This is a genomic window from Cytophaga hutchinsonii ATCC 33406 (assembly GCF_000014145.1).
Classification (GTDB): domain Bacteria; phylum Bacteroidota; class Bacteroidia; order Cytophagales; family Cytophagaceae; genus Cytophaga; species Cytophaga hutchinsonii.
In genome coordinates this window covers 3,499,460-3,557,130 of the sequence record NC_008255.1, presented here as the reverse complement: position 1 = coordinate 3,557,130, position 57,671 = coordinate 3,499,460, and the positions used below count along the sequence as shown (strand labels likewise).

The 57,671-nt window shown below is 40.4% G+C and carries 52 protein-coding genes (2 of these 52 running past the window's edge); 26 read left to right on the top strand and 26 right to left on the bottom strand.

Annotated features, from left to right (window positions below; genetic code table 11):
- The 3 genes from CHU_RS15135 to CHU_RS15125 all read right to left on the bottom strand — a co-directional run.
- Window positions 1–111, bottom strand: the 5' end (the start) of a protein-coding gene (locus tag CHU_RS15135) for a DUF2147 domain-containing protein (protein ID WP_011586463.1). The gene continues 318 nt to the left of window position 1, outside the view; 111 of the gene's 429 nt are visible here — the first part of the coding sequence; the start codon lies at window positions 109–111; its stop codon lies off the left edge, out of view.
- Window positions 112–212: 101 nt separating this feature from the next.
- The gene (locus tag CHU_RS15130) at window positions 213–1,184 is read right to left on the bottom strand and encodes a wax synthase family protein (RefSeq protein WP_049755585.1); all 972 of its coding nucleotides are present in this window, start codon (window positions 1,182–1,184) and stop codon (window positions 213–215) included.
- Complete coding sequence (locus CHU_RS15125) at window positions 1,175–1,594, bottom strand: hypothetical protein (RefSeq protein WP_238379297.1); 420 nt, start codon at window positions 1,592–1,594, stop codon at window positions 1,175–1,177. The genes CHU_RS15130 and CHU_RS15125 overlap by 10 nt, the downstream gene beginning before the upstream one ends.
- Before the next feature lie 467 nt (window positions 1,595–2,061).
- Here CHU_RS15125 and hrpB point away from each other — a divergent pair, with 467 nt between their 5' ends.
- Together hrpB and CHU_RS15115 are read left to right on the top strand one after the other, a co-directional pair.
- Window positions 2,062–4,542: an ATP-dependent helicase HrpB gene (hrpB, locus tag CHU_RS15120; RefSeq protein WP_011586459.1), complete on the top strand. Its 2,481-nt coding sequence runs from the start codon at window positions 2,062–2,064 to the stop codon at window positions 4,540–4,542.
- 8 nt (window positions 4,543–4,550) lie between these two features.
- Window positions 4,551–6,572 carry a hypothetical protein gene (locus CHU_RS15115; protein ID WP_011586458.1) on the top strand — a complete coding sequence of 674 codons (2,022 nt, stop codon included), beginning with the start codon at window positions 4,551–4,553 and terminating at the stop codon, window positions 6,570–6,572.
- Between the two features lie 210 nt (window positions 6,573–6,782).
- On the opposite strand, the gene CHU_RS15110 is transcribed toward CHU_RS15115, so the two are convergent.
- From CHU_RS15110 to CHU_RS15100, 3 genes are all read right to left on the bottom strand, one after another.
- Window positions 6,783–7,313: an inorganic diphosphatase gene (locus CHU_RS15110; RefSeq protein ID WP_011586457.1), complete on the bottom strand. Its 531-nt coding sequence runs from the start codon at window positions 7,311–7,313 to the stop codon at window positions 6,783–6,785.
- An 85-nt stretch (window positions 7,314–7,398) separates the two neighbouring features.
- Window positions 7,399–8,217 carry an SDR family oxidoreductase gene (locus CHU_RS15105; protein ID WP_011586456.1) on the bottom strand — a complete coding sequence of 273 codons (819 nt, stop codon included), beginning with the start codon at window positions 8,215–8,217 and terminating at the stop codon, window positions 7,399–7,401.
- Between the two features lie 181 nt (window positions 8,218–8,398).
- The gene (locus tag CHU_RS15100; RefSeq protein WP_011586455.1) at window positions 8,399–10,186 is read right to left on the bottom strand and encodes a T9SS type A sorting domain-containing protein; all 1,788 of its coding nucleotides are present in this window, start codon (window positions 10,184–10,186) and stop codon (window positions 8,399–8,401) included.
- Window positions 10,187–10,865: 679 nt separating this feature from the next.
- Between CHU_RS15100 and CHU_RS15095 the strand changes: the two genes are divergently transcribed.
- The 3 genes from CHU_RS15095 (at window position 10,866) to CHU_RS15085 (ending at window position 17,147) form a co-directional block, all read left to right on the top strand.
- Window positions 10,866–13,229, top strand: coding sequence for a T9SS type A sorting domain-containing protein (locus tag CHU_RS15095; protein ID WP_011586454.1), 2,364 nt, complete (start codon window positions 10,866–10,868; stop codon window positions 13,227–13,229).
- 252 nt (window positions 13,230–13,481) lie between these two features.
- Window positions 13,482–15,248, top strand: a complete 1,767-nt coding sequence (locus tag CHU_RS15090; RefSeq protein WP_011586452.1) for a T9SS type A sorting domain-containing protein — start codon at window positions 13,482–13,484, stop codon at window positions 15,246–15,248.
- A gap of 102 nt (window positions 15,249–15,350) precedes the next feature.
- Complete coding sequence (locus CHU_RS15085) at window positions 15,351–17,147, top strand: T9SS type A sorting domain-containing protein (protein ID WP_011586451.1); 1,797 nt, start codon at window positions 15,351–15,353, stop codon at window positions 17,145–17,147.
- Window positions 17,148–17,261: 114 nt separating this feature from the next.
- Here the strand turns inward: CHU_RS15085 and dnaK are convergent, their stop codons facing one another.
- Window positions 17,262–19,160 (bottom strand): molecular chaperone DnaK, encoded by a 1,899-nt coding sequence (dnaK, locus tag CHU_RS15080; protein WP_011586450.1) that lies wholly within the window; start codon window positions 19,158–19,160, stop codon window positions 17,262–17,264.
- Between the two features lie 329 nt (window positions 19,161–19,489).
- Here dnaK and CHU_RS15075 point away from each other — a divergent pair, with 329 nt between their 5' ends.
- The 9 genes from CHU_RS15075 (at window position 19,490) to CHU_RS15035 (ending at window position 24,540) form a co-directional block, all read left to right on the top strand.
- Window positions 19,490–20,167, top strand: coding sequence for a 2-C-methyl-D-erythritol 4-phosphate cytidylyltransferase (locus CHU_RS15075; protein ID WP_041932437.1), 678 nt, complete (start codon window positions 19,490–19,492; stop codon window positions 20,165–20,167).
- Between the two features lie 53 nt (window positions 20,168–20,220).
- Complete coding sequence (locus CHU_RS15070; RefSeq protein WP_011586448.1) at window positions 20,221–20,634, top strand: (deoxy)nucleoside triphosphate pyrophosphohydrolase; 414 nt, start codon at window positions 20,221–20,223, stop codon at window positions 20,632–20,634.
- 29 nt (window positions 20,635–20,663) lie between these two features.
- Entirely contained in the window at window positions 20,664–21,125 is a 462-nt protein-coding gene (locus CHU_RS15065; RefSeq protein WP_011586447.1) for a DUF1456 family protein, read from the top strand.
- A gap of 68 nt (window positions 21,126–21,193) precedes the next feature.
- Window positions 21,194–21,775: a sigma-70 family RNA polymerase sigma factor gene (locus CHU_RS15060; protein ID WP_011586446.1), complete on the top strand. Its 582-nt coding sequence runs from the start codon at window positions 21,194–21,196 to the stop codon at window positions 21,773–21,775.
- Window positions 21,775–22,056 (top strand): hypothetical protein, encoded by a 282-nt coding sequence (locus CHU_RS15055; RefSeq protein WP_011586445.1) that lies wholly within the window; start codon window positions 21,775–21,777, stop codon window positions 22,054–22,056. Before CHU_RS15060 ends, CHU_RS15055 begins: the two co-directional genes overlap by 1 nt.
- 85 nt (window positions 22,057–22,141) lie before the next feature.
- On the top strand, window positions 22,142–22,438 hold the full coding sequence (locus CHU_RS15050) for an HvfA family oxazolone/thioamide-modified RiPP metallophore (protein ID WP_011586444.1): 297 nt from the start codon (window positions 22,142–22,144) through the stop codon (window positions 22,436–22,438).
- Between the two features lie 67 nt (window positions 22,439–22,505).
- Complete coding sequence (locus tag CHU_RS15045; protein ID WP_011586443.1) at window positions 22,506–23,339, top strand: HvfB family MNIO-type RiPP peptide maturase; 834 nt, start codon at window positions 22,506–22,508, stop codon at window positions 23,337–23,339.
- On the top strand, window positions 23,323–24,072 hold the full coding sequence (locus CHU_RS15040) for an HvfC/BufC N-terminal domain-containing protein (RefSeq protein WP_011586442.1): 750 nt from the start codon (window positions 23,323–23,325) through the stop codon (window positions 24,070–24,072). The genes CHU_RS15045 and CHU_RS15040 overlap by 17 nt, the downstream gene beginning before the upstream one ends.
- A gap of 24 nt (window positions 24,073–24,096) precedes the next feature.
- Window positions 24,097–24,540, top strand: coding sequence for an HvfX family Cu-binding RiPP maturation protein (locus CHU_RS15035; protein WP_011586441.1), 444 nt, complete (start codon window positions 24,097–24,099; stop codon window positions 24,538–24,540).
- Window positions 24,541–24,608: 68 nt separating this feature from the next.
- Here CHU_RS15035 and CHU_RS15030 read toward each other — a convergent pair whose 3' ends face one another.
- The 13 genes from CHU_RS15030 to CHU_RS14970 form a co-directional block, all read right to left on the bottom strand.
- A complete protein-coding gene (locus tag CHU_RS15030; protein WP_238379296.1) occupies window positions 24,609–25,883 on the bottom strand; it encodes a sensor histidine kinase in 1,275 nt (424 codons plus the stop codon).
- A gap of 136 nt (window positions 25,884–26,019) precedes the next feature.
- Entirely contained in the window at window positions 26,020–26,235 is a 216-nt protein-coding gene (locus CHU_RS15025; RefSeq protein WP_011586439.1) for a DUF1653 domain-containing protein, read from the bottom strand.
- A gap of 1 nt (window position 26,236) precedes the next feature.
- On the bottom strand, window positions 26,237–28,807 hold the full coding sequence (locus CHU_RS15020) for a hybrid sensor histidine kinase/response regulator (protein WP_011586438.1): 2,571 nt from the start codon (window positions 28,805–28,807) through the stop codon (window positions 26,237–26,239).
- A 113-nt stretch (window positions 28,808–28,920) separates the two neighbouring features.
- Entirely contained in the window at window positions 28,921–30,258 is a 1,338-nt protein-coding gene (argH, locus tag CHU_RS15015) for an argininosuccinate lyase (protein WP_011586437.1), read from the bottom strand.
- A gap of 137 nt (window positions 30,259–30,395) precedes the next feature.
- Window positions 30,396–31,460, bottom strand: a complete 1,065-nt coding sequence (locus tag CHU_RS15010; RefSeq protein WP_011586436.1) for a M20 family metallo-hydrolase — start codon at window positions 31,458–31,460, stop codon at window positions 30,396–30,398.
- A 116-nt stretch (window positions 31,461–31,576) separates the two neighbouring features.
- Window positions 31,577–32,371, bottom strand: coding sequence for an acetylglutamate kinase (gene argB, locus CHU_RS15005; protein WP_011586435.1), 795 nt, complete (start codon window positions 32,369–32,371; stop codon window positions 31,577–31,579).
- A 74-nt stretch (window positions 32,372–32,445) separates the two neighbouring features.
- Complete coding sequence (locus CHU_RS15000; RefSeq protein WP_011586434.1) at window positions 32,446–33,396, bottom strand: acetylornithine carbamoyltransferase; 951 nt, start codon at window positions 33,394–33,396, stop codon at window positions 32,446–32,448.
- A gap of 146 nt (window positions 33,397–33,542) precedes the next feature.
- The gene (locus CHU_RS14995; RefSeq protein ID WP_011586433.1) at window positions 33,543–33,935 is read right to left on the bottom strand and encodes a peptidylprolyl isomerase; all 393 of its coding nucleotides are present in this window, start codon (window positions 33,933–33,935) and stop codon (window positions 33,543–33,545) included.
- 166 nt (window positions 33,936–34,101) lie between these two features.
- Window positions 34,102–35,253, bottom strand: a complete 1,152-nt coding sequence (locus CHU_RS14990) for an aspartate aminotransferase family protein (protein WP_011586432.1) — start codon at window positions 35,251–35,253, stop codon at window positions 34,102–34,104.
- 72 nt (window positions 35,254–35,325) lie between these two features.
- Window positions 35,326–35,685 carry a four helix bundle protein gene (locus CHU_RS14985; RefSeq protein WP_011586431.1) on the bottom strand — a complete coding sequence of 120 codons (360 nt, stop codon included), beginning with the start codon at window positions 35,683–35,685 and terminating at the stop codon, window positions 35,326–35,328.
- A 73-nt stretch (window positions 35,686–35,758) separates the two neighbouring features.
- Window positions 35,759–36,733, bottom strand: coding sequence for an N-acetyl-gamma-glutamyl-phosphate reductase (gene argC, locus CHU_RS14980; protein WP_011586430.1), 975 nt, complete (start codon window positions 36,731–36,733; stop codon window positions 35,759–35,761).
- Between the two features lie 109 nt (window positions 36,734–36,842).
- The gene (gene argG, locus CHU_RS14975) at window positions 36,843–38,039 is read right to left on the bottom strand and encodes an argininosuccinate synthase (protein WP_011586429.1); all 1,197 of its coding nucleotides are present in this window, start codon (window positions 38,037–38,039) and stop codon (window positions 36,843–36,845) included.
- A 142-nt stretch (window positions 38,040–38,181) separates the two neighbouring features.
- Complete coding sequence (locus CHU_RS14970) at window positions 38,182–38,865, bottom strand: GNAT family N-acetyltransferase (protein ID WP_011586428.1); 684 nt, start codon at window positions 38,863–38,865, stop codon at window positions 38,182–38,184.
- A 618-nt stretch (window positions 38,866–39,483) separates the two neighbouring features.
- Here CHU_RS14970 and purU point away from each other — a divergent pair.
- The 11 genes from purU to CHU_RS14915 all read left to right on the top strand — a co-directional run bounded on the left by purU (window position 39,484) and on the right by CHU_RS14915 (window position 51,381).
- Window positions 39,484–40,308: a formyltetrahydrofolate deformylase gene (gene purU, locus CHU_RS14965; RefSeq protein WP_011586427.1), complete on the top strand. Its 825-nt coding sequence runs from the start codon at window positions 39,484–39,486 to the stop codon at window positions 40,306–40,308.
- Window positions 40,309–40,339: 31 nt separating this feature from the next.
- Window positions 40,340–42,361, top strand: a complete 2,022-nt coding sequence (locus CHU_RS14960; protein WP_011586426.1) for a T9SS type A sorting domain-containing protein — start codon at window positions 40,340–40,342, stop codon at window positions 42,359–42,361.
- Between the two features lie 454 nt (window positions 42,362–42,815).
- Complete coding sequence (locus CHU_RS14955; RefSeq protein WP_011586425.1) at window positions 42,816–43,235, top strand: LexA family protein; 420 nt, start codon at window positions 42,816–42,818, stop codon at window positions 43,233–43,235.
- Between the two features lie 132 nt (window positions 43,236–43,367).
- Window positions 43,368–44,627: a Y-family DNA polymerase gene (locus CHU_RS14950; RefSeq protein WP_011586424.1), complete on the top strand. Its 1,260-nt coding sequence runs from the start codon at window positions 43,368–43,370 to the stop codon at window positions 44,625–44,627.
- Window positions 44,628–44,829: 202 nt separating this feature from the next.
- Window positions 44,830–45,726 (top strand): GTPase Era, encoded by an 897-nt coding sequence (era, locus tag CHU_RS14945; RefSeq protein WP_011586423.1) that lies wholly within the window; start codon window positions 44,830–44,832, stop codon window positions 45,724–45,726.
- A gap of 7 nt (window positions 45,727–45,733) precedes the next feature.
- On the top strand, window positions 45,734–47,041 hold the full coding sequence (der, locus tag CHU_RS14940) for a ribosome biogenesis GTPase Der (protein ID WP_011586422.1): 1,308 nt from the start codon (window positions 45,734–45,736) through the stop codon (window positions 47,039–47,041).
- A gap of 138 nt (window positions 47,042–47,179) precedes the next feature.
- Entirely contained in the window at window positions 47,180–47,374 is a 195-nt protein-coding gene (locus CHU_RS14935) for a hypothetical protein (protein ID WP_011586421.1), read from the top strand.
- An 84-nt stretch (window positions 47,375–47,458) separates the two neighbouring features.
- Window positions 47,459–48,079 (top strand): SprT-like domain-containing protein, encoded by a 621-nt coding sequence (locus tag CHU_RS14930; RefSeq protein WP_011586420.1) that lies wholly within the window; start codon window positions 47,459–47,461, stop codon window positions 48,077–48,079.
- A 123-nt stretch (window positions 48,080–48,202) separates the two neighbouring features.
- Window positions 48,203–48,799, top strand: a complete 597-nt coding sequence (locus CHU_RS14925) for an NAD(P)H-dependent oxidoreductase (RefSeq protein WP_011586419.1) — start codon at window positions 48,203–48,205, stop codon at window positions 48,797–48,799.
- 10 nt (window positions 48,800–48,809) lie between these two features.
- Window positions 48,810–50,705, top strand: coding sequence for a monovalent cation:proton antiporter-2 (CPA2) family protein (locus CHU_RS14920; protein ID WP_011586418.1), 1,896 nt, complete (start codon window positions 48,810–48,812; stop codon window positions 50,703–50,705).
- Window positions 50,706–50,784: 79 nt separating this feature from the next.
- Entirely contained in the window at window positions 50,785–51,381 is a 597-nt protein-coding gene (locus CHU_RS14915; protein WP_011586417.1) for a hypothetical protein, read from the top strand.
- A 78-nt stretch (window positions 51,382–51,459) separates the two neighbouring features.
- On the opposite strand, the gene CHU_RS14910 is transcribed toward CHU_RS14915, so the two are convergent.
- From CHU_RS14910 to CHU_RS14885, 6 genes are all read right to left on the bottom strand, one after another.
- Window positions 51,460–52,026: a hypothetical protein gene (locus CHU_RS14910; RefSeq protein ID WP_011586416.1), complete on the bottom strand. Its 567-nt coding sequence runs from the start codon at window positions 52,024–52,026 to the stop codon at window positions 51,460–51,462.
- Complete coding sequence (gene murQ, locus CHU_RS14905) at window positions 52,019–52,831, bottom strand: N-acetylmuramic acid 6-phosphate etherase (protein WP_011586415.1); 813 nt, start codon at window positions 52,829–52,831, stop codon at window positions 52,019–52,021. The genes CHU_RS14910 and murQ overlap by 8 nt, the downstream gene beginning before the upstream one ends.
- Window positions 52,828–53,682, bottom strand: a complete 855-nt coding sequence (locus CHU_RS14900; RefSeq protein WP_011586414.1) for a hypothetical protein — start codon at window positions 53,680–53,682, stop codon at window positions 52,828–52,830. The genes murQ and CHU_RS14900 overlap by 4 nt, the downstream gene beginning before the upstream one ends.
- A gap of 154 nt (window positions 53,683–53,836) precedes the next feature.
- Window positions 53,837–54,097, bottom strand: coding sequence for a cytochrome b5 domain-containing protein (locus tag CHU_RS14895; protein WP_041932436.1), 261 nt, complete (start codon window positions 54,095–54,097; stop codon window positions 53,837–53,839).
- Window positions 54,081–55,238: a formimidoylglutamase gene (locus CHU_RS14890; RefSeq protein WP_041932435.1), complete on the bottom strand. Its 1,158-nt coding sequence runs from the start codon at window positions 55,236–55,238 to the stop codon at window positions 54,081–54,083. The genes CHU_RS14895 and CHU_RS14890 overlap by 17 nt, the downstream gene beginning before the upstream one ends.
- 273 nt (window positions 55,239–55,511) lie before the next feature.
- Complete coding sequence (locus CHU_RS14885; RefSeq protein WP_011586411.1) at window positions 55,512–56,492, bottom strand: radical SAM protein; 981 nt, start codon at window positions 56,490–56,492, stop codon at window positions 55,512–55,514.
- 242 nt (window positions 56,493–56,734) lie between these two features.
- Between CHU_RS14885 and fbaA the strand changes: the two genes are divergently transcribed.
- On the top strand, window positions 56,735–57,671 hold the 5' portion of the coding sequence (fbaA, locus tag CHU_RS14875) for a class II fructose-bisphosphate aldolase (protein ID WP_011586409.1). 161 nt of this gene lie beyond the right edge of the window; only the first 937 of its 1,098 coding nucleotides appear in the window; it begins with the start codon at window positions 56,735–56,737; the stop codon falls past the right edge of the window.

The window sequence follows — 57,671 nt, the reverse complement described above, 5'->3', positions numbered from 1 at the left end:
GACGTGGGCTTTTTTATCGGCAGAAAGCCAGGTGCCCAGAATGTTGTCTGCCTGTGCAAATGCACTTGTACCAAGCACTGTAAAAAGAAGTATGCTGATTAAATGTTTCATAGCTGTACGGTTTTAGTTACTTATAATATACAAAAAATAGCTGATTATATACTAAACGTTTAACAGGCAATTTTGTTATCATTCAGGTTGACAATCTGTTTTTAAAGGCCAATTATATGCACTATAAAATCACGTAACGGCTGTACTACTTCAATAATAAATGTTTTGTGAAACAATAACGGCATAGGCAGTATAAGCCATGCAAATACCCAGATATGCGCTGCGATCGGGTGCAGGATGATTTTTTTTACAAGGCTTATTTTACTTTCTGCCAGCATGACAAGGCCATGCATAATGAAATATAAAAACGGTAATCCATAACCAGTTTTTACCGGAAATGAAATGGCAATTTCATGTAGCAATCCGGAAATTAAAAACGAAGCAATCATAGCAGCAGTAATACCATAAACATTTTTTAAAGGCTTGTATACAACAACCGCAGTCATTTCAGAAAAGGCCATGTTCCAGCGTCTGCCCCAGAATTCCTTTAGTGATGTTGCTTTATACGGAGCACGGAATAATTCTTTTACGTCTACTCCTGAAAACCGCCAGGATGCAGTACTTAAATTCAATATGCCGAAGTGTAAAATAAAACTCAAGCCAACAAGCATGAGTAATTCATAAAAAAAATAAACAGCAGAAAATTCTTTTTCCGCATAAACAGAAGCAATTAAAAGTAATAACCCAATAATAATTCTCGAAATTCCTTTTACAACAAAAGCCATAACATCAGGAAGCGGGCTTGAGGGAAAGGTTTCAAATAAACGCGGACGCATACCAAACCAGCCCATAGCAAATACCAGCCATTGCAGATATGTGAGCGTGGGTTTTCCTCTGTACGTTTCAACCAACACAATAACTTTCATAGAGATGAGCTGTAAGGATGCGATAGCAATCATCCGGTAGATTGGAGCAGCAGACAGCGTGAGCGTAATAGATACTAGCGCTGTACCCATAACAATAAGCCAGGCAAGCGCCCGCGCAAAGTAAAGATTATTGATGTATGGAATAAAATACCCGATCAGCAATAGGAAAACTCCCCAGCTTAGCAATACACCCGTTATCAGATCCATGAGTTGTTATATAAGAAAGCCAGAAAATAAAGTATTGTAAACAGGAAAAACAAACCTACCAAAGCAATTTCACCTAATGTAAAAATCAATCCTTTCGGTGCATGTGTTTTGTCGAAATAAAAGAATTGAATACCAATACGTGTGAGCCAATATAAACTGATAAACAAGGTAAGACAGGATGCAAGAAAGGAATGATTCAGAAGTTCTTCCGTTCCGAAAATTGAAACCAGACCGAAACAGATATTAATAACTAAAATATATGCTGCATAGGTCCAGAACATCTGCCGGATCAAGGGCTGCACCTTTGTCAGTTCTGTTTTCCAATCCAGAACCTTAGGAATAATACTGCTTCCTATGCCTAATGCAAGATGGAGTATGCCGCAAATGAAAATTAACTTGTTCAGAAACATAACATTCATGTATTTGAATCTGTTGTGAGATATAAATATAATGCATTTCAGCTGTTTGATTTACAACATGTATAAAAAATGCATTCGTATCAGTCCGTCTGATTATAAAATTTGTATTCTTTCCCATTCAGATGGATTTGCTTCTATATAATGCTCTATGTTTTGTAACTGTTGATTTCGGATAATGTGATCATAAAAAGGTGTCTGCCATGAAAAGCCGGCATGAATGTTACGTATTTCGAACGTACACGGGCCTTTGTACCACCGGATCACCCGTGAAATATTTTGATGGAACAATGGATTTTTATTCCCGGCAAAACCGCCAATCGTAGAGACGCAATTTATTGCGTCTGTTAAATGATATGAAATTGTATATGTTGAATATGAAACGCAATAAATGTGCGGTTAAATAATTAGACACAATAAATTGGTCTATACGATTAAATATAATTTCCTACCTTTGCCCTATGAATCAATACCCCATTGCAGAAATAGTTGAAGAGATTAAAGAAACACTGAATCTTCAGACAACTGTTATTCTGCAGGCACCGCCCGGTGCAGGGAAAAGTACCATTCTTCCGCTTGAATTATTGAAGGCAGACTGGCTTGAAGAAAAAAAGATTATTTTACTTGAGCCACGGCGCATGGCCGCGCGCAGTGTTGCACAGCGTATGGCCGATCTGCTGGGTGAGGAAGTAGGAAAAACCGTTGGTTACCGGGTACGTTTTGATCAGCGTGTTTCAGCACAGACACGAATTGAAGTTGTAACAGAAGGAATTCTGACACGACGATTGCAGCAGGATAATACACTGGAAGGTGTAGGCATGGTTATTTTTGATGAGTTTCACGAACGTAGTTTACATAGTGATCTGTCGCTTGCATTGTGCAGAGACCTGCAACAGATCCTGCGGGAAGATTTGCGCATCCTGATCATGTCTGCAACGCTGGACGGAGAAAATCTTTCAGCCATTTTAGATAAAGCACCCATCATAACAAGTAAGGGCCGCCAATATCCGATTGATGTGCGGTACACGTCGATTGATACAAACGCACCGATAAGCGGACAAATAACAACGGTTATAAGTAAAGTACTAAAAGAAGAAACAGGGGACATACTTGTATTTTTACCCGGTGTACGGGAGATTCAGCAAACAGCCGCTGCATTAACAGAACGACACGGCGATATTGCTGTTCGTCCGCTGTACGGAGAACTGAGCCTGAATGCACAGCAGGAAGCAATCCGCCCCGATGCACAGCAGCGTCGAAAAGTTGTACTGGCTACGTCAATTGCGGAAACCAGTTTGACGATAGAAGGCATACATATCGTTATTGACAGCGGTCTTGCACGTGTACCAAAGTTTGATCCAAACAGCGGCATGACAAAGCTGGAAACCGTAAAGGTAACACAGGACGCTGCCGACCAGCGTGCGGGCCGTGCAGGCAGGCTTGGTCCTGGTATCGCGATCCGGTTGTGGCCGGAAGCAACCCAGCAGTATCTCAAACCTCAACGCGTACCAGAAATTGCAGAAGCAGATCTGGCTCCGCTGGTATTGGAGTTAGCACAATGGGGTGTGAGGGATATACAATCCATGACCTGGATTACTGCCCCTCCATCAGGATCGGTAGATCAGGCGAGGACATTGCTGCAGGAGCTTGATGCCATACAGAACGGTGTGATAACAGAAGATGGGAAAGCGCTGGCGAATTTACCGACACATCCCCGTACCGCACATTTATTACTGAAAGGAAAAGAACATACTATACTTCCGCTTGCCATTGATCTGGTTTGTATTCTCGAAGAACGCGATGCACTGGGCAAACATGCAGGAGCAGATATAAGTTTGCGAGTTGACGCCCTGCAGGCATGGCGCGCAGGTAAACGTTTTCAGGGCGACACATTTATCCTGGAACGCATTGAACGTGCAGTACAATCCTGGCGAAAAATTTTTTCCATTAAATCATCTGTTTATGAATTTGATACGGATTCCATCGGCTTATTGATTGCTGCTGCATACCCGGAACGGATTGCCCGTCTGGTAGATGCAGCTTCAGCAAGATACAGAATGGCAAACAGCCGCAATGTACGGCTGCATGAAAATGATGTTCTGGTAAAAGAAGAATGGCTGGCGGTTGCGCATGCCGATGCCGGGGTAGGTGAAGGCCGTATTTACTGGGCCGCTGCGTTAAACCCGATGCTGCTCACAGATCGTATGGTACAGGAGGCTCGTATCCGGTGGGATGAAACAAAAGGTGTCTTGTTGCAGCAGGAAGAAACCCGCATCGGGAGTTTGACCGTTACATCAAAACCCTTAAAAGAAGTAGATGAAACGTTGCGTGCAGCAGCATTATGCGAAGCGGTGCGAAAAGAAGGACTGAAAATTTTTAACTGGGATGAAGCCTGTGTACAATGGCAGGCACGAATTCTTTCTCTTAAGCAATGGCGGCCAACCGAAGCATGGCCGAATGTAGATGCGGAAGGGTTGCTTCAAACCCTTGAAGACTGGCTGCCTTTTTATCTGAAACAGGTAAAGCGCAGAGAAGACTTTAAAAAAATACCATTGCCCGAAGTATTACATACCATCCTTCCCTGGGAACAGGCAAAGATACTTGCTAAGCTTGCGCCTACGCATATTGATGTGCCCAGCGGTTCATCCATTGCATTGGAATACAAAACAGATGGAAGCTTTCCCGTTTTATCTGTACGCCTGCAGGAACTCTTTGGCCTTACAGATACGCCAACGGTGAATGAAGGAAGAACAAAAGTAATGATTCATTTACTTTCACCCGGCTATAAACCGGTACAGGTAACACAGGATTTAAAAAGTTTCTGGGCGAATACATACCCTGAAGTACGTAAAGAATTACGCATGCGGTATCCGAAACATTCCTGGCCGGAAGATCCATGGAACGCAGAAGCGGTGCGTGGTGTTAAAAGAAAAAATAGCTGATTCATTTTATGCGTTATATCCAGGCAGTCCTTTCAGTAATAGCATTATTTTTTATTGTACCGGTGGTACAGGCACAAACAGATTGGCTGCTGGCTGAAAGCATTGAGAAGAACAATGCCTGGAATAAACCGTTTTATGAACCCTACAATAATGTAACGGTTCTTTTTTCAGCCAGAACAGACTCGTCTGCGTTTTGTTTTGATTGCAATCTGGCATCCATACTTTGGAAAGGCATCAGCGCGAATAACATTCCGGTATATATGCCGGATAAAAAAAACGTGTTAACACTGCAAAAAAATACGGCCATAAAAAAAGCAATTGAAATAAGTGCGATTAAAAATGAAACGTCTGTTACCAAATTAATAGGCGAGGCAATATGCAGTGTATACCGTAAGCCTGTTGGAGGAAGCATAACAGACATCGCAGATTTACCTATTGAATGGCTATCTGTAGAGGTTAAACAGAAAGATATAACTTATATCTACTATCTGCGTGCGAAGGAAAGCCTGGCGTATCTGGAAACATATCCATGTACGTGGGTACACCCGGTTAATCATCATGTACAGATGAATTACAAGCAGGCACTGGTAAAGCGGAATTACCTTACAGGTAAAAAAACGGTTGTTGCTTCATCAAACCTGCAAGCGTCTGCTTCGTTGCTAAATACGGTTCCTGTGCTTGCGCAGTCATTGATAAAAAATGACACCCATTTTTCTGCAGGTGCATTACAGAATGTTTCTGATACCATACAGATTTATTTACAGGCTATGTGCAGCGCTTCCAGTACAGCCTTGTTCAACAGAGGATATAATAAAGCTGATCTGCCGGCAATTCTTATGCAGTTGTACGAATCAAAAAAAATACATGCATATACCTATCACGAAGCGGGTTATTTCACAACGCTGGCAGCATCAGAATTGCCGGATCGTTTTTTGGTTGAGCGTTCGGATGAAGGGGAGTATTCAGTCAAACGGTATGGCACAGCAAGTTTAACACGCATTCATATTCTGAAAAAACTTACACAATTGGACAAAACAAACCGCATCAGTAACGAATGGCTTATTCTTGGCATGGATTCAACCGTGTCAACCGCTTTTACGAATACATATGTACTTGCGTTTTCTTATCCGCACGTATTGGAGGCATTGGCAGGAAAGTCTTATATGTGGTACTCCGGCATCAACCAGCTTGATTCCATGAAGCTGGAAGAAGCCTTACGTACACAGCGTATCGCGTATGATAATATGGTTGTGTCAACCATGTATGGGGATACTGTTTTTTACTGTACAAACGGGGATCGTTATCGTGAATATAAATCTGCTACTACACTTGCAGCGCAATTAGATGGTTATGCAGAAAGTCTTCGGAAAGATTTTGACGCGTCTCATAATCGTTTTCGGATAGCTGCCAAACAAACTGGTAAGCAGACTGCTGAAACGTATCAGCTGACTTATTTCTTTGATGCAAACAGCAAATCTGCGTTGACACAAAACACTGCATTAACCGATTTGTTACTGGAAGCTATCCGGACAAAAAAGATTAAAACGTATGCCGATGAGCAGCTGTCTGAAATTGTTGCGCAGGATGTAGTTATCTCAAAATTAGATAAGGCACGGTTTTATAAAACAGGAAACAAACGTAAAGACAGTATTTATATCAGCAAGATTCCGATTGACGAACGGTATATCAAGGGCAATGAGCTCACACAATATACGATTACAGCAAGCTATGCAATGCATTCAAAAGCAGCGTCACAAGGCCGTGTGCTGGGTATATTTATTCCTGCAGTATTGAATCCGCAGTATGAAGCAGAGGTGTTCTGCTATGTTTCGTATACGGATTTTCTGCAGTTTTTGCAGAAAGACAAAACAGGTAAAAAGCAGGTTGCTGCCTATACATCTTTACTTAACGAACGGGCAATTATTTCGGTGGAAGATTTTTATGGGTTAAGCCTATACGACGCTGCTGATGAAAAGCCTGGTGTTCCGGGTACGCTACCGCCGTATGTCAGAGAGCGGGTGATGGAATAAAAACAAATTTATATCCTTGCTCTGATATCTTACAGCGCTGGTGTCAGCTTCCGCAATATTTTTTTTAATACTACATATAATCTATGCCAGAGACATCGATATAATAATTCAATCTCTCAGCATAGGTATAAAATATACAGTTCGAAATATCTATTAAAAAAGCCTGAGTAATTAGTTACTCAGGCTTTTTTGAAAAGAAATATTCAATACTTATTTTTTGAACGTAACGTTGTAAAGTTCAATGCTTTCGTTCACAATGCGCAATGCTTCTTCTCTGCCTAAGAAATCCTCAACAACAACTTTTTTATTTTCAAGTTTTTTGTAGTCTTCAAAGAAACGCTGTACTTCTAAAATGGTGTGTGGTGGCAAGTCGCTGATATCATTGTAGTGTTTTACGGAGATATCATCAGCAGCTACAGCAATGATTTTATCATCTTTTTCACCGCCGTCAAGCATACGCATAACACCGATTACTTTTGCGTTTACAATACAGAAAGGAACTACTTCTACCTGAGAAATAACCAATACATCCAATGGATCTTTATCGTCGCAGTATGTACGTGGGATAAAACCGTAGTTGGCAGGGTAGTGTACAGAAGAGAAAAGTACGCGGTCTAAACGTAATAAACCAGATTCTTTATCTAATTCATATTTAGCTTTACTTCCGCTCGGGATTTCAATGATACATTGAACTATTGATGGAGATTCATCTCCAAAAGAAACGTCATGCCAAGGATTCATATTTTCAATTATTAGTATTAATGCAAATTACAAAAAAATATCGCTTTTTGATACTTCTTCTTATTGGTTCATTACAAGATGGTTACTACTTAACGGGCATGTTGTAATGGGAAGCAATGATCTTTTCAAACCATTTTTTAGGTACAAGTCTTCTTACCAGAATGGATAATTTCTGCATTGGTTTTCCTACCAGGTAATTAATATCCGGATTGGAGCTTCGGATGATCTTTTCAATGGCTTTACCCATTAACAACGGGTCGGAAGAATGAGCAACCTCTGCGTTGATCATGGCTTCAATACGGTTTATTTCTTCCATATAAACCGAACCGGATCGTCCTGCATGAGCCACTTTGCGGTTATCGCTGATATTGGTCGCAAAATCTCCCGGATCTACCACACATGCGTGCACGCCATAAGGTTTCAGCTCCATACGCATGGCTTCGGTGATCATATGTACCGAGGCTTTTGTTGCACTGTAAATACCCCGGTATGGCAAACCCATATAACCGGCAATAGAACTGACATTAATGATAAGGCCCATCTTACGTTCACGCATATGCGGCAATACCGCCTGGCAGGTACGCAAAATACCATATACATTGGTCTCAAATACTTCTTTCACTTCCTCGGCCGTGCTGTCTTCAATAGAACCCAGCATGCCGATACCGGCATTGTTGACTAATACGTCCAGCTTACCTTCCGCATCTATAATTGTTTTCAGCGCAGGGGTGATGGTTGTGTCGTCCAATACATCAAGCGCAATTAATTTAAACGGTACTTCATGTGCGTAACGTGCCGGGTTACGGCTTGTGCCATAAACGATGTAGCCTTTTTCATGCAGGTACAGACAAATGGATTTGCCGATGCCTGAGCTGCCGCCCGTTACCAATACAACCTGATTCATGATATAAAATGTTCGTATGAAAGGTTGAAGTTAGAAGTAAAAATGCAGAGGTAAAACGTTTTATGGAATTAGTTTTAAAAATGTATTCAGTAGAGATGCAATTTTATTGCGGCTCTCTCTGTTTCATTAGTAACAATTTATTGCGTCTGCCGGTTTTTTTCAGACGTAATAAACGGCATCTCTACTGCTTCAATACTTTCACAACAGCCGATGATTGATCGCCTGTAATTTTTACTACATAAAACCCATCCGGAAGGGCAGATATATCAAGGCCAGCCGTGTCATCGGTCAAGGTTTGTTTTTTTACGGTCTGCCCCTGAAGATTTGTTACCTGCACGTTTAACGTACCTGGTTGTTGCGAATCAATGTGCAAAATGCCGGTGGTTGGATTGGGGTACACGGCAATATTTTGTTCGGATCGATTCAGAATGGATGTTGGAATATCGGTTGCGGTACCTGTTACCGTTAGCGTATAGGCGGGTGTATTGGGGTCATTGCTGTTTATTGTAAGGGTGATTTGTTTGGTTCCTGTTGTGGTTGGGTGAAAGCTCACAGGTAATGCAATGATCTCCGCGGGCTCCAGGGTGTCGGTTAGTTGCAGCATACCCGGATCAATGCTGAAATCAGCTGCATCGCCGCTGATGCTGATGCGTTGGGTAAGATCTTTAAACAGTAAATCGTAATCGCCTTCGTTGCTTACCGCTACGCTGGCGGTTGAAAGATCACCCGTTTCTACCATGCCGAAATCATACGCTGTTACAGCCGTGTTTGCTACAGCCAGCTGCAGTTTGGGCTCCAGGGTGAGGATGTCGATGATGTTTGAAAATACGGCCGTTGCTGAATCTGCCCCGCCGGCAAAATATACTTTGTTCTGTGTGGCAACAGCGGTTACCCCGATATTTTTAGATGGAAGATCAATGTAGGACCATTTTTTACGGGCCAGGTCATAGACCGCTACCGAGTCTGCACTGCTTAATTCCGGCATGTTGGGAATCCGACCAGATTCATCGGGAAAAGGAATGAAAAATGCTTTGCAGCCGGCCTGTACAACCTCTTTGTAAATCCGTTCCCGTCCATCCTGCACGGTTTTAAAAAAATAGGGAATTTTTACGTACTCCCAGCTGTCGTTTGCCGGACGGTAAATTTCTATCGTATCGGCTGGAATTAGTCCGCTTACTTGTCCGCCGGCAAAATATACGGCGTCTTTGTACACAAAACTTTTCAGGTTGTATTTCGCCTCTTTTAACGTATCCCGGCGCCAGGTATTGGTTTCCGTGTCATACACATTGATTAAATCTTTAGGAACTGACGTCGTTAAGCCGCCGGCAAAATAGATCTTGTTCTGAAAAGAAACTCCTGTAAGCCTGGTGCGTTGTATCACTCCTTGTGCAGGCAAAAATGTTCCTGCCGTCCAGGTATTTGTTTGCGTAGAATAGAAATCGACAATGTATGATGGTGCCGTACTGCTTGTTTTTTTCTCTCCCCCGCCGAATACTACTTTTCCATTGGCAGCTGCAGCTCCTAGATCAACCCGGGCCTCTGAGAGGTATTGTGCAGACCATTGGCCCGTAACGGTATCATAGATATCTACCTGCTTACTATAAAAAGTTGGATTCAAACCGCTCCCACCATTCAGGTTACCAACACCGCCGGCAAAATAAATTTTGCTGCCGTAACTTACCGATGTAACCCTGGATCGCATGGAATCATTGGGCAATGCGGTAGTTATTTTTGTACCGGTACATATATCAATCATTTCTATTTGTCCCACTAAATAACGTGTATTTCCGATCCATTTATTGCCGGAAAAAAAGAATACATAGGGGCCGATTGCCCCTGTACTCATATTATTTTTTCCTTCATTCAATGTTGCGGTAGACCAGTGCTGCGCCTGACTGAACAGGCTTAGGATAAATAACAAAAATAAAAATAAATAGGAATGTCTTTTCATAGCCGGTAAATGAATCATGTTTTTATTACTTGCATTTAATATAAAGTATATGCAGGTTATTGCAAAGAAGTAACCTCGTTTAGATGTTTATTGAAGGTTAAAAATAGTGAAATGAATGCATCGTAGCTGCAGCCTATGGATTTATCGATTGATGCGGGCAATCCACAACTTATTTTTGAAGAACAGGTTCGTATAAATCAGCAGACACCGGATATAAAATATTGAATGCAATTTTTTTTAGTTAACATAAGTTGTACACGCTGTTGATCTGCGTTTATGAAAACATTGGTTTAGCATATATAAAAATATTTTTTTGCAATCAATCGGTGTTTTTTAACATATGTAATAAAATACATCCACATATATTCCCTAGTATTAAAAAAATAAAATTATACTTTCTGTTTAATTATTCATCAGTCAACTGAGATAACTGAAGAGAATGATTCCGTTTTATTCATAGTTTTTAAAATATTGTTTCATGATAAAATCGCTCTGCCTATGGGAAAAAGCTGCTCATTATTTCATCCGGAAAATGTATGCGCATACACAATGACCAGAAATGACGCAGCAAAAAATAAAAACAAGTGTACGGCAGCGGGGGCTGCTTAAGCATGGCTTTGTACGCGTTTCAGAATAGTGCGGAACAGAGATAAAAAAATATTTTACACAGCTTTTTTTCAGCTAAAAAAATTAACTAATGAAACATACATTAACTTTTTGGGCAAAGCGCTGCGCGCTGATGCTCTTACTTTCGCTCAGCGCAGCCTTTGTTAAAGCGCAGGCACCCATTGTTGTAGAGCAGGGATTTGGACCTGCTACAGTTGTAATCACTGCAACTACAGGATCAAGCGATGCATGTATTACTTATGCCAATCCAACAGATCAAAGCAACAATATCGGGCAGAATAAAACATTTTCAATTGCAAGTATTACTGGACTAAGTGGTAGTATCACATACAGCTGGTCGATTGAAGGCGGTGCAACCATTGTAGGTTCCACAACCGGTACAAGTGTAACTGTTAAGCCGACCATTCAGACCAATCGCTTTAATAAAGCACGTTTGTATCTTAACTATACGGGTACAAAAAAGGAAAGTGTACCCAATCCTTGTCCACCATATACGGGTAATATCGATGTAGATGTAGCTACAGCCGGCCAGGTATTTGTAGATCTGTACCAGAAGTTTGAGTACATTGATCCGATTGTAGGCGAAGCGTGTATTGAAAAAGACAAAACCTACGCCTTCTCTATACGGGATATGGTAAGCGGTAATATTAATCTGGGAATCGGTACAGATATTTATACATGGAATACAACTAGTATAGACCTAGTTGGAAATCAGCCGTACGCTTCTGGAGATAACAGCGCGATCGCATTTGACTTTACTTCTAGTATTAATGGCGGTGAGCAGATCTTTGTGCAGGTAGGAAAATGTAACAGTACTTCCATTGCCCATACTTTTGGGAAAAATCTGCCCGTTGCTGAATATGAAATAGATAATTATCTAGCTGGTTGCATTCCTACATCGGTAGGACAGATTCATATTACTAATTCGATGAAAACAGGCATTGTTTACCGCTGGGAACTAGGTAACAGCAATTATACCTTTGCAAGCGGTTCTAACACAAACAGCCAGGATGGTATTACAGTAAACATCGGAACAGAAGGCGGTACTATTTACTTATATTCGAAAGCAGATCCGGCTGGAAGTGATTATTGCACCAGTGCTGCATCCGGTGAAATTGTAGAGGTTATACAGATCAAACGTAGCCTGGATGAAGGAGTTACTTTAAGTGGACCAACCTGTGTACATCCCGGCACCTACAATTATGCCTTAACACCGAATGTAAATACCCCGTTGAACTGGGAACTGCCCTACGGCTGGACCATCGACGGAGCCAACCAGAATGCGTCTAACGTGAGCATTACGGTAGCGGAGGATGCAGACTTTGGTGTTATATCAATTTCTACTACTACGTGTCCGGGTGATGAAATTGATGTAAACGTATATGTGCGTCCGGATGAGTTAGGAGAAATTTCTACCGCAAATGTATGTCTTACAAACGGCAGCACGGCGGAAGTTGTATTCAGCGTAGATGAAGTAAACCATACAACAGGATATGTATGGACCTTACCGGCAGGCTGGAATTTTAAATCCGGTACAGCTACAGATGCTGCAGAGATTACAGTTATTCCCAACGGCACCAATGGCGGAACGGTAAGCGTGTACGCGCAAGGTAATTGTGCCAACAGCAATACGGCTTCCATTGAAATAAAACTCACACCTACTACTCCGGGTACCATTGCACGTGATCCTTCCGGCTGTATCAATAAAGGCCTGGAAGATGTTGTAACCTTTACGGTGACAAATGATCCCAATGCGACTTCATATACATGGGATTTAGGCGGCTCCGGTACAGGCAGCTCAACAGCTAATTCTATCGTGGTTACTACATCCGGTACCGGCGGACCATACGTGGTGAAAGTACGTGCGAATAATTCGTGCGGAAGCAGTGCAGACCGCACAAGTGTAGTTTCTTTTGCGGGTAATGGAACGGTTAATATTACACGTACCGATCTAATTATCGGCGGTACCAAAATAGGTGAAAAACTGGAAGCAGACATCGTAGCATCTTCTACCTATCAGTGGTTTAGAGACGGCGTATTTATTACCAATGGCAGAGCCATTGATATTTTTGATCCGGAAGATCCAACACCGCATGATTACTGTGTAGTAGTAACAAGTAATACCAGCGGCTGTATTACAAGAACATGTATACAATCGGGTTACAACTTTCGCGTGGGATCAAGTGATGAGGCAAATGCTAAAGTAACCGTGTACCCAAACCCTGCAGCAAATAATGTCAATGTAGGTATTACCAATACCTTTAAATCGGCATCGATTACTGTTTATGCACTCAATGGTGCGGTTGTATATAAATCTGCTACAAGTAACGTGATTACGCCTGTAGATTTATCTCAGCTCGAAAATGGGATGTATTTTGTAGCTGTAGACGTGGATGGTGATAAAACCATGCACAAGGTGCAGGTAACGAAATAAATACATTTAAACAAACATCTTATAAGAGCAGGCAGAACAGCATATACGTTCTGCCTGCTCTTTGCATTATTTGTTCCTGCTAGTATTTTACGGTTACAAATAGTATTTTGAAAGTATAAACCGGTATAATTTTAATGTTATAAATCACATATTGTAACATAATGAGTAAGGCACAATCTACTGTTTGTGCAAGCAAATAAATAAAATATAAATCGTACAGGCGTTGTTTAACGCGCCTCAAACATACCTGCCATGAAAAAGATCCTCATGCTGTTAACCGTTATTTTTATGTTCACCCATGCCGCCTTTGCGCAGCACTGGTCTACCGCAACGTTGAATGAAGGAAAAAACAACATGAGTACAGGGGCAATCGGCCCCTATCTATTCTTTTTTTCAGGAGATAAATGGGTTGGTAACACATTGTATTTAGTGAGTCAGATAGAAATGATTGATACACGTACCGGTGCAAAACTAAGTACTGCCTTACCCAATGATTCCATGCGATCCAGGGTTACATCCATAAGTTATGGCAGCAAAATTTATTTTGCCGGTGGCGTTGGCAGATTGAATGGCCCCAGTCAATTAAACCCGTCTTTTTACAGTAAGAAGGTAGATATCTATGATACCCTTACGGGCCAATGGTCTGCACAATACCTCTCAGAGGCCCGGGTTGATCTAGGAGCTGGTGCTGCCAATGGAAAAGTAGTATTCGGAGGGGGAGAGAAAAAAACAAGCAGTACGGCACCATCATACATTGTCGATTTCTATTCTACGCAAACAAATACCTGGACAGCAGGAACATTTTTGCCTGCACAAGGAATTGTACAACGCACCAGGCTTACAGGAGTTTCTTTTCAGAACAAAATCTATTTTGCCGGGGGAGAAACCAGCTCAGTTCCCAAAGATTTAATCAATGTGTATGACACGGAACTAAATACATGGAGACGTGATACACTCAAAGAAGCAAAATACAACCTGAAAAGTTTTGTATACAAAGATGCTATTTATTTTGCGGGCGGGCAGGTGAGCAATCTAATTCCAGCTGATACGATAGAAATTTACCGTCCGGCAAACGACAGCTGGGAGTACGTAAAAATTCCCTATTTTTTTAAAACCGTGCAGGATGGACGGGAACGGATTTACAAGGAGGTTGTACAGGCCGGCTGCAAAGCATTTTTTATTCCATTTCCAGATCGTTCGGGTTGGATTCCCAACAAGCCGGAATTCAGCAGTGCAGACTCGGTAGCGGTCTATGACCTGGCCCGTAAAAAATGGTCCTACATTGATCTTCCGTCTAAAAATATCGGTGTAACCGCTGTTGCCACACAGAACAAAGTATATTTTGCCGGCGGGGCAGATTCAGCAACGGCCGTATTTTCAAACATCATCGACATCCTCACCCTTGAGCCCAAACTGCAGCTGGCTGTAGCAAACACGGCTGTAACAGCGTATGATTTCGGCATGGTAGAAACGGGTGATCTTTCAACCGTCAGCGTAGCGGTAAGCAACGAAGGCGATTACGATTTACTGTTTAAAGATCTTACCCAACGCATCAGCATCAGCGGCGATGCAGCTGATTTCAGCATTGATCACGGTATGCTGCAACTAACCGACACCCTGGAGCCCGCGGAGATCATTGCATTACCTGTGAGCTTTCACCCAACCACAACAGGAACCAAACAAATCACCCTTACAATAAACAGCAATGACCCCAATACACCCGCCTATACGCTAACGGTAACAGGTACCGCAACCGATATTCCAACATCCATTCTGAATCGATCCGAACAAAATATTGCCGTGTACCCCAATCCAACCACCGGCATTTTGCACATTGATTCGCAACAACCAGGTACGTTAAACGTGCAGGTAACAAATCTTCAGGGGCAGACCGTAAAAAAACAAACCTTGACCGATGACACGGCTGGCCTTGATATATCTGCCCTTCCGGATGGGTTTTATGTAGTAAAAATTACAGGCGATCAATCATCGGCTGTTGTGAAAGTATTGAAGCAGTAGAGATGCAGTTTATTGCGGCTAAAAAAACAACGTACTGTTTTTTATACATACAATGTTTTCATTTAAATCATTTAATATAATGACCACTTAAAATAAGTTAATATGAAGATTAAAATTTTACTTGTTGCTGCAGTTATTTTCCTTTATGCACGATTTATATCCGCACAGACAACAGGTACATTTATAGTTGCAGATAAAGGAAACAGTATGTATTCCTGTGAAGATACATTAATCACTTTTGAACAGATTTTTAATAAAACAGGTATCCGGGATTTAAATGATGCGAATGATAATATAAGCAAGTATAAAATGTTCCGGCTGGATGGTATAATTGTTACAAACGATGAGATTACAGCTCCTTTTAAATATAGCACCTATGATAGAGTACATATTCAAAAAACGGGTGCTGATCCGATTCTGAATAGTGCAGTAGTAATAGATTTTTCCATTATTACTCCGCCAACATCTCTATTCGCGGTAGATACATTAACCTATATGGTTGATAAAGGAGAGAAAGTAAATTTCGCAAACGACTTTTTTACCAATGTGAAATTTTGGAGTAGTGGTAATAATATTCTGGATTTAAATCACAGGCTTACTTTTACAGATCTGTCCACAGGTATTCAAACTCCTATGACAGAAGATTTTGAAAGTATTGTTGGCAAAGGCAAATATAAAATCCGGCAACAGGTGTCTGTATGCAGCCCCTACGATTATTACTATGACAGCATATATGTAATCGTGGAAGAAAGTCCTTGCCATTCAATAGCTATAAAAAATGTACCTTCTGTTTGCAGAGAAGACATAATAGATATCCGCCCATATGTATTTGTTGATGGCATAGCAGCAACTCCTGCCCAACTGGAAGACATGATCTATTGGAATAGAAGCAATATATTTGACCAGGAATCCGGACTGCCGATGAATCCTGCCTCCATGGATATGAAGGATATGTTTAATAAGACAGATTTATTTCCCTATGTTGAAATAGGCTATCAGCCCAATATTGACATGAATATATGTGAAAATTATTTTTATACATTTAATCTGAAAGTTCCCTCAAAAATTCCTAAAACGGAAAGTGTGTTTGCAAAAACAAATTATGACGAGGAAGAAATTTTTAAGATAACGGGTACATATTATGGATTCAATAATCAATTCAATACAGATATTCTAAAAAAACTTTATCTGGATAATTATACCATTTTTGAAGGAACCGCATTTAATTATTTCAGAGATCAAACGTATACCCTACCGGTAAGCGGTACCGTCATTGAGCCGGGAACATATTACGTGGTGGCTGTAAATGAAATGTGTGGGAATGATAGTTCTGGGTTTGTTGTTACTATTCAGAATAAAGATTTCGATATTCAATGGAAGGCCGCTGAAAGTTTAGGCAAAGGATATTATATTTTTACAGCGCCTGTATATAGCGGTGCCACCTACAACTGGTCTGCATGGGGCGGCTTTATCGTATCCGGAAGAAATACGAATGAGGTCATCGTTTATTATTCAGAACAGGCAGCATCTACAGTAACAACTTCGTGTGTAATAACACTTGCAAACGCACGCACTGCAGGCAATGGGGGAATGAGTTCTGCTGTATATATAACAACGAATGATAACAGCAGGGAAGAGATAACATTAGATGCACGTTTGCCGGATGTATCATTGAATAAGAATGTTTCTTTTGCATACCCAAATCCGGCTGCGGGAACCTTTGCTGTAACCGGTAACGGTAAATATGAAATAATGGTTTATAACAATATCGGGAAGCTTGTTTATGCAAACGATGCGTATGAAGCAAATGATCCTGTAGCTATTACCGGTAAAGGAATGTATAGTGTATGTATTACGCAGGAGGGGATTAAACAATCTTTAAAAGTAATCATAGAATAATACCGGCGTTTAAAGTAGCTGTCAAATGTTTTAATAGACAAAAATAATATGCGCATAAAAAAACGAGTCATGCCAAAAGCGTGACTCGTTTTTTATTTTATGGATGAGATTGAATTACTTCTTGTCTCCGTCTACTTCTTCAAATTCAACGTCAGTAACGCTGTCTGAAGGGCCAGACTGACCTGCATCCGCTCCTGGCTGACCAGCACCTTGTTCAGCGCTGTACATTTCCTGAGAAGCTGCCTGCCATGCCGTGTTGATCGCAGCCATTGCTGTATCAATTGCAGAGATGTCTTTTGCTTCAAACGCTTTTTTCAAATCTTCTAACGAAGCTTCGATCGCAGATTTGTTTCCGGCAGAAAGTTTGTCACCAAACTCTTTCAATTGTTTTTCTGTCTGGAAGATCATTGAATCAGCCTGATTGATTTTTTCAATCTTCTCTTTTTCTTCTCTGTCTTTACCTTCGTTTGCTTTCGCTTCGTTTCTCATACGTTCGATTTCATCCGCAGATAAACCTGAAGATGCTTCGATACGGATTTTCTGCTCTTTGCCAGTTCCTTTATCTTTAGCAGATACGTTTAAGATACCGTTTGCATCGATATCAAACGTAACTTCAATCTGAGGAACGTTACGCGGAGCAGGAGGAATATCGCCTAAGTGGAAACGTCCGATAGATCTGTTATCCTTTGCAAATGCACGCTCACCCTGCAATACGTGAATTTCAACCGAAGGCTGATTATCAGATGCCGTAGAGAATACCTCAGATTTTTTAGAAGGAATTGTTGTGTTTGCTTCGATCAATTTAGTGAACACACCACCCATTGTTTCGATACCAAGAGACAATGGAATAACGTCTAACAATAAGACATCGGTTACTTCACCTGTTAATACACCACCTTGAATCGCAGCACCTAATGCAACTACTTCATCCGGGTTAACACCTTTAGAAGGTTTTTTACCGAAGAATTTTTCAACTTCTTCCTGAATTCTTGGAATACGTGTAGAACCACCTACCAGGATTACTTCGTCAATCTGACCGATTGATAAACCTGCATCTTTCAATGCCTGCTTACAAGGATCTAACGTACGTTTAATTAAGCTATCTGCAAGTTGTTCGAATTTTGCTCTTGTTAATGTTTTAACTAAGTGCTTTGGCATACCATTAACCGGCATGATGTATGGCAGGTTGATTTCTGTAGAAGCGGAACTTGATAATTCAATTTTAGCTTTTTCAGCAGCTTCTTTCAAACGTTGTAACGCCATCGGGTCCTGACGGAGATCCAGGCCTTCTTCAGATTTAAATTCGCCAGCCAACCAGTCAATGATCACTTCATCAAAGTTGTCACCACCTAAGTGTACATCACCATTGGTAGATTTTACTTCAAATACACCGTCGCCCAATTCAAGTACAGATACATCAAACGTACCGCCACCTAAATCGAATACTGCAACAGTCATGTCTTTGCCTTTTTTATCCATACCGTACGCAAGCGCAGCAGCAGTAGGCTCATTGATGATACGTTTAACTTCTAAACCAGCAATCTGACCTGCTTCTTTAGTTGCCTGACGTTCTGCATCATTGAAATAAGCAGGTACTGTAATAACTGCTTCTTTTACTTCATGACCTAAGTATTCTTCTGCTGTAGTCTTCATTTTCTGAAGAATCATTGCAGAAAGCTCCTGAGGTGTATATTGTCTGTCTGCGATACGGACTCTTGGTGTATCGTTACTGCCAGCTTCTAATTTGTATGTTGCACGGTCAGCTTCACTTTTTGATTCGCTGAATTTTTTACCCATGAAACGCTTAATCGAACTGATCGTGTTTGTAGGGTTGGTAATAGCCTGGCGTTTAGCAGGATCACCTACTTTACGTTCGCCATTTTCAAGAAACGCCACTATTGAAGGTGTTGTTCTTTTACCTTCGCTGTTTGGAATTACAACTGCCTCACTGCCTTCCATTACTGCAACGCATGAGTTTGTTGTTCCTAAGTCGATACCGATAATTTTTCCCATATCTATTTTTCTATTCTGTTTATTACTTTTTTATGCTTTGTTTTAACCCAAATGGCAATAGCTGTGCCAAGCGCTGTTACTGGCACATTTTATGACATATTGACACTTTTGTATGGCAGAAAGCCAAATGCTTAAAGCTCAAAGCCTCATTTGTCGAAATTTACAATTTTTATTTTATCTGATTTTTACGGAATTCTATGAACAAATTATAAAATTATAAGTAGCAGAATAAATAAATCTGGGCAGGCGTTAAGCTTTAGGCATTCAGCCTTTGGCTTTGTCAAAATAAAATTCAATCTTGTTTCAATCTTTAATTATAGATGCATCATATGAATAGATTTGCTGTAATTGTTGCCGGAGGATCGGGTTCAAGGATGGGAAGTGATACACCAAAGCAATTCCTTCCGATTGGAAATGCTCCTATTTTAATGCATACCATTAAACGGTTTTTTACCAGTACCGAAGCGGTAAATATTATTCTGGTATTGCCGGAAGAACAAATGGACCGCTGGCATCAGCTGTGTGAAAAGTATTCCTTTTCCATTCCGCACTTAATTGTTTCCGGCGGGAAAAACCGGTTTCAGTCGGTACGGAACGGATTGAACAGCATTGGCGTGAACGACGGCCTGGTCGCTATTCACGACGGGGTACGGCCGTTCATAAGCAAGCGTATTATCGAAGAATCATTTAAGGTTGCTCTTGAAAAAGGAAACGCGGTAGCCGCGGTGGAATTAAAGGATTCGATCCGGCTGGTGGATAAAAAAGGAAACAAAACAGTTAACCGGGTTGATTACCGGATTGTGCAGACACCTCAAACATTTAAGATTTCGCAGGTCAGAGACGCCTTTCACCGTGCCTCAAACGATCAGTATACAGACGATGCAAGTGTGGCTGAAGCGGCAGGGTACAGCATACAGCTGATTGAAGGTTCTTATGAGAACATTAAAATCACAACGCCTGAAGACCTTGCCATGGCAGAAGCTATTCTGAAAAAATTCGACTACTAAAATCTTTATCGGTTAACTTGCCGTATAGTATAAAATATCAATAATAAAGCAAGATGACTGATTTGCCTACCATTGCTGTTGTTTGTGCTGTAATCAAACAACAGGATTCTTATTTTATCGCTCAGCGCAGTGCTAAAATGAAAATGCCCTTAAAGTGGGAGTTTCCCGGAGGAAAGGTTGAAAAAGGAGAAACGAACGCTCAGGCAATAATGCGGGAAATGAAAGAAGAATTTGATGTTAACGTTGAAGTAATTCAGGAGCATCCTTTTTATCTGCATCAATACCCGAATTTTATTTTACAACTCAGCCCGATGGAAGTAGAAATAACCAGCGGTAAACTGACACTTAAAGAACACGCGAATTACAGATGGGTAGCTGTAAAAGATCTGTTTACATATGATTTTTCCGAAGGCGATGTAAATATTGTAAAAGCGCTGAACAAGCGCGACAAAGCATTGAATCAATAATCAAATACATACATTCTTATTTCATATTAATGAATAACAACGACATCATACGCAGACTCAGATATACATTCGATTTTAATGATGATAAAATGATCCAGCTTTTTGCATTGGCTGACCAGCAGGTTACACGTGCAGAGATCAGCAACTGGATGAAAAAAGATGATGATCCCGATTTTAAAGAATTATACGATAAAGAACTGGCTGTTTTTTTAAATGGGTTTATTATTGATAAGCGGGGTAAAAAAGACGGACAAACACCTGTGGCAGAAAAGAGTTTAAATAATAATATCATTTTCAGAAAATTAAAAATTGCGTTGAATTTACAGGACGATGATATACTCGATATTCTGGAACTTGCCGACATGCGGTTTGGGAAACATGAATTGAGCGCGCTTTTTAGAAATCCGGATCAAAGTCAGTTCAGACCGTGTAAGGATCAGGTGTTACGTAATTTTATTCATGGCTTGCAGCTGAAATACAGAAAGGAATAACATTCATTTTTTAGTGAAATCCAATTGTATTCTGCAATACGTATTTTTAACTATTACTATAAATTTTTATGCAGGAAACCTCCGGAATAATTAAGGCATGGGTAAATGAATACTCTTCGGATCTGTTGTCGTGGGCGTTTTATAAAACTTCGAACAAAGAAACAGCAGAAGATCTGGTTCAGGAAACGTTTATCAGTGCGTTTCAGTCCTTTCATACCTTTGAAAATAAAAGCAAACCAAAGACCTGGTTGTTTTCTATTCTTAAAAATAAGATCATCGACTTTCACCGGAAAAATTATAAACGTACGGTTGTATCTGCAGATAAAATATCAGAACAACAAAGCACTTTTTTATTTTCTTATTTGTTCGAAGATGGGGGAGAATGGCGAAAAGAGCGCAGGCCGGAAAACTGGACCGAAGAAGTCGTAGAGCTGCTGGATAATCCGGAATTTAATGAACTATTAATGCAATGCATCCGGAAATTACCTCCTTTATGGAACTCTGCCATTCAGCTTAAATACTTGGAACAAAAAGATGCAGGAACTATTTGTCAGGAATTGGGTGTATCTACGACTAATTACTGGCAGATCATTCACCGGGCAAAATTGCAGCTGCGGGAATGCCTGCAACAACAGTGGTTTAAAAAATAATGAAGACATACAACACGTATTTGGTTTCCTGTGAAACAGCTACCTTTCTGATTGAAAAGAAGCTGGATAGTGGGCTGACTTCAAAGGAAAAGGTGCAGCTTTTTGTGCATGAAATGATCTGTTCCGTATGTCGTAAATATGAAAAGCAAAGCCGGATGCTGGATCAGCTGTTGCGTAAAAAAATAGGACAAATAGGTGTGCCGCCGACTGGTTTCACCCCCGGTACGACAGCATTGAATAAATTTAAAATTCTGATTTATAATAAATTAGACGAAAAATAAAAAATAATTCATTTTTTCTGTCAGGAAGTGGTATGAAATCCGACAAACCATTGAAAGTTATTATAAACCCAAAACAATAACAACAATGGAAAAAAAATCAAAAAGTATTTTATGGAGTTCAGTTGCTGCAGGTGCTATGTTAGGTGCTGCAAGTATTTTTGCCAGCTGCAGTACAGAATCTAAAGATGTAACAACTGAAGTTCAAACGCCTGCAAAAGACACTACTGGTGAGCATACGTGTGGTACAGAGCATACATGTGGTAAAGATTCAGCTGAAGCTAAATGTGGTGAAGGTAAAGCTGCAGACGCTAAATGCGGTGAGCACAAAACTACTGAAGGCAAGTGCGGCGAAGGCAAATGTGGTGCTGACAAAAAGAAATAATATCCTCCTAAAGGCGGAGATATTTCTTCGCCTTTAATATTTCATTCATTAAATCTTTATTCAGAATATGGTTGGTATAGGATTTAGAAAAGATTTTGCTGCAAAATTTTTAAATACTACGGATCTTCAGCCCGACTTCATTGAGGTTGCGCCTGAAAACTGGATTGGTATAGGCGGACTCTGGAAAAAAAGATTACAACAGGCATTAGAAAAATATCCCTTATACACACACGGACTCTCTCTGTCTATAGGTAGTCCGGATGCATTAGATTTCGATTTATTAAAAGGCGTAAAGAAATTTTTAGCAGAAACAGGCGCAAAAGTATATTCCGAACACTTGAGTTATTCCAAATGTGATAATGCGCATCTGTATGATTTATTGCCGATCCCTTTCACGCACGATGCTGTAAAGCATATTGCTAAACGGATACAAACGATACAGGATTTTCTGGAACGCAGACTTGCGATCGAGATTGTGAGTTATTACTCACCTGTTGCAGCAGAGATGAGCGAATTAGAATTTGTAAATGCCATTCTGCAGGAATCCGATTGTGATTTGCTGCTGGATGTTAATAATATATATGTAAACGGATTTAATCACAACTACGATCCGTACGCATTCATTAATCAGCTGCCTCTGGAACGTGTGGCGTATATTCATATCGCGGGTCACGATCAGGTTTCTGAAACACTGATCATTGATACGCACGGAGAAGCCATTGTTGATCCGGTGTATTACTTGTATCAATACACCATGAATCAGCTGCAGCGCGATGTGCCAACCTTGCTGGAACGGGACTTTAATATTCCGCAGCTCTCCGAACTTCAGGGAGAGATTGACCGGTTGAAAAAAATAAAGGCTGATTGTTTAACAAAAGAACTTTATGGCATACAACGATAGTACAAAACAATATCAGCGTATGCTGGCTTCGTATACGCGCACAGGTATTGAAACAGCTATACCGGGTACGAAAGAAGAAGGGATCATGCGGTACAGGACGATGATTTATACCATCGTGAATGAATCCTTGTCTACCTCTTATCCGTTAACCAGGCAATTACTTACAGCACAGGAATGGGACGATACCGTTCACCGGTATTTCTCAACGCATGCCTGTACATCGCCCTACTTATGGCGCATGCCACTAGAGTTCTATGAATATATACAGGAAGAACAATCGGCATTGCTGATAAAATATCCCTGCCTTTCAGATTTATTGCTGTTTGAATGGGTAGAGATCGAAGTTTTTATGATGGAAGATGAAGAGGTGCTGCATAAAACAGAAGGGGCAGTTGAAACAGACGCACTTGTTTTAAATCCTGCCTGTGCCGTGCAATATTTTCAATACCCTGTTTATGCAAAGCGTGCCGCTGAAATAACACCTGCAGATGCGGCACATTATTTCATGCTGACACATAGAAATCCGGAAACGGGTAACGTGGCCTTTTTAGAAATTGCACCTATGTTTGCCCGTATGTTTGAATGGTTAACAGAAGAAGCCATGTCTGTTGACCAGCTGATCAGCCGGTTTACAGAAGAATCTCAACTGGCGCTTGCCGCGGATAGCAGAATTAATATTGTTTCATTTTTTAAAAATTGCCTGAGTAAAAGAATTATACTCGGCTTTAACTAAGTAACCGTTTTAACTGATTTTTATATGATCTCACAGGGACTAAAAAACAAATACGAAGCATTCAGAAATGCATCTATTAAATTTCAGGACGTAGCATTATTGGCTATGCGATTGGTGTTGGCATACGGATTTTTTCATCCGGCTGTGATGAAGGTTAAAAATATCAATGGTGTGATAGCATGGTTTGCCAGCCTTGGTATGCCGTTGCCCGCTTTAAATGCGTATCTGGCAACCGCTGCAGAAATATTGGGTGTTATTTTACTGACCATTGGTTTAGGTGTGCGGGTTTTTACGCTTCCGTTAATTATTGTTATGATTGTTGCTATTGTGACGGTACATTGGTCCAATGGTTTTGAATCCGGAAATAATGGGTTTGAAATTCCGCTGTATTATATCATTATGCTGTTTCTATTACATACACACGGTTCCGGGAAATACAGCGCAGACGCGCTGCTGCGCAAAAAATAATATATATAGTTTATTTTCGAAATCAGGCACCAGCTCTCTTGTCAGGGGCTGGTGTTTTGATTTTATAACTATTCAGTAAAATTTTTATTATTCGGCAATTCAATATAAAACTGTGTGAACGTATTCACGCGGGATTTTACTGAAATAGTGCCATCAATTTTTTCAACCATTTCTTTAACAATATAAAGACCAAGTCCAGAGCCTTTGCTTTGATTGCTGGCACGGTAAAACATGTTAAAAATATTTTCCAGGTATTCGGCCGTTATGCCGATTCCATTGTCTTTAATGATTATCGTTGTAACGCTTTTAGTACTGGATATATCGATATCAATATAGGGGTCATCTTCACTTTTTCTGTAATATTTAAATGCATTGGAAATAAGATTGTTCAGAATTGTTTTGATCCTGTATGGGTCAGAGTATAAGGTAGAGGGAGTATCTATACGGATATTCTTTTTTATAATACCTGCCTGCTCAAAAAAACTGAGCTCTTCAAAGATATCATCCAGAATAGATCTGAATTGTATTGGCTGTGCCTGAACATCCGTTTTGATATTTCTGGATAGCTGAATAATCTGCTGAATATGCAGGTCCAGTTTATTGATACAGTTTTCCTGCATCTGGATAAGAGCATTTAATTTTTCCGGATCTTTTTCTGTTTTAGTTAACTGAATCAAACCCATTAATGAAGTCAACGGTGCACGCATGTCATGTGAGGTGCGGTATACATAGCTGTCAAGTTCCTGATTCAATTTTTTAAGTGACTTATTTTTAACAAGCAATTTACTGTTTAAGTTAGCGAGCTTGCTATTCATGTATTGATTCACGCGGAGAATTACATAAAAAAATAAAATGGCAAAGAGGCCGGTCGAGATATAGTTAAATTCATACTCGAAGTTATTTGTAGCAGTATCATCTCCCAATAAATTATAATCAGTTACTTCCAGTACAGTAATTAAACAGGTTGAAAGGCACAGCGACAGCAGGATATATTTATAATCGTTGATGCTGTAAAAGGCAAATGTTGCAAAAACAATAATGAGCATAGAAAGATTCATACCTGAATCGCGCCCCAGAGAAGCCGCTTTAATAAACATGAACAAGCTCCCGATCACCATCATGATTAGCTTGGATTGGTTGTAATATCCTTTTTTAATTAAGTAGAGAACAAGCGGCACAACTGTTGAAAAGAAAAGCAGGTAATTGAGTATGATTAAAAACGATACACCCAAAACAGAACCGATAATAATATACAGTATGCCAGATATTACCGTCAACAGGCACATAGCAACGAGCAGTTCTATCCGGATGATTTCATCATAGGGAACTTGCCGGGAAGACAAGGATCTCAGATTGATAAATCTGCGGATAATTTTAGTGCGTATGAAATTCAATAACGGCATACAATCCAGCTAGGAGATACATTTGGTTCGTTAAAGATAATAATTAAAAAGCAGCTGGAAATGAAAGACTTAATTGCTATTGAATTTTTTTAAAACGTTGTGTTTTTTCTCCGTTTAGTTCAATATATTCTAAAAACATAGCTAATGGCCGCACCCAAAGCTGGCCAGGAGTTTTTGCCGGAAAATATAAAACAAGGTCTTCCTCGGTTTCAGAATGTTTGGCTGTACCAAGTACTTCGTATACATTTCCCTTGTAATGCATGTATTTTCCCGGTGTGATTAAATCTGACATATTAAACGATTAATAATTTCTGCTCAATTTCTTTTGATACTAATGCTCCGGTTTCAATAAGCTGCATAATATCTGTACGTATTGTTTCAAGAGAAACACGCGCTTCAATTTTTTCTTCAATCTGCTTAATCAGCGAAATCTGTTTTTCAATGTTTAACATGCGCGCACATGATTTGTATTGATGTACGTTAAAGGAAAGTGTCTCCAGATCTTCGGCATTGATTGCAGTATGTATTATTTTTAATAATTGTGCATTCTGATTCAAAAACATTTCCAGCATTTCACGGAAAATCACCGGATCATTTTTGGAAAGCTTTTCGATAAATTCATAATTTGAAAATGAAGGTACTGAGGCTGCGATATTTTTTTCATTTTTGAAAACCCATTTGTCAATAATGTGGTACAAATCTTCTTCTGTATAAGGTTTTCCTAAATGCCCGTCCATACCTGCATCCAGGCAGCGGTTAATGTCTTCCTGGAAAACGTTTGCCGTTAAGCCAACGATAGGAGTAGTATTTTTATTCAGCCTGATCTGACGTGTTGCCTGTAAGCCATCGCAAACAGGCATCTGCATATCCATTAATATGATATCATAGGTATTGGCAGCCGCTTTTTGTATTGCCTGCAAACCGTTTTCTACGATCTCAAACGTACAGCCTAACGACTGCAATGTATAGGTTGCAAGGGTACGGTTCATTTCATTGTCGTCTGCCACCAGAATATGTAATACGCGTGGAAATGGCTGAACAGCTGTTTTCTTTGCCTGCGGATCAGCGCCCTTTTCGCCTAATTTAAACGGAAGCGTAAAGAAAAATTTACTTCCGTAGCCTTTGCCGCGTTCGTTATAATGTGCAGGACTTTGAACCTGTATGTTACCGCCCATTAAATGTACAACCTCCTGTACGATTGATAAACCAAGCCCTGAACCGCCATATTTTACCGAAATAGATTCATTAGCCTGTGTGAAGCTTTCAAATATTTCGTCTTGTTTATTAGCTTGAATTCCGATACCTGTATCATTTATAACAAACTCAACAAACGAAAGTCCATCCTGTTTTTTAGTAAGAAGAACAGAAACAGTAATATTTCCATGGCTGGTAAATTTCAATGCATTGCCGATCAGATTCACCAACACTTGAGAGATCCGCGGAAAATCGCCCAGCAAATAATCCGGAATAGACTTGTCAATAATTAAATGAAACTGTAATCCCTTTTCAGAAGCCGAATGTTGAAACGGACTCAACACGGAACGGATCGATTCTTTGAGGTGAAACGATTTACTTTCAATAATTACTTTACCTTCTTCAATTTTACTGATATCTAAAATATTGCCGATCAGTTTTAATAAGAGTTCACCTGAAATAGAAATATTTTTCAGTAATTTTTTTTGTTGTTCGGTAAGTTCCTGCTTACTTAAAATAGCAGTAAAGCCAAGGATCGCATTGATTGGCGTGCGGATCTCGTGGCTCATGTTTGATAAAAAACGTGTTTTGAACTGACTGGCACTTTCTGCTTTTTCTTTGGCAACCCGCATGAGTTCCTGTTGTTCGCGTGCTGTTAGTTCTGCTTTTTTCAATGGTGTAATGTCAATAATGGCACCATGCACAACCAGCCCATTTTCTTCATTCACTACATATCCATTCGATATAAGAACTTTTTCATTGCCATTGACCGTACGTATTTTTAATTCATCTGAGTAGCTTGCTCCAGGCTGAAAATTTTTCTTTCTTCTGTTATGTGTAATCTCTGATTCTTCTTTAATAAGAGAATCTATAAAATTTATTTCAGGGATTACGCTTCTGTCTAATTCAAAAATATTGTACATTTCATTTGACCAGAATAATGTATTTGTGAAAACGTTATATTCAAACGTCCCCATTTGAGTAATCTGCTGCGCATATTCCAGTAATGTATTTTTAATCTTTACTTCATTGGCGATCTTCCGGCGCTGTTTCAGGTCTGCTAAAATGAAATAATACGAAATTACTAAAACCATGAAGCCAAATATGCCGGAGAATACAATGGTAATGGGTGTTGTTTTATCAAGCGCTTCTGCTTTTTCATTCCGCTGCAGCAATAAAATTCCTTCATTATTTTTCATCTTTTTTACCAGATTATAGATATGCTCCGTAGATGCTTTTCCTTTTTGCATCAGCGGCAGCACTTCCGCCTGGTCTGCATTATTATTTGTAAGATTAATTAAGCCATTGAAAAGAAAAAAGCGATCATTTACAGTTTTCTGTAACGTATCTATGTAAATGTGCTGCTCCGGATTATCTGCAAGAAGTGAATCAAGAAGAATAAGTTGATTTTTAATATTTGTACGTGATTGATCCTGTTGTTCAAGATACGAAGCGTCTTTTGTCAGTGCATATCCTCTTACGCCGGACTCTGCATTTTTAATATCTGAATAGATACTTTCTAAACTTATAATAACCTTATTGGTATGATTTACCCAATGGTTGGCGGATCTTAAACCTTGAATATTCAGATAGGAGTATATGAAAGCTGAAGCCAGCAACAATAGCGAAATAGAAAAAATAATATTGAGTGTACGAATGGAAAGGTTCATATCGGATCAATTATAGCCAGTACCAAAGGTGATTTTTATGCGTATAAAATACCTTTGGTACTAGTTATAAGATAAAAAATAAATATGAAATAAGATGTACTTTTTTTCCTTTATTACACCTTGGATAAGAGCTTTTGAATGGCGATATCCATTTTTTTGAATTCAAATGCATCCAGCACTTTCTGCATGGATACGTTAATTTCAGTATGCATTAAATTGCCGATACTGCCTTCGTGTGTGTGATTGATGGTATTTAAAGCAGTAAACGTTTTGTCTTCGATCATACCGCCCACTTTTTTATATGCATCGCGGAAAGGGATTCCTTCAAGAACCATGTTATTTACTACTTCCACACTATACATGTATAAGTACTTTGGATCTTTTACGATATTCTCTTTTACTTTCACCTGCTTCAGCATAAAATTTGCAATACGCAAACAGTCATTTATATCCTGAAAAGCAGGAATGAAATTTTCTTTGATCAGCTGCATGTCGCGGTGGTAACCCGAAGGAAGGTTTGCCATGATCATAGAAATTTCATTCGGCAAAGCTTGTAAGCGGTTGCAGCGCGCACGGATCAATTCAAATACATCCGGATTTTTTTTGTGCGGCATGATACTCGAACCTGTTGTCAATTCATCCGGCAAAGTCATAAAGTCAAAATTCTGATTCATGTACAGGCATACATCCATTGACATTCGTCCCAGAGTGGCAGCAATAGAGGCAAGCGCTGCGGTAACATTTTTTTCTGTTTTACCGCGGCCCATCTGTGCATAAACCACATTGTGATTTAACTCTTCAAAGCCCAGCAGGTTTGTCGTCATCGTACGGTTCAATGGGAATGAAGAACCATAGCCTGCTGCAGAGCCTAATGGGTTTTTATTGCTGATGCGGTAACCTGCAAGCATCATGTGCATGTCGTCAGCTAAGCTTTCTGCATAGGCGCCAAACCACAAGCCAAAGGAAGAAGGCATTGCAATTTGTAAGTGCGTATAACCGGGAATGATTACCGATTTATATTTTTCGCTTTGAGAAAGTAATGTATCGAATAATTCTTTGGTGTTTTCAACCGTTTCACGAATAGCATGACGGGTGAATAATTTCAAATCTACCAACACCTGATCGTTACGGGAACGCCCGCTGTGAATCTTCTTGCCAAGATCACCAAGACGACGTGTTAAGATCAGCTCAACCTGTGAGTGCACATCTTCAACACCATCTTCAATGGTGAAATTACCTGCTTCTATTTCAGTATAGATCGTGCGGAGTTCGTTCAGCAATACGGGAAGTTCATCTTTACCGATCAAGCCAATGCTTTCCAGCATCGTAATGTGTGCCATTGAACCAAGAACATCGAACGGAGCAAGGAACAGATCCATCTCGCGGTCTTTTCCAACAGTGAAACGCTCAATGTCTTTATTTACTTCCGTATCTTTTTGCCACAATTTCATAGTGTGCTTAAGGCTTAAAGCTTAAAGCGAAAAGCTGGGCTTACGCAAAAAGCATGTGTGTTATATATTACTTATTAATATAAATGTACTGTAATGTTTTATTTTGGCTTTAAGCTTTAGGCCTTCCGCCTTAGGCTTTAAGCTAGAACGATTTCACTCAACACCTTAATATACTTTTCAATACCTTCTTCGATTTCGATCAGCCAGATAAATTCGTTGGCGGTATGTGAACGCGCAGAGTTGCCTGGCCCCATTTTTACAGAAGGTACGGGAATCAATGCCTGGTCGGAGGTAGTAGGAGAGCCGTATGTTTTAGCGCCGTGTTTAATGGCAGCATGAACAAGCTCATGATTTGGATCAATGAATGATGGGCGTAAACGCACAGAGCGTGGGTTTACTTCCGACTGAATATTATCATCAATGATCTTTAATACTTCTTCGTTCTTGTATTCTTCTGTGATACGTACGTCAATTGTGAAATGACATTTCTCCGGAACAACGTTGTGCTGGTAACCGGCATTGATAATGGTTACAGACATTTTCATCGGTCCCAGGTGCGGAGAAACGCGTTCGAATTTATAATTGCGGATCCATTCAATATCTTTTAATGCGATATAAATAGCGTTTTCACCTTCTTCACGTGCTGCATGTCCTGCCTTACCGATGGCTACACAATCTACAACCATTAATCCTTTTTCAGCAACAGCAATATCCATCAATGTTGGTTCACCAACAATGGCGAAATCGATCGGACCTAATTTCGGATATACCAATTCTAATCCATCAAAACCAGATATTTCTTCTTCAGCTGTTGCTGCAATACAAAAGTTGTACTTTAGATTTGTTTCATTGTAGAAGTGCAGGAACGTTGCGATCAAAGAAACAAGACAGCCACCCGCATCATTACTTCCTAGTCCAAACAGTTTGCCGTCTTTCACAATCGGTTCGAATGGGTCATTTGTATAACCAGGGTTTGGCTTAACCGTATCGTGGTGTGAGTTTAATAAGATGGTAGGTTTGTTCTTGTCGAAGTGTTTGTTGAAAGCCCAAACGTTATTCTTTTCACGAATAGTTTCAACACCACGTTCAACTAAAAATGTATTTAATATTTCTGCCGTGTTGTGCTCTTCTTTACTGAATGATTCTGTTTTGATCAGTGTCTTCAATAACTCGATCGCATCTTTTTGTAAGGTCTGTAACATAATAGTTTCGAGTTGCCAGTTACCAGTTTCCAGTATTAGGCTCTTTGTATTTGAATGTATTTTAAATTTCTAATATTCAATTTCTAGTCTAGCAACTAGTGCCTGTTAACTGGCACCTAGTTTGCAACTAACTTTGTTCCTACTGTTTTATTTTCATTTATCAATTCCACCAGTGATTCAGCCTGACAAATAATGACAGAAGAAACACCGGCGTTTATCGCATTAAAAGAGTTATCTAACTTCGGGATCATTCCTTTATTAATAACGCCTGTTGATTTCAATTCTTCGTAAGTATCAGGATTGATAGTGCTGATCACAGAATCTTTATCTTCGAAATCTCTCAATACACCTTTCAATTCAAAGCAATACACAAGATTTACAGCAAATGCTCCGCATAATGCTACTGCAAGCTCTGAGGCTACAGTGTCTGCATTGGTATTCAGCATGGTTCCGTTGCCATCGTGTGTAAGCGGAGCCACAACAGGCGTAATACCCTGCGATAACAAATGTATCAACGGCTGTGGATGTACTTTCTTTACATCACCAACAAATCCGTAATCAATGCCATTTTTAAGCGGGCGTTTAGACGAGAGCATGATGTTTGCATCTGCACCTGTTAAACCAATTGCGTTGCATTCATTCGACTGAAGCTTAGCAACAATATTTTTGTTGATCAAACCACCATATACCATGGTCACGATCTTCAGGGTTTCAGCATCTGTAATTCTTCTGCCATCTACCATCTGCGCTTCAATGCCCAAACCTTTACTGATCTCGGTAGCAACTTTACCACCGCCATGAACCAGTATTTTATTTTCTTTCAGCGACGCAAAATCTTTTAAGAAGCTTGTTAGTGCTTCCGGATTGTCGATGATGTTGCCGCCTACTTTTATGATGTATAGTTTCTGCATTTCTTTTTGCTTAGTGCTGAAGGCCAAACGCCTAAAGCAATGTTACTTTAAACAAACGATAAAGCTTTAGGCGTTTAGCCTTGAGCCTCCAGCATTCTCTTCAGCACCGCCTGCGCGCTCCACACCCTGTTGCTTGCTTCCTGGATCACCAGCGAATTCGGACCGTCGAGGATCTCATCTGCTAATTCAATGCCACGGCGAACAGGCAAACAATGCATTACTTTTGCGTTGTTGGTTAATTTTAATTTTTCATTGGTCATCATCCAATGGCTGTCCATGGAATGTACTTTGCCATAATCCTCATACGAAGACCAGTTCTTTACATACACATAGTCAGCATCTTCCAGTGCTTTGTCCTGATTGTATTCAATGCGGGCACCGTTTGTAAATTCGTTTGCCAGATCATACCCTTCGGGATGTGTGATCACAAATTCCACATCCGCTTTACACATCCATTCAGAAAATGAATTTGCTACCGCTTGCGGCAAGGCTTTGATATGCGGGGCCCAGGTTAATACAACCTTCGGGCGTGGTTTTGTTTTTGTTTCTTCGATCGTAATTAAATCAGCAAGTGATTGTAAGGGGTGAAGCGTTGCACTTTCTAAACTTACAATCGGTACACCTGCATATTTTATAAATTTATTGAAGAAGTCTTCTGAATAATCTTCGTTCTTGTCTACCAGGCGCGGAAAGGAACGTACACCAATAATGTCACAATACTGACCCATAACAGCTGCCGCTTCACGGATGTGTTCAACGGTATTATGATTCATGATCACGCCATCCTGCGTTTCAAGCGCCCAGCCTTCTTTATCCATGTTCATAACAATCGTATCCATGCCCAGATTCTTAGCAGCCTTCTGTGTGCTGATGCGGGTACGCAAACTTGGATTTAAGAAAATTAACCCGATGGTTTTATTTTCTCCAAGTTTTTTAAATGCATATGGATTTTTTTTAAGCTCCAATGCTTCTTTAACCAGGCCGGGAATATCAGTAACGTCTTTTACAGAAATAAAATTTTTCATAATGCTTAACGCGGAACGCTTAAGGCTTAAAGCCTGGTTGTAATGTTTATTTTAAAATATATTTTTTAAACATGCGCTTTATAAAGCAAAGAACACATGCTATAGGCAAGGGGATAGCTTTTAGCTCTTAGCATTAAGCCTTTGGCTTAATTACAGGGAATATCTTTCTTACCCGTAACCTTTACAACATGCACACCAAACTGTGTTTTTACAATCAATGGTTTGTTAATGGTTGCATTGTAGCAAGAGTCTTCAAATGGCTGCACCATCATACCACGTGTAAACCAGCCTAAATTTCCGCCCTGAGTTTTCGTACCGTCTGATCCGTATTGCAAGGCCAGATCAGAAAAAGATTCTCCGTTCTTTAGCTTTGCTATAATCACTTCAGCGGTATCCTGTGCATTTTCAAATTGTTCCGGAGACTCGGCCGGTGTTAATATGTGACTGGCTTCTACAGCCGGACAAGGATGTTCAGTTGCTACTTTAGCACAACCTGTTGCTAAAATAAATACGATAAAGAAAGGTAGTAGTAGTTTCATTTCTTATATGCTTAATGCTAAAAGCTTTCCGCCGCGGCGGAGCCTAAAGCAAGGATGTTGAAATTTAATTTATTCGTAATTCAAAACGGACAAGACTTAATGTATGGGAACTGCTTATATTGTTTGCAAAGCTTTAAGCGTTGGGCCTTACGCCTTAAGCTAAAGGCTACGCGCTCTTCAGACTTTTCTCCAGCACTGCTTTCAATGCATTCAGGAACGCATCTGCATCTGCTTTTTTCAGATTCAAGGCAGGAAGAATACGGATCGTAAATTTATCAGAAGAAGAACCGGTAAACATTTTATGTTCGCTTAACAACGTGTTACGGATTTCCGCACATGGAATTTCCAGTTCAATACCAATCATCAAACCTTTACCACGAACTTCTTTAACACCCTGGATCTTGCGTGCCTGCTCAATAATATAATTCCCTAGCTGAGTTGTATGCTCTAACAGGTTTTCCTGTTTGATCACATCCAATACTGCAATGGCCGCGGCGCAGGCTAAATGGTTACCGCCAAACGTAGTACCCAATAAACCATGTTTCGGTTTAAGATATGGTGCAATGCTGATCGCACCGATCGGAAAGCCATTACCCATACCTTTAGCCATGCTATAGATATCTGCAGATACACCGGCAAAATCATGTGAGTAAAATTTACCGCTGCGGCCATAGCCACATTGTACAGAGTCTGCAATATAAACGGCATTGTATTCATCACACAGTGTACGGATCTTTTTAAGCATGGACATGGATGCTTCGTGGATGCCGCCTACGCCTTGTATGCCTTCAATGATTACGGCAGTGATCTCATTGCCGTGTGATTTAAAGGTTGCTTCTAATGCAGCCTCATCGTTCCATGGTAAGAAGATGATGTTATCAGTTTCATTAACAGGCGCAACAATAGAAGGATTATCGGTAGCTGCAACTGCTAAAGACGTTCTGCCGTGGAAACCTTTTTTAAATGCAACAATCTTTTTCTTGCCGTTATGGAAAGACGCAAGCTTCAGTGCATTTTCATTAGCTTCGGCTCCTGAATTGCAAAGAAATAATTGATAATCATTATGGCCGCTCACCACACCTAACTTATCTGCTAATTCCTGCTGAAGGGAAATGATAACCGAGTTCGAGTAGAAGCCGATTTTATTTATCTGATCTGTAATTTTCTGAACGTAATACGGATGTGAATGCCCGATAGAGATTACAGCGTGGCCGCCATACAGATCTAAATATTCCGTACCTGCTGCATCCCAAAGGCGGGAGCCAAGTGCACGTACAGGTTCGATTGGGATTAGGGGGTAGACATCAAATAATTTCATAGTGCTTAAAGCTTAATGCCTAAGGCCTAACGCGATGATACCGCAGCTAAGTCTTAAACTAGTTATTTATTGTTATGCGTTTTGCATTACTTTCTTTTGAAGGTTAATTAGCTTTGCTTTTATAATATCTAATTGACCTGACATTTTAATATAATTTGCTTCAGCTAAATAATTTAATTCTTTACTTAGAAAAAGAAAATATTCTGATTCATTTAGAGAGCCCATCGCTATTTGCAAGAACCGATTGAATTCTCTATCTGAATTTTTAGCACATCCTTCTGCAATATTAGCAGGAATAGATGCAGCAGCCCGCCTGAGTTGTGAAGTTATTCCATAAACTTCTTCTCTTGGAAACGCTTTGGTTTCTTTATAAACTAAAGGAACAAGTTCGTGAGAATCCTGCCATACTGTTAAATTCTTGTAATTCTTCATAGCTGATGAAAAATGGTATTATGTATGTTAATGAACGTTAGCTTTAGGCTTTAAGCCTAAAGCTTTAAGCTATTTAAAAAGAAGCTGCTTTCAACCTCAAACCAACTGTCTCTTCCAGCCCGAACATCAGATTCATATTCTGAACCGCATGGCCCGAAGCACCTTTCAACAAGTTGTCGATGATGCTTACAATCATTAACTGGTCGCCGTGCTTTTCCAGATACAGCAGGCAGTTGTTTGTATTCACTACTTGTTTTAGATCAATGTTCTCATCTACCACATGTGTGAATGGATGCGAAGCATAGTACGCTTTGTACTTCGCTATAGCTTCGTCAATTGTCCAGCTGCATGGCGTATACATGGTTGCTATGATACCACGTGTAAAATCACCTCGGTACGGGATGAAATGAATATTCTTCTCTAATGAAGATTGCAGATTCGTTAAACTCTGGCGGATCTCTTTTAAATGCTGGTGATTTAATGCCTTGTAAACAGACATATTATTATTTCTCCAGCTGAAGTGTGACGTCTGTGATAACGATTGTCCGGCCCCGGTTGAACCTGTTATGCCAGATACATGCACATCGTTTGTTAATACGTTCTCTGCTGCAAGCGGAAGTAAGCCCAACTGAATCGCTGTTGCGAAACAACCCGGGTTTGCAATATTTTTAGCAAGCTTTATTTTATCACGCTGTAATTCCGGTAAACCATAAATAAAGTCGTTGCCGTCTTTTTCAATACGGAAATCCTGACTTAAATCGATGATCTTAATGTGTGACTCAACCGGATTAGCTTGCAGGAATTTAATTGCATCACCGTGACCAACGCATAAGAATAATACATCAATAGCATTGCTTAATTCACCTGTAAAAACAAGATCCGTGCTGCCGATAAGGTCTGTATGAACTTTATAGATTGGATTACCTGCATTGCTGTTGCTGTGTACGAATACAATCTCCGCATTCGGGTGATTTACCAGAATACGAAGCAATTCTCCGCCTGTATATCCTGCACCGCCAACGATGCCTATTTTTATTTTTGTGCTCATTATCTTTTGCTTAAAGCTTAAAGCCTTCCGCCGCGGCGGAGCTGAAAGCGAATAACTACTATCGAGACGACCAGCATTTAGCTCCGCCGCGGCGGAACGCCTTTTGCATTTAACCTTTCACGTCTTCGTTCACTCTATGATAAATCATCGTCTGGTTGCCGAATATTTTAGAGAAACCTTTAACATCGTCGCCCGACCATGCATTATTTTCTTCTCCGTATTTACCAAACTTAGCAGACATCAGGTCATGTGCAGATTCGATACCTACTACATGAAAACGGTACGGCGCAGCAAATACTTTTACTTTGCCGGTAACATGCACCTGCGTATCTTCTAAAAATGTTTCAATGTTCCTCATTACCGGTTCAAGGAACTGACCTTCGTGTACAAAGTTTCCGTACCAGTTAGCCAATTGCTCTTTCCAGTACATCTGCCATTTTGTAAGCGTATGTTTTTCTAACGTATGATGTGCCTTGATGATTACCATCGGAGCAGCAGCTTCAAAACCTACACGGCCCTTGATACCAATGATGGTGTCACCAACGTGAATATCACGGCCGATACCATAAGGAGCAACAATTTTATTTAATTCAACAATTGCATCCGTTGATTTCATGCGTTTGCCATTCAAACCAACCAATTGTCCTTTTTCAAATTCCAGTTCAACTTCTTCTTCACCTGTTTTAGTAACCTGTGTAGGGAAAGCACTTTCAGGAAGTGTTTTGTCAGATGTTAATGTTTCTTTACCGCCAACACTAGTACCCCAGATACCAACGTTGATCGAATACGCCGCTTTGCTCCAGTCACGCACAACCCCTTTTTTCTTCAGGTATTCAATTTCTGCTTCACGGGATAATTTCATATCGCGGATCGGTGTAATGATTTCAATACCCGGATTCATGATCATGAACACCACATCAAAACGAACCTGGTCATTACCTGCCCCGGTAGAACCGTGCGCCACAGCCGTAGCCCCAACTTTCTTAGCATGTTCTGCAATAGCCATCGCCTGAAACACACGTTCGGCACTTACAGATAGCGGATAGGTATTGTTACGCAAAATGTTTCCGTACACCATGTACTTAACACATTCCGCATAATATTTTTCAATGATGTCAAGTGTAGTATGAGAGGTTACACCCAGTTCGTATGCTTTCTTTTCAATGTCAGCTAATTCTTCTTTAGAAAAACCGCCTGTATTAACAATGGCAGTATGCAATTCATACCCCAGGTCTTCTGATAAATATTTTGCGCAATACGTTGTGTCCAATCCGCCGCTAAAGGCCAATACTACTTTCTTTTTCATTTTTGTAAGATTAACGCTGAAGGCTTAAAGCCTAAAGCTTTTTCGTTTTGTTATAGATTAAGAGAATTATATTATTCTCAAGAGTTCTTTAAGTTAGAAACGAAAAGCATTAAGCTTTCCGCGTTTAGCATTGGTTTAAGCTTTACGCCAATCCAAGAAACGACAATATCTTATCACTACCCTTGCCAAAAGACTTCAGCAGCTTGTGATTTTTTAAGCGTTGCCATCTTTCCCAAAGTTTTGATTCCGTAATGAAATCCCATTTTTTCTTTTTCTTTTCTTCCGGATCGTACACCATGGCCGTACACATGCACATCTTACGGTCCTTGCTTTTCAGGATCTCATAATTGATGCAGCTGGAACACCCTTTCCAGAAGGTTTCATCGTTGGTAAGCTCGGTATAATGCGCAGGTCTGTAGCCCAGTTCTGAGTTGATCTTCATAACAGCCGCAGAGGTTGTTAATCCGAATAACTTAGCATCAGGGAATTTTTTACGCGATAATTCAAACGCCTTTTCTTTGATTTTGGTCGCCAAGCCATACTGACGGAAGTCAGGAGCTACAATCAAGCCGGAGTTAGCCACGTATTTACCGTGACTCCAGGATTCAATATAACAAAAACCTGCAAACTCGCCTGCTTTGGTAACGGCAATAATAGCTTTGCCTTCATCCATTTTCTGACGGATGTAGTCGGGGCTACGCTTGGCAATACCTGTTCCGCGGGCTTTTGCACTTTCAGCCATTTCATCAACGATGGCTTCAGCTAAATGTTTATGTTCTGGTCCTGCTACTACTACTTTAATATCAGATACGCTTGTTTTTTTCATTTCAAATAAGACGCTTCAATACTGTTTGATCCGGTAGATTCAACGCGTATTAAAGATAGATTAAATACTGTTATGAAACTGTGAAATGTTTGGAGTTTAGCCGGATTAATGGCTAATGTTTTGAAGAGAAGTTTCCACGTAAGAAACCAAAGGTTAGATCGGCCTAGGGCCTCGGTTGGGTAGACGCAGAAAATAAGCTAACCGCCCCAAAAGGATTTGGGGTTGTGAGAAACACGATGTAGTTAGACTTTTGCATGTAACCTTAAATAATTCAGACAGCAAATGTAATTTAAAATTCATTTTATACAAAGCATTAACCATTTTTTTACCGAAATAGTTTCCTTCAAAAGCTTGAGAAGAAATTACTTAGAGCTAAAATAAACGGCTCCGTTTTAGCGTATGGCTGCGGGTAAAAAACGAAATCCATACGCCAATCAGGCTAGCAATTTCAGGATGGAAGATAAATTATTGAATTTCAAATTAATGCCGCAGACATAAAACGCATTTGTGCAGGTAAATAATCCAAAAAATACCCGGTTGCACGGCTGTCTCAAACGATATATGATAAAATAATAGTAGTTTTGCTGACCGGAATAGAATACAAGAACAACAAATAGTATGATTATTATTATCGATTGCGAGGACCAGAAAGGGTTAATTCATAAAATTACAGGCGTATTGGCAGGGTTGAACCTTAATATTACCGAGAACAGGGAATTTGTTGAAAAACAGCGCAATCGGTTTTTAATGCGTACAGTTGTAGAAGGAGATATCGATGCGGCGGTTTTACGTGCGGCGCTGGAAGCCGTTTTACCGGCTGATCACAGCTTGCTGGTAAGCAACGGAGAATTGAAAAAAATGGTTATTATGGTAACCAAAGAAGAGCATTGCTTAACCGAGCTGATCAGTAAATATTACTTCGGCAACCTGAAGGTAAATCTGGTAGCGGTTATCGGAAACCACCAGCATTTAAAGGCCTATACGGAGAAGTTTAACATTCCGTACCACTTCATTTCACATGAAGATAAAAGCCGCGAAACACACGAAGCAGAATTGCTGGACTGCCTGAAACAATACAATCCGGATTACATTGTGCTGGCAAAGTTTATGCGTATTCTGAGTGAAGAATTTACATCGCAGTATCCGTCCCGCATGATCAATATTCACCATAGTTTCTTGCCGGCATTTAAAGGCGCAAACCCATACAGACAGGCATATGAGCGTGGTGTAAAAATTATCGGAGCCACGGCGCATTTTGTAAACCAGGACCTGGATGAAGGACCGATCATTCACCAGGAAGTGATTCCGGTAGATCATTCCCTGAGCCCCATGGAAATGGCTGCTGCAGGTAAAGACGTGGAAAAACTCGTGCTGGCGAAAGCGCTGCAGCTCGTACTGGAACAGAAGGTATATGTAAGCGCCAATAAGACGGTCATATTTTAAAACAGCACGTACAATCAAGTTTAATACTAGTATGGAAAAAATAATTGTGGCAGCTTGTATGCTGTTGGTAACATTTTTTGTCAGCGCAGAATCTATTGACTTAGGTCCGGATGATATAAAAAATACTCACGCAGATCCTTGTACGGCGCCTGTAATAATTGTTCAGCCTCGTCCGGTTAATGGAGGGAAATGCCTTAATTTTCTTCCGCAATTGATTGTGGATGCATTAAATGCCAGTTCTTACCAATGGTATAAAAATGATACTCCTATTGATGGTGCAACGCAGTATGTGTATTCGTTTAATAGTTCTGATGATTCAACAGACGTATTCAGAGTCGATGTTATAAATGCGTGTGCAACCATAATTTCCCAGACAACACGTGCAACAGGATTACCCTATGTGCTGCCATATATGATTATAAATGCATCACAAACAGCAGTAGGCATTGGCCAGTCAATTACTTTTACAACAGAACAGCTTACATACGGAGGCAGCTCACCTGAATACCGGTGGATGGTAAATTATAGTTATGTAGAAGGTGCAACCAATGATACATTTGTTTTACAATCCCCAGTAGACAATGATCGTGTTTATTGTGCAGTGAAAACAAATTACCCCTGCGCAGTTCCTTCGGAATTTTTGGTCGGGCCTATTACTGTTACTGTTTATAGCAGCATTGGTGCCGGTATAATAAGCTCAGATCAAACAGTCTGCCATACAGGTTTGCCAGACCCGATTATTGAAATTTCTCCTGTAACAGGAGAAACAGCTAATACTACGTATAACTGGCAAGTATCACCGGATGGTGTTGACTCATGGACGGATATACCTGGAGCTACAGAAACCGATTATGCACCGCAAATACCAGTAATAGCAGATGCGTATTATAGAAGAGTCGTAAAGGATGATTCATATCCGGAATTGAAAAATATGGCTGTCAGCAATGTTGTTGCAATCACTGTTACGCCCCTGGTTACGCCACACGTATCCATCGCTGGTTTTGGCAATTCAATTCCGTTGTGCACCCCTATAAACCTTTCTGCTCATGCAACAAACGGAGGCTTTGAGCCATCTTACCGCTGGATGAAAAATGGTGTAACAATTGATTGGATTCAGAATTATCCGGTGTTGATTGAAGATAATTATGCAGCCGGCGATATCTTTACTTGTGAGATGACCAGCAGTCTGGCATGTGTAACTATATCAAAAGTAGTTTCAAATCCAATTGAGGCAATCGTTCAGGCATACCCATCTGTTTCAATCAGTCTACATACACAAACTACTTTAACCGATGGGCAAGCCATAATTCTAAAAGCTGTTTCAGAAGAAAGTCCTTATTTTTTAGAATATACATGGTATAAAAATGGTCAGATCATTGGTGATCAAACGGAAACGTTAAGTACTACATATAAATCGGGAGATGTGTATACAGTAAAAATGAACGTTACATATTTTTGTCCAAAAACATATACTGTGGTTTCTGAACCGTTAATATTAGGTTCTGATTTCAGTACTGCAATCACAGGGCCGGTTTCAGTATTTCCGAACCAGACAGGAGTACACTATTCTGTACCTCAAAGAGTAGGTATGACTTATTATTGGACTGTACCGGATAATGCAGACATCGTTTCGGGTCAAGGGACACATTCCATTGTAGTTGATTTCGGAGTAAACGCGAACACGTTTAGTGCCAATCAGCGTACAGCGATAAATAATGCCATAACTGTAAAAGAAACAAACGCAAATGCTGTAAGTTCAACGCTTGCGTTACAAGTATCAATTATAACAGCTACACGAGACAGTAAACTTGAAGCTGCGTTATCGGTCTATCCGGTGCCGGTGCAGGATGAATGCCATATAGAATTTAAAGAAAAATTATCTTCCCAGGCATCTGTTACCTATACACTCTACGACTCAACAGGATTTTTAATTACAACCGGAGTAGGTACAGATAAAATTAAAATTGATATGTCCGCTGTTCCGTCGGGAATATATCTTTTATTGGTAGAAAAGGATGGAAGCACTGCCTCGAAAAAGATTGTGAAACAGTAACAAGATTGGTTGGTCTGATAAACGTCTACATGTAAGGTTGCGGCAACCCTTGCGCTTGCGAAATGAGAAGCGCTCCTCACCCTTTCCATATATAGCACTACTGCTACAATAGCATATTATCAGGCGGTCTCTGCACCTACATTCCGTGTATATTCCGTCTCGGTCTTGGGATATTTCCAGATTAAAAACGCTGAAAAGGTGCTTTTTTCATAATAAAAGCAGCTGCAGTTGCAAAGTTCGCAAAAATGCCGGAATGGGGCCACCTTAAGAAGGTATTTTTATGGAACAGCTATATAAATGAGCAAAATCAAAGGCATTCTGCACAATATTCCGCATATAAATCTCAGTAAAACATTTTGTCCTGCCAATCAATTATTTACAATCATTTAATGATTGGTACAGCTTTATTCTAATTTATTTAGTAAATTGCTAATAAAATTAGAATAAAGCAGCTATGCAGATCTACAACAGCTTATCCCAAGCCATACACCCGCCAATTCCATTGGCAAATGGTGCAGTTGCAGCCGGTTTCCCAAGTCCGGCGGGCGACTACTTAGACAGCAGGATCGATATTTACGAATATCTTATCCAGCACCCGACAGCAACCTTTTATGTACGTGTAAAAGGAAATTCTATGATCAACGCAGCTATTCACGATGGTGATCTGCTGGTGGTCGACCGCTCGGTTGAACCTAAAAACAATCAGATTGTAGTAGCTATTATTGATGGTGAATTTACTGTCAAACGCATCAGCAAATACAACAACAAACTCTACCTCATTCCCGAGAACGAAAAATTCAAACCCATTGAGATCACTGAAACCATGGACTTTGACGTATGGGGCGTAGTAACATATGTGATTCATAAACCATAAATGTCCAAAGCTTAAGGCTAAAAGCCTAATGCTTGAGCCTCTGTAAGCCTTACGGTATCTCATAGTATTAACAAAATTAATCCATTATCAAACGCAACGCTTTAGGCGTTCAGCTTCAGCCTTCGGCTTTACATGTACGCATTAATCGACTGCAACTGTTTCTACGTTTCCTGTGAACGTGTCTTCCGTCCCGACCTGCGGCAGCAGCCGGTTGTTGTGCTTTCTAACAACGACGGCTGTGTGATCTCGCGTTCCGATGAAGCTAAAGCAATCGGTGTTAAAATGGGTGAACCATTTTTTAAAATGAAAGAGCTGGTGCGTAATGGTAAGGTGACTGCTTTCTCTTCAAACTATACGCTGTATGGGGATCTGTCTGATCGTGTAATGAAAACGCTTGCTTCCATTGTGCCGGATATAGAAGTCTATTCCATTGATGAAGCATTTTTGCATCTGAATGAGAGCCATACGGATTTAGAAACACTTGGCCATACCATTCGCAATACAGTTAAACAGCATACCGGAATCCCGGTAGGCGTGGGCATTGCGCCAACCAAGACACTCGCCAAGCTGGCGAACCGTCTTTCAAAAAAAACAGGCGGCGTACATATTATTTATCCGGATAATATTCAGGAAAAGCTGAATGCGTGCGCACTGCAGGATGTATGGGGCATCGGCAGGCGGAATGCGAAACGGCTGCAGGCAAATTATGTTGATACCATTGAGCAGTTTGTGAATCAGCGCGAAGAATGGGTACGCCAGCATTTTTCAGTGATCGGGCTGCGTACATATAAGGAATTAAAAGGAATTCCGTGCATTGATATGGAAGATGAATTGACGGAAAAAAAATCCATCTGTACTTCACGTTCATTCGGTGAACTGCAGAATACATTTGCCTCTATCCAGGAAGCTATAGCCACACACGCTGCCAGCTGTGCCGAGAAATTACGCAAACAAAAATGTGCCGCAGCCGGTATGTATGTGTCCTTATCAAAAAGCCGCTTTACCGACCAGGAAGGCGATAAATATTTTGGCACCTACATTAAATTACCACAGGCAACCAACAATACAGCCACGTTGATTCAATATGCTTCAAAAGGGTTAGAGCTCTTGTTTAAGAAAGATGTCTATTATAAAAAATGTGGCGTAACCGTTATTGATATTGTTCCCGAAGAAAAGATCCAGTTAAATTTATTCGAACCCCAAAAGAATGCGCGGTTGCATGCATTGGAAGACACGATTGATAAACTGAATCAGAAACTGGGAAAGAATGTCCTTCGGCAAGCCATACAAGGTAATGATAACAATACCTGGAAGCTGCGCTGTGAAAACATGTCGCCCAACTATACGACCAGGATAGGGGAGATACTGGTCGTGCATGTAGGTAATAAGTAAAATATGCCTTACGTTTTATGAAAGCATGCTTCCCTATAAGCACGTTCACATATACGTCTGACGTTTAGCCTTCCGCTTTAAGCCTTCCGCGTTCCGCTCTCCGCCCGCCATGTAGGAAAACCTCCATTTATATCATATTCAAACCGAATACCTTAGCTTAGAAGCCAAAACTTTTTTGTACCTTTGTTGATTACAAACACAAATGAATCACTCAGAAACACATAAAGCGGGTTTTGTCAGTATTATTGGCAGGCCAAATGCCGGTAAATCAACCTTAATGAATTGCCTGGTAGGAGAGCGCTTGTCTATCATTACACCAAAAGCCCAGACTACGCGCCACCGCGTGATGGGTATTATCAATGATCCTGAATTTCAGATCGTATACTCAGATACGCCCGGAGTAATTGAGCCGAAATATGAACTTCAGAAGTCGATGATGCGTTTTGTAGACTTTTCGCTGGAAGACGCCGATATGATTCTGTGGGTATTGGATGTAAAAGATCCGGAAGACCATGCACTGGTATTGCAGCGCCTCAACAATGTAGAAGTACCGGTATTGCTGGTGCTGAATAAAATCGATCTTTCTACGCAGGAAGAAATAGATGCATTGGTTGAGAAATGGAAAGCAGAATTCCCTAAGGCAGATTCTATCTTAGCAGTATCTGCTTTGAAAAACTTCAATTCGGATATGGTGTTGAAATGGGTATTGTCTCATTTACCGCAACATCCGCCGTTTTATGATAAAGATGAACTGACAGATAAGCCTGAGCGTTTTTTTGCATCGGAGATTTTCAGAGAAAAAATATTTAAAAATTACAGCAAAGAAATTCCGTATAGTTCGGAAGTATTGATAGAGTCTTTTAAAGACCAGAAAGATCTGTTGCGCATACAGGCAGTTATTATTGTAGAGCGTGATTCACAGAAAGGAATTGTGATTGGACAAGGTGGTGAGGCCTTGAAACGTACGGCGACCCAGGCCCGTAAATCCATGGAAGAATTCTTCGGCAAAAAAGTTTTTCTGGAAACATTTGTAAAAGTAGAGCCAGACTGGCGAAGTAAAGAGTTTTATTTACGTCAGTTCGGGTATAAATTAGATTAATCAGAATATGTCAAATATAGTAGCCATAGTTGGTAGACCCAATGTTGGTAAATCAACGTTTTTCAATCGTTTAGTAGGCGCACGTATTGCCATCATGGATGATGAGAGCGGGGTAACACGTGATCGCCATTACGGCGAAGCAGAATGGTGTGGTAAATTCTTTACCGTAATCGATACCGGCGGATATGTAACAGGTTCGGATGATATATTCGAAGGACAGATCAGGGACCAGGTGGATATTGCCATTGATGAGGCAGATGTTATTTTGTTTCTGGTAGATTCTGATGTAGGTGTGCACCACCTGGACCAGGAGTTTGCCAACAAAATCAGACGTTCTAAAAAACCGGTGATACTGGTTGCCAATAAATCTGACAACAACAAGCGCTTACATATGAGTGCCGAGTTCTATGAACTTGGAATGGGTGAGGTATGGCCTATTTCTTCTCAAAACGGAACGGGTACAGGTGAATTGTTAGATGAAGTGATCTCGCACTTTAAAGACGAAGGTGAAGAAGATCCCAACAAAGGCATTCCAAGAATTGCTGTATTGGGTCGTCCAAACGCAGGTAAATCTTCCTATGTGAACGCTTTGTTAGGTACCAACCGTAGTATTGTAACCGATCAGGCAGGTACAACAAGAGATTCCATTACCTCTCACTATAATGTATTTGGTAAGGAATTCATATTTGTAGATACGGCAGGTATCCGCAAGAAATCCAGAATCAAAGAAGACGTAGAATATTATTCCATCTTACGTTCGGTTAAAGCGCTGGAAGAATCAGATGTGTGTGTGATCATGATCGATGCCGAGCGTGGCATTGAGTCGCAGGACATGAACATTATCTGGATGGCGCATAACAATAAAAAAGGCATTGTAATCCTTGTCAATAAATGGGATTTGATCGAAAAGGATTCAAAGACGGCGCAGGTGTTCCAGGAGAATATCCGTGAGGCATTAAAGCCGATTGATTACCCGTTGATTATGTTCATCTCTGTATTAAACAAGCAGCGTTTGTTCCAGTCTGTGGAGGCAATCATGAAGGTGTATGAAAACAGAGGGAAACGAATTCCAACTTCTGAATTGAACGATAAGATCCTGAAGGAAATAGATTATAATCCGCCTCCTGCTACAAAACAGAAATATGTGAAGATTAAATATGTAACACAGTTGCCGACAAAATCCCCAACGTTTGCATTCTTCTGTAATCTCCCTCAATATGTGGGTGAGTCTTACTCCCGTTTTCTGGAGCATAAGATCCGCGGATACTTCGATTTTGAAGGCGTGCCGATCTCTATTGTATACAGAAAGAAATAACATCTTTAAAACACAACGTCAATTATTGAAATTATCTCAAAAATATTGCATCTAAATAAAAAAAAGATGCTAATACCTTGGATAATTGAAAAAAGTATTAAATTTGTATCCGAAAATAAACTATAAATTATTACAATCATGACAAAAGTATTCGCTTTATTATCTGTAGCTGCAGTATTAGCATTCTCTTCTTGCGCTGAAAAAACTGCTGAAGTTTCTTCTGAAGACACGTTAAAAGTTGAAGTTCCTGCTGACACAACTCCAGTTGCTCCAGCTCCTGCTGACACATTAGCTAAGGATTCAGCTGCTACTACAGCTCCTGCTGCTCACTAATTCACCGGACTTAGGTCCATTGAATTATGAAAAACCGCTCTATGAGCGGTTTTTTCTTTTTTATATACTTTGTATCTTTAGAGCATGCGATCCACTCCGGATATTCTCCGTGCTCACCTGCCTCTGGCCTCCATTGATTATGCCATCGAACTCTGGCGGTTGGGCAGATTTTATTTTAAAGCCAGCCGCGACCGCGAAACCAAACTCGGTGATTATACTTTTGACCCCAGAACAAAAAAACATACCATCACAGTTAACAGAGGATTGAATCAATATTCGTTTCTTGTAACCTACTTACACGAAGTCGCACATTTGGTTACAACTATCCGGCACGGCATATCGGTAAAGCCGCACGGAGAGGAATGGCAGTCAGCATTTAAAGAAGTGATGTATCCGATTTTAAAACCGGAAGTATTTCCAGCGGATGTTCTGCTTGCTTTGCACTTACATATGTTTAATGAACCTTCCGCCTCTTCCTGCGGAGATGTAGCCTTGATGAAAGTGCTGAGCCGTTATGATAAAGATGCAGATGAATACACGTTCCTCGAAGATCTGAAAGTTGGTGATGTTTTTTACATTAAAAATGATTCGTTTAAAATAGAAGAATTTAAAACCAAACGAGCCCTTTGCATTCAGCTCAGCTCCGGAAGAAAGTACAGCGTTGCAAAAGCAATGAAAGTAAAAAAGGATCTTTCGGCATCATAGAATTAAATTTCAATCGTCTTTTCTTTAGGCAATGGAAGGCTTGTTGTTCAGACTTTATGCATGATCGCGTTTATTATAATTCATAATTCATTCCGCCGCGGCGGATCATAATTCATTCTTTTTATGAAGAAAGTATTAATCCTCTTTGCCCATCCGCGCATGGAAAAGTCCAGAGCGAATACAACACTGCTGAAACATATTCCTTCAGCAGAAAATATTACGTTTCATGATCTGTATGAATTATATCCGGACTTCAATATTGATGTAGAAGCAGAAAAACAATTACTGCTTCTACACGATATCATTATCTGGCAGCATCCGTTTTACTGGTACAGCTGCCCGCCGCTTATGAAACAGTGGATCGATATGGTGCTGGAGTTTGGCTGGGCATATGGTCCTGGCGGAACGGCGTTAAAAGATAAAATAATTTTTAACGCGATCACGACAGGCGGTGCCAATGCTACGTATAATGCCGGCGGACATAACCGGTTTACCATGCAGGAATATCTGAGGCCCTTTGAACAGACAGCACATTTGTGCAAGATGATCTATTTTCCTCCATTTCTTGTGCAGGGTTCACACCGGCTTACAGATGAAGAGCTGCAGCGCTTTTCACAGCAATATGTGATTTTACTTACTAAAATGTCGCAAGGAAATTTCGAAGAAGCGCACATGAAAGATATTACTTTTTTAAATGAAATTTGTGTAAAGCCACGTTAAGCATACAACAATGGAAAACAACTTTTTATTTCAAACCGTTATTTATTTAAGTGCAGCAGTTGTCTGCGTGCCCATTGCAAAGCGTTTTGCGATGGGTTCTGTATTGGGTTACCTGCTGGCAGGTATGTTGATTGGTCCCTTCGTATTAGGTTTCATCGGGCAGGAAGGGAAAGATATCATGCACTTTGCTGAATTCGGCGTAGTGATGATGCTCTTCTTAATAGGCCTGGAGCTGGAACCGGCTCACCTCTGGAAAATACGCAAACAGATTTTGGGTGTTGGGCTTTCGCAGGTATTGATTACAACTGCTGTTGTAATGATCATCGCTATTGCTGCCAGTCTCGCCTGGCAGAGTGCGCTCGCGATCGGGTTTGCATTTGCCATGTCGTCAACCGCAATCGTATTGCAATCGTTAAAAGAAAAAGGATTAATGAAAGCACCATCAGGTCAGTTTTCATTTGCTGTTTTACTATTTCAGGATATTGCTGTAATTCCGATTCTCGCAATTTTACCCTTATTGGTTTTCCTGCCTGTAAGCATACCACAGGATGCACATAGTGGTGGTATTAATGATTTGCCGCGCTGGTTACAAACAGCTTCTGTACTTGGTGCAGTGGGAGGGATTGTATTGATCGGAAAATATGCAATTGTTCCTTTGCTGCGCGTGATTGCGAAAACACACATGCGTGAATTGTTTACCGCAAGTGCTTTATTGATCGTTGTTGCTATTGCCTTGCTGATGCAGCAGGTAGGGCTAAGCCCCGCATTAGGCACATTTCTGGCAGGTGTTATTTTAGCAAACAGCGAATTCAAACATGAACTGGAATCGGATCTGGAACCATTCAAAGGATTGCTGCTGGGCTTGTTCTTTATTGCTGTTGGCGCATCAATCGATTTCAGTCTGGTGTATGAAGAATTATTGACCATTGCAATACTTACCTTCAGTATTATTATAGTTAAAGCATCTATATTATTTGCGATCGGTAAGAAAGCAAAACTTTCGCTGGATCAGAATCTGATCTTTGCTATAGGTTTATCGCAGGTGGGAGAATTTGCGTTTGTCTTGTTTTCATTCATTGGTACACACAACATATTATCGAAAGCGCAGACAGATATGATGATGGCGGTTACAGCACTGAGTATGACCATAAGTCCCTTGCTATTGATTGTGCTGGATAAATGGATCCTGCCAAAGCTGCATGCTGCAGACAAAGAACAGACAACAAAAAGAGCAGATCATATCGAAGAGCGGAATAATGTGCTCCTGGTAGGTTTTGGGCATTTCGGAACAACGCTTGCACGCTTTCTCAGGGCAAATGGTGTTGCTGCAACTGTGCTCGACAATAATTCAGACCAGGTAGATTTGTTAAGAAAAATGGGCTTTAATGTTTTTTATGGAGATGCAACACGTATTGATATCCTGGAAGCAGCCGGAGCTGCGGAAGCTAGTATTCTCATTATTGCAATTGACTCTCCTGAAACCAATTTAGAGATTGTTAAAATTGTGAAACAACATTTTCCCAATCTGGAAATTATGGTGCGTTCTAAAAATAGAATGGATGCGTATGAACTATTGGATGAAGGTGTCAGCAATATTTACCGGGAACATTTGGATACATCTATTCGCTTGGGTGTTGATGTTATGAAGAAGTTAGGATACCGCACCTATTCTGCTTTTCGTGCCGGACAGAATTTTATTAAATATGATGAAGCGGCATTAAGGACATTATCGCAAAACAGAAAAAATATGAAAGTGTATATTTCGGATGTGCGGGAACAGATTGCATTACAGGAAGAATTATTGCAGATCGATCGGCAAGTAGTACCATCTGCAAATGATCATGCCTGGGATAGCAGAGAAATGCGTGAAAAAATCAGGGAAATGGACAATCAGAAATCAGTATAAAATATTGTGCCGGATTTTACTTATATGTATATTCAACAATACAGCATTTGATTTCTATTTGATTAAATAATTTGCAGCAATGAAACAGATTTTAGTACTGGCATCCATCGCCCTATTTTTATTCACAGGTTGTACATCAACTACCATGCAAAGCAGCTGGAAGGCTCCGGGGGCAACGTACAACAAAGAGCAATTCAAAAAGGTAATGGTTGTGGCTCTTTTTAAAGATGAGACATCCAGAAGAATCGCAGAAGATAAAATTGCTGCGAAAAACGATGCGTTCCATGCTTCCTATATGACTCTTGGTCCTGATCAGCAGAATATGGACGAAGCGGCTTTTACAGCTTTTGTGAAAAAAGAAGGCTACGATGGCGTGTTGACACTGCATTTGATAGACGTTGAAAAATCTACATCGTATGTGCCCGGCACCTATCAGGGTGGGTATTATGGTTGGTATGGAATGAATTACGGTGGTTTCTATTCACCCGGTTATTATACTGAAGACAACAATTATATTATTGAAACGAATGTGTTCTCCGTTTCTCAAAACAAACTGCTTTGGTCAGGTGTTACATCTACCTTAAACCCGGTAGATATGAATAAAACAATTGATGAAGTGTGGGATGCTGTTATCGCAAGAATGAAAAGAGAAGGTTTTATTATACCAACTAAATAAATTCCAAAAATCAAATAAACAAATTCCAAACGAATAGTATTTGTCATTCGTTTGGAATTTGTTTTTGTTATTGGAAATTTAATTCAGTCTTTTCTGAATCAGGTTTTCTACTGCCTTGCAAAAGACTTGGGGGCTCATGGTGCGCCAGTTCAATACTTCAAGCGTACCACCAAAATTAATATAATAATCAAGATTAAATTTTTTCCATTCCTCTAACACGTGTTCTCTGAAGTTAATGGCCGCGATCCAGCCATCTTCAATTTCTTCAAACCATTCAGCATAGTATTCGTCATCGCTGCCGTGAAAGTTCATGATGTTTTCGCCGATCAGAATATATTTTTTGATTCCTTCAGCAAGCAGCAGATCAATTACATTCCGTTTCAGAAACATAATATCGTTGTGAAGCGTATCGTTCCATTCACCAAGGAATTCGATCACAACAATCTGTTCATCGTAATCTGCAAACAGTATTTTTACATACAGTGTTTCCGATCCGATGAAATCCCATAACGGATGAATGTAATATCCGTAAATCGTATTGGTATAATATTCGGTATTGTACTGCGCTTCATAAAAAGGAGATCTTGGATCTTCGGCTGAAGAATAATTTTCTTCCCAGTTATAAAAGGGTTCAATATCATGCATGGCCGTTATAAGCGTTTATTGCGTTGCGGACATTGTTTCCGTTTTCTTCCAGTAATTTTTTTGCCGCATCTGTGTCAATCGATAGCTCATCCATAATCATACGTACGCCGCGATCCACCAATTTCAGATTACTCAGCTGCATGTCAACCATCTTGTTGCCTTTCACTTTTCCAAGCTGAATCATGACAGCGGTAGAGATCATATTCAGCGCAAGCTTTTGTGCCGTGCCGGCTTTCATACGTGTGCTGCCGGTTACAAACTCCGGACCGGTAACAACTTCTACAGGGAAGTTGCAGGCTGCAGCTACGGCAGAGCCGGGATTGCATACAATACATCCGGTATTGATGCCTGCTTCTTTAGCAGCTTTCAATCCGCCGATTACATAAGGTGTTCTACCTGATGCCGCTATGCCAATAACACTGTCATTTGTATTGATATTGTATTCTTTTAAATCAAGCCAGGCTTGTGTAGCATTATCTTCTGCAAATTCAACGGCTTTACGGATAGCACTGTCGCCGCCTGCAATAATGCCTACAACCATACCTTGCGGTACGCCATAGGTAGGAGGGCATTCAGAAGCATCCACTACACCCAGCCTGCCGCTAGTACCTGCACCGATATAAAACAGTCTGCCGCCAGCCTTCATGCGTGGTACGATAGAATGAATAAGCGCTTCCAATTGCGGCAGTGCTTTTTCAATCGCAAGCGGAACTGTTTTATCTTCTTTATTGATGTTCGTCAATAAGTCTGAAACAGACATCTGTTCCAGGTTTGAATAGTTAGACGATGATTCTGTTATGCTCATACAGTATGTTTCAAATGATATTCTTTTAACCCTTGCATCGGGTCATCAACAATTTTATCAATTTTGACTTTTTTATCCGACGCAACTTTTTCTAAGGCATCTCTTAAATGCAAGCCAATAGAACCAATAAAGCGCACGGGTAGTTTTTCAAAGTCATCGTATCTGCAAATACAGTTGTCAAATAATAAACGGAAATTCTCTTCGATCAATTCGTTTATGTAATTATCCGATTTATGCAGAATGGCAAAAGGTGCAAGTGAAGCCAGATAACGGTTTGGAAAAGGTTTTTTATATACTTTGTCCATTATGTCACTTTTGCGATCTGCAGTAAATACTTCAAAGCGTGCACGTATGTCAAGTGGCATCGATTCGCGGATATAATCGCGTGCCAGCAACTTGCCTAAGAAGCCGCCGCTGCCTTCGTCGCCCATATATAAACCGAGTGAATTGATGTTGCGTACGATCTTTTTGCCATCGTAATAACAGGTGTTTGACCCGGTACCGCTGATGCAGCAGATGCCTGTTTCATCGCCAAGTACCGAACGGGCAGCGGCAATCAGGTCGCTATCTACAAGTACAATGCAGTTATTGAACAGGGGAGAGATGGCACGTGCTACAACTGCTTGCTGTGCGGGCAATTCGCAGCCTGCACCATAAAAGTATACCGCCGTAATTAAACTGATCTGCGGAAGATTTGGTACCAGTTCTTTTTGCAGTGCTTCCTGTATTTCTTCTACCGTTTGATAATACGGATTAATACCGGTAGTACGGATAGAAAAATCTTCGCCGGGCTTTTTACCGGTGAACAACCAATTTGATTTTGTAGAACCACTATCGACGATTGCAATCATGTGTGTTAGTTACTAGTTACTAGTTTCTAGGTTCTAGACTAAAAACTGTACCGTTATTTATATTTTTGATTTTATATTTTTATCTGAAAACTAATATCTACTTCAGCAGCTGATAAGAAGTATTGTCTAGCAACTAGTACCTAGCAACTGGAAACTACTTCGTAACTAACTTTCCCACCACCGCAAACGTATCAAACACATTCTGCGTATGGGGGGCATCCTTCATTTCATCTGTCAGATCCTGTCCGGCCCAGTGTTCGTAATGCTTTCCGTTGCGCCATAATTTCGAGAGTGATACATCATAGATCAATCCCTTATATGCGCACCAGATCTCGGGCTTGTCCTGCCCGTTGCGCAGCGCCAGCTGGCTTTTAGTATACTCTTTCAGAGCAGATGGATCAGATGAGTTTAGCATGCGTATTGATCCAGCGGTAAGGAAGTTCGCTGCGGTTTGCGGTCAAGTAATCCGAATAGGAGCAAGGTATGATCGAGTTGCGCGCGTATTGGTGTTTGTTATTCGGGAACGGAACTTCCATCCACCACTTTTCCGTTTGCAGGTGTTTGTAAAAGGTTAGCTGCGATGGTTCACCCTGCATCGGTACAATATAGCGCACATATTTGCTGCTTGTAAAATCAGTATCTTCTTTGCGGTTATAAAAACCTTCAATGAAATACCAGATCATGGTTGCAATGACTGATGCCGTTTGTCTGCGCTCATCAAACAGCGGATTGTATTCATAGATGCCGATAGATGTAAGTTTTGAATTCAAACCCGCATACCAGCAGATCTGGCAGGCTTCTTCGCCTGTTAATCCAAAAGGTTGTGCGTTGGCGTTGCCTGCTGCATCGCTATGTCGTATGGCGGTTATATCAAAGCTGATCATATCCGCATCACGGATCACCGGTTCAATCTCATCCAGTCCTTCGCGCATTTGCCCAATGCGGTACATTTCAAAATAAAGTTTTTCAAGAACATTTAATGTTTCCTGATCGGTTAAATATGTTTGATACGCCAACTGAGAAAAGTTAAAAAGGAAATTCGGCTCGTGCAGCAGAATCCGGTGCAGGTGCGTTTTGCTGATATCTTCTGTCGGAATATTCATATCAATATGTGCATCGACATTCAATACACTTATCAGCTTATTGCTTCCGGCATACGCCTGAAACTGCCCAAGGTCCAGATCATGCGTGCCGCCAAACAATACCGGAATAATATTTAATTCCAGCAGGAATTCGCATACTTCTTTAATGCGTAAATAACTTTCTTCTACATTAATACCAACACGCAGATTTCCAAGATCGACAATGTTGTTGCTGCCGGCACCTCTGCGTAGTACATACAGTTTTTTGCGTATTTCATCCGCACCTTTTTCTGCGCCCATGTTAGTTGTCGAACCACGTTCTTCCGACAAGCCCACCAATGCAATGTGTACACCATTCAGATCCGGAAAAGAATCTTTATAGTATTGAATGGAGTTAGCGAAAATGTATGGTTCTAATAAATCGGAAGGTTGCAGTTCTATTGAAACAGGATCAAAAAAGATGCGAAGATTCATGTGTTGGCGTATAAATTGATATATGTAAATATAAGAAAGTGAATGAAGAAAAGGAAGGAAATGTTGGCGCAACCAGTGTACAACGACTGTAGGGGCAACCCTTGCGGTTGCCCGCCATTATAAAAACATTGCCCGGCATTATAAAACCATTGCCCAATATTAAAAACCCTTGCCCTAATTAATAAAACCGTTTCCCGATATCAAAACACCGTTAATGTTAATAGGACAACCGCAAGGGTTGCCCCTACTAATAGGACAACCGCAAGGTTGCCCCTACCGGAACAACTGCTTCCACGTGCCTTTTTCGCGACTGTATTTTAATGTACTGGGCATTGCCTTGAACCAGTATTTATTGATCTCTACCGCAAACGACGGCTGCATATAACAGTTGATCGTACAGCCCTCACACGCATCCAGTTTTCCTTCCTGCGCAATGATTGCCCGTACTTCTTTGGAATGATATAAGTCAAATAAATTATTTTCAATTTGAAATGAATCTGTGCCCAGATGATAACACGGAAGCACCAGTTTATTTTCCGGAGAAATAACTAAGGTAGAAGAAGCGGCTTTACAAACAGGATCTGCTGTGTGGTTGCCGCCATCCAGCCGCAATTGAATAAAGGCCTCATTGATGTAAATATTTTTTTGCTTTGCCCAGTAGGAAAGTATATCCAGTTCTTTTTTCTGCAGCCCGGTGCCAACTTCAACCTGGTTGTATTCAAACGAAGGGTTCAGGATCAGGATTAAATTATTAGGCAGGCAAATTTCCTCATACATTCTTTTTATGAGGTGTATGTTATGGTTGAATACAGTAAAAATAATATCCGGCCGTTCGCCCAGTGCCTTTGCTTTTTCAATGGATTCCAGTACAAAATCGAAACAGGCAACACCACGTAAAGTATCGTGTTCTGCCTTATCGGGCGAGTCCAGGGAGAAATGCAGCATATCAATCAATCCTTTCAAACGTTCTGCCCATTTCGGATACAGCAGTGCATTCGTTGTGAGTGTCGTGATCATACCATACTTTTTAGCGATACGTAGCAATGTATCCATTTCTCTGTGCAGTAACGGTTCACCCCCGGTAAAATCAATCACTTTTACCCCCAGCTTTTTGAGGTCGCGCATGTTTTGTTCAACCGCTTCGGGCGTTACATAGGGCGATGGTTTTTCCCAGATATCACAAAACCCACAAGTGGCATTGCACCGGTAGGTTACGTAATAATTACACAAAACAGGTTTTGATATCAGCCGCATAGGATACCTGCAAGTAGCATGGATTAAATGGAAAAATCAAAAAGGAGTTCCTTAATAATACTATCAAAGGCACTTACATGTTTATAAATATTGTGGGTAAAGTCCAAAAACGGCTCAATTATTACATTTAGAGCAATTTTACAAGGTATTTCATACACTGTATTCTCGTTTTTTTGTATATTTAACGCTTCCTTTTGAAGGAAACAAAATGTATCCAACTACAAAGAAATAAACAAAGTATTATGGTTGAAAATGTAAAAAGCAAAGCGCTGACTGGCGTTATCACTGGCGATCAGGTTCAGGATTTATTTGCAGCTGCTAAAAAGGCGAAACTTGCATTCCCTGCAGTAAACGTAGTAAGTACTGGTACTGTAAACGCAGTATTGGAAACAGCGAAACTTGCTAACTCTCCTGTTATTGTTCAGTTCTCTAACGGTGGTGGTCAATTCTATGCTGGTAAATCATTACCAAACGGAAAACAGGAAGCGTCTATTGCCGGTGCTATCTCTGGTGCACACCACGTTCATCAGGTTTCTGAATTATATGGTGTAGGTGTTATTTTACATACAGATCACGCTGCTAAAAAATTACTTCCATGGATTGATGGTTTGTTAGATGCAGGTGAAGCATTCTACAAAGTGCATGGCAAACCATTGTATTCTTCTCACATGTTAGATCTTTCTGAAGAGCCATTACATGAAAACATCGAAGTTTGCAAAAGATACCTTGAGCGTATGAGCAAAATCGGCATGACACTTGAAATTGAATTAGGTGTTACGGGTGGTGAAGAAGATGGTGTTGATAACTCAGGTATTCACCAGGATGAATTATATACAAAACCGGAAGAAGTTGCATATGCATACGAAGAACTTATGAAAGTAAGTGATAAGTTTACGATTGCTGCTGCATTTGGTAACGTACACGGTGTTTATACATCCGGAAGCGTTAAATTAGAGCCGAAAATTTTGAGAAAATCTCAGGATTTCATTAAAGCGAACTACGGTCGTACGGAAGAAAATCCATTGGATTTCGTATTCCATGGTGGTTCTGGTTCTTCTCAGGAAGAAATCCGTGAAGCAATCGGTTATGGCGTAGTTAAAATGAATTTAGATACAGATTTGCAATGGGCATTCTGGGAAGGTGTATTAAATTACTATAAAGCAAACGAAGCATATCTTC

Bases quoted from the DNA above. Each gene is read 5' to 3' on its own strand.
- CHU_RS15130 (WP_049755585.1), bottom strand. From the start codon at position 1,184: ATGGATCTGATAACGGGTGTATTGCTAAGCTGGGGAGTTTTCCTATTG.
- CHU_RS15125 (WP_238379297.1), bottom strand. From the start codon at position 1,594: ATGTTTCTGAACAAGTTAATTTTCATTTGCGGCATACTCCATCTTGCA.
- hrpB (WP_011586459.1), top strand. From the start codon at position 2,062: ATGAATCAATACCCCATTGCAGAAATAGTTGAAGAGATTAAAGAAACA.
- CHU_RS15115 (WP_011586458.1), top strand. From the start codon at position 4,551: ATGCGTTATATCCAGGCAGTCCTTTCAGTAATAGCATTATTTTTTATT.
- CHU_RS15110 (WP_011586457.1), bottom strand. From the start codon at position 7,313: ATGAATCCTTGGCATGACGTTTCTTTTGGAGATGAATCTCCATCAATA.
- CHU_RS15105 (WP_011586456.1), bottom strand. From the start codon at position 8,217: ATGAATCAGGTTGTATTGGTAACGGGCGGCAGCTCAGGCATCGGCAAA.
- CHU_RS15100 (WP_011586455.1), bottom strand. From the start codon at position 10,186: ATGATTCATTTACCGGCTATGAAAAGACATTCCTATTTATTTTTATTT.
- CHU_RS15095 (WP_011586454.1), top strand. From the start codon at position 10,866: ATGAAACATACATTAACTTTTTGGGCAAAGCGCTGCGCGCTGATGCTC.
- CHU_RS15090 (WP_011586452.1), top strand. From the start codon at position 13,482: ATGAAAAAGATCCTCATGCTGTTAACCGTTATTTTTATGTTCACCCAT.
- CHU_RS15085 (WP_011586451.1), top strand. From the start codon at position 15,351: ATGAAGATTAAAATTTTACTTGTTGCTGCAGTTATTTTCCTTTATGCA.
- dnaK (WP_011586450.1), bottom strand. From the start codon at position 19,160: ATGGGAAAAATTATCGGTATCGACTTAGGAACAACAAACTCATGCGTT.
- CHU_RS15075 (WP_041932437.1), top strand. From the start codon at position 19,490: ATGAATAGATTTGCTGTAATTGTTGCCGGAGGATCGGGTTCAAGGATG.
- CHU_RS15070 (WP_011586448.1), top strand. From the start codon at position 20,221: ATGACTGATTTGCCTACCATTGCTGTTGTTTGTGCTGTAATCAAACAA.
- CHU_RS15065 (WP_011586447.1), top strand. From the start codon at position 20,664: ATGAATAACAACGACATCATACGCAGACTCAGATATACATTCGATTTT.
- CHU_RS15060 (WP_011586446.1), top strand. From the start codon at position 21,194: ATGCAGGAAACCTCCGGAATAATTAAGGCATGGGTAAATGAATACTCT.
- CHU_RS15055 (WP_011586445.1), top strand. From the start codon at position 21,775: ATGAAGACATACAACACGTATTTGGTTTCCTGTGAAACAGCTACCTTT.
- CHU_RS15050 (WP_011586444.1), top strand. From the start codon at position 22,142: ATGGAAAAAAAATCAAAAAGTATTTTATGGAGTTCAGTTGCTGCAGGT.
- CHU_RS15045 (WP_011586443.1), top strand. From the start codon at position 22,506: ATGGTTGGTATAGGATTTAGAAAAGATTTTGCTGCAAAATTTTTAAAT.
- CHU_RS15040 (WP_011586442.1), top strand. From the start codon at position 23,323: ATGGCATACAACGATAGTACAAAACAATATCAGCGTATGCTGGCTTCG.
- CHU_RS15035 (WP_011586441.1), top strand. From the start codon at position 24,097: ATGATCTCACAGGGACTAAAAAACAAATACGAAGCATTCAGAAATGCA.
- CHU_RS15025 (WP_011586439.1), bottom strand. From the start codon at position 26,235: ATGTCAGATTTAATCACACCGGGAAAATACATGCATTACAAGGGAAAT.
- CHU_RS15020 (WP_011586438.1), bottom strand. From the start codon at position 28,807: ATGAACCTTTCCATTCGTACACTCAATATTATTTTTTCTATTTCGCTA.
- argH (WP_011586437.1), bottom strand. From the start codon at position 30,258: ATGAAATTGTGGCAAAAAGATACGGAAGTAAATAAAGACATTGAGCGT.
- CHU_RS15010 (WP_011586436.1), bottom strand. From the start codon at position 31,460: ATGTTACAGACCTTACAAAAAGATGCGATCGAGTTATTGAAGACACTG.
- argB (WP_011586435.1), bottom strand. From the start codon at position 32,371: ATGCAGAAACTATACATCATAAAAGTAGGCGGCAACATCATCGACAAT.
- CHU_RS15000 (WP_011586434.1), bottom strand. From the start codon at position 33,396: ATGAAAAATTTTATTTCTGTAAAAGACGTTACTGATATTCCCGGCCTG.
- CHU_RS14995 (WP_011586433.1), bottom strand. From the start codon at position 33,935: ATGAAACTACTACTACCTTTCTTTATCGTATTTATTTTAGCAACAGGT.
- CHU_RS14990 (WP_011586432.1), bottom strand. From the start codon at position 35,253: ATGAAATTATTTGATGTCTACCCCCTAATCCCAATCGAACCTGTACGT.
- CHU_RS14985 (WP_011586431.1), bottom strand. From the start codon at position 35,685: ATGAAGAATTACAAGAATTTAACAGTATGGCAGGATTCTCACGAACTT.
- argC (WP_011586430.1), bottom strand. From the start codon at position 36,733: ATGAGCACAAAAATAAAAATAGGCATCGTTGGCGGTGCAGGATATACA.
- argG (WP_011586429.1), bottom strand. From the start codon at position 38,039: ATGAAAAAGAAAGTAGTATTGGCCTTTAGCGGCGGATTGGACACAACG.
- CHU_RS14970 (WP_011586428.1), bottom strand. From the start codon at position 38,865: ATGAAAAAAACAAGCGTATCTGATATTAAAGTAGTAGTAGCAGGACCA.
- purU (WP_011586427.1), top strand. From the start codon at position 39,484: ATGATTATTATTATCGATTGCGAGGACCAGAAAGGGTTAATTCATAAA.
- CHU_RS14960 (WP_011586426.1), top strand. From the start codon at position 40,340: ATGGAAAAAATAATTGTGGCAGCTTGTATGCTGTTGGTAACATTTTTT.
- CHU_RS14955 (WP_011586425.1), top strand. From the start codon at position 42,816: ATGCAGATCTACAACAGCTTATCCCAAGCCATACACCCGCCAATTCCA.
- CHU_RS14950 (WP_011586424.1), top strand. From the start codon at position 43,368: ATGTACGCATTAATCGACTGCAACTGTTTCTACGTTTCCTGTGAACGT.
- era (WP_011586423.1), top strand. From the start codon at position 44,830: ATGAATCACTCAGAAACACATAAAGCGGGTTTTGTCAGTATTATTGGC.
- der (WP_011586422.1), top strand. From the start codon at position 45,734: ATGTCAAATATAGTAGCCATAGTTGGTAGACCCAATGTTGGTAAATCA.
- CHU_RS14935 (WP_011586421.1), top strand. From the start codon at position 47,180: ATGACAAAAGTATTCGCTTTATTATCTGTAGCTGCAGTATTAGCATTC.
- CHU_RS14930 (WP_011586420.1), top strand. From the start codon at position 47,459: ATGCGATCCACTCCGGATATTCTCCGTGCTCACCTGCCTCTGGCCTCC.
- CHU_RS14925 (WP_011586419.1), top strand. From the start codon at position 48,203: ATGAAGAAAGTATTAATCCTCTTTGCCCATCCGCGCATGGAAAAGTCC.
- CHU_RS14920 (WP_011586418.1), top strand. From the start codon at position 48,810: ATGGAAAACAACTTTTTATTTCAAACCGTTATTTATTTAAGTGCAGCA.
- CHU_RS14915 (WP_011586417.1), top strand. From the start codon at position 50,785: ATGAAACAGATTTTAGTACTGGCATCCATCGCCCTATTTTTATTCACA.
- CHU_RS14910 (WP_011586416.1), bottom strand. From the start codon at position 52,026: ATGCATGATATTGAACCCTTTTATAACTGGGAAGAAAATTATTCTTCA.
- murQ (WP_011586415.1), bottom strand. From the start codon at position 52,831: ATGAGCATAACAGAATCATCGTCTAACTATTCAAACCTGGAACAGATG.
- CHU_RS14900 (WP_011586414.1), bottom strand. From the start codon at position 53,682: ATGATTGCAATCGTCGATAGTGGTTCTACAAAATCAAATTGGTTGTTC.
- CHU_RS14895 (WP_041932436.1), bottom strand. From the start codon at position 54,097: ATGCTAAACTCATCTGATCCATCTGCTCTGAAAGAGTATACTAAAAGC.
- CHU_RS14890 (WP_041932435.1), bottom strand. From the start codon at position 55,238: ATGAATCTTCGCATCTTTTTTGATCCTGTTTCAATAGAACTGCAACCT.
- CHU_RS14885 (WP_011586411.1), bottom strand. From the start codon at position 56,492: ATGCGGCTGATATCAAAACCTGTTTTGTGTAATTATTACGTAACCTAC.